Annotated in this window: 45 protein-coding genes, 11 tRNA genes, 2 pseudogenes and 1 other annotated feature (1 of these 59 only partly in view); of the genes and pseudogenes, 54 read left to right on the top strand and 4 right to left on the bottom strand. The window is 37.2% G+C overall.

Annotated features, from left to right (window positions below; genetic code table 11):
• From AS180_RS04050 to AS180_RS04030, 4 genes and pseudogenes are all read left to right on the top strand, one after another.
• Positions 1–199, top strand: a pseudogene (locus AS180_RS04050) (IS4 family transposase); the annotation flags it as partial.
• 206 nt (positions 200–405) lie between these two features.
• Positions 406–627: a helix-turn-helix transcriptional regulator gene (locus AS180_RS04045; protein ID WP_062686450.1), complete on the top strand. Its 222-nt coding sequence runs from the start codon at positions 406–408 to the stop codon at positions 625–627.
• Between the two features lie 370 nt (positions 628–997).
• A complete protein-coding gene (locus AS180_RS04035; protein ID WP_062686448.1) occupies positions 998–1,276 on the top strand; it encodes a DUF3784 domain-containing protein in 279 nt (92 codons plus the stop codon).
• Positions 1,277–2,543: 1,267 nt separating this feature from the next.
• Positions 2,544–2,923: pseudogene (locus AS180_RS04030) on the top strand (DinB family protein); the annotation flags it as partial.
• Positions 2,924–3,109: 186 nt separating this feature from the next.
• On the opposite strand, the gene AS180_RS04025 reads toward AS180_RS04030, so the two are convergent.
• Together AS180_RS04025 and AS180_RS04020 are read right to left on the bottom strand one after the other, a co-directional pair.
• On the bottom strand, positions 3,110–4,480 hold the full coding sequence (locus tag AS180_RS04025; protein WP_062686447.1) for an MATE family efflux transporter: 1,371 nt from the start codon (positions 4,478–4,480) through the stop codon (positions 3,110–3,112).
• Positions 4,481–4,607: 127 nt separating this feature from the next.
• Positions 4,608–5,195 (bottom strand): helix-turn-helix domain-containing protein, encoded by a 588-nt coding sequence (locus AS180_RS04020; RefSeq protein ID WP_062686446.1) that lies wholly within the window; start codon positions 5,193–5,195, stop codon positions 4,608–4,610.
• A 494-nt stretch (positions 5,196–5,689) separates the two neighbouring features.
• Here AS180_RS04020 and AS180_RS24025 point away from each other — a divergent pair, with 494 nt between their 5' ends.
• The 24 genes from AS180_RS24025 to uvsE all read left to right on the top strand — a co-directional run bounded on the left by AS180_RS24025 (position 5,690) and on the right by uvsE (position 34,115).
• Positions 5,690–5,734 carry an erythromycin resistance leader peptide gene (locus AS180_RS24025; RefSeq protein WP_105980607.1) on the top strand — a complete coding sequence of 15 codons (45 nt, stop codon included), beginning with the start codon at positions 5,690–5,692 and terminating at the stop codon, positions 5,732–5,734.
• A 373-nt stretch (positions 5,735–6,107) separates the two neighbouring features.
• Positions 6,108–7,301: an MFS transporter gene (locus AS180_RS04015; RefSeq protein ID WP_026682655.1), complete on the top strand. Its 1,194-nt coding sequence runs from the start codon at positions 6,108–6,110 to the stop codon at positions 7,299–7,301.
• A gap of 116 nt (positions 7,302–7,417) precedes the next feature.
• Positions 7,418–8,875, top strand: coding sequence for an Msr family ABC-F type ribosomal protection protein (locus tag AS180_RS04010; RefSeq protein WP_026682654.1), 1,458 nt, complete (start codon positions 7,418–7,420; stop codon positions 8,873–8,875).
• Positions 8,876–9,887: 1,012 nt separating this feature from the next.
• Complete coding sequence (locus tag AS180_RS04005; RefSeq protein WP_062686445.1) at positions 9,888–11,468, top strand: L-lactate permease; 1,581 nt, start codon at positions 9,888–9,890, stop codon at positions 11,466–11,468.
• A gap of 78 nt (positions 11,469–11,546) precedes the next feature.
• Positions 11,547–12,254: a FadR/GntR family transcriptional regulator gene (locus AS180_RS04000; RefSeq protein ID WP_025910564.1), complete on the top strand. Its 708-nt coding sequence runs from the start codon at positions 11,547–11,549 to the stop codon at positions 12,252–12,254.
• Positions 12,255–12,295: 41 nt separating this feature from the next.
• Positions 12,296–13,012, top strand: coding sequence for a (Fe-S)-binding protein (locus AS180_RS03995; protein WP_025910567.1), 717 nt, complete (start codon positions 12,296–12,298; stop codon positions 13,010–13,012).
• A 17-nt stretch (positions 13,013–13,029) separates the two neighbouring features.
• Entirely contained in the window at positions 13,030–14,454 is a 1,425-nt protein-coding gene (locus tag AS180_RS03990) for a LutB/LldF family L-lactate oxidation iron-sulfur protein (RefSeq protein ID WP_025910568.1), read from the top strand.
• Entirely contained in the window at positions 14,454–15,152 is a 699-nt protein-coding gene (locus AS180_RS03985; protein WP_035321018.1) for a LutC/YkgG family protein, read from the top strand. Before AS180_RS03990 ends, AS180_RS03985 begins: the two co-directional genes overlap by 1 nt.
• A 163-nt stretch (positions 15,153–15,315) precedes the next feature.
• Positions 15,316–15,933, top strand: coding sequence for an HAD family hydrolase (locus AS180_RS03980; RefSeq protein ID WP_025910571.1), 618 nt, complete (start codon positions 15,316–15,318; stop codon positions 15,931–15,933).
• 177 nt (positions 15,934–16,110) lie between these two features.
• The gene (locus AS180_RS03975) at positions 16,111–18,006 is read left to right on the top strand and encodes a PTS mannitol transporter subunit IICBA (RefSeq protein ID WP_025910573.1); all 1,896 of its coding nucleotides are present in this window, start codon (positions 16,111–16,113) and stop codon (positions 18,004–18,006) included.
• Between the two features lie 88 nt (positions 18,007–18,094).
• Positions 18,095–20,182: a BglG family transcription antiterminator gene (locus AS180_RS03970; protein WP_035321019.1), complete on the top strand. Its 2,088-nt coding sequence runs from the start codon at positions 18,095–18,097 to the stop codon at positions 20,180–20,182.
• 5 nt (positions 20,183–20,187) lie between these two features.
• A complete protein-coding gene (locus tag AS180_RS03965) occupies positions 20,188–21,330 on the top strand; it encodes a mannitol-1-phosphate 5-dehydrogenase (RefSeq protein WP_025910575.1) in 1,143 nt (380 codons plus the stop codon).
• 76 nt (positions 21,331–21,406) lie between these two features.
• The gene (locus AS180_RS03960; RefSeq protein ID WP_062686444.1) at positions 21,407–21,949 is read left to right on the top strand and encodes a GNAT family N-acetyltransferase; all 543 of its coding nucleotides are present in this window, start codon (positions 21,407–21,409) and stop codon (positions 21,947–21,949) included.
• Between the two features lie 77 nt (positions 21,950–22,026).
• Positions 22,027–22,728 carry an acetolactate decarboxylase gene (budA, locus tag AS180_RS03955; protein WP_025910579.1) on the top strand — a complete coding sequence of 234 codons (702 nt, stop codon included), beginning with the start codon at positions 22,027–22,029 and terminating at the stop codon, positions 22,726–22,728.
• A gap of 193 nt (positions 22,729–22,921) precedes the next feature.
• Positions 22,922–23,464 carry a helix-turn-helix domain-containing protein gene (locus tag AS180_RS03950; RefSeq protein ID WP_025910581.1) on the top strand — a complete coding sequence of 181 codons (543 nt, stop codon included), beginning with the start codon at positions 22,922–22,924 and terminating at the stop codon, positions 23,462–23,464.
• Positions 23,465–23,490: 26 nt separating this feature from the next.
• Positions 23,491–24,600, top strand: a complete 1,110-nt coding sequence (locus tag AS180_RS03945) for an ABC transporter ATP-binding protein (protein WP_062686443.1) — start codon at positions 23,491–23,493, stop codon at positions 24,598–24,600.
• Positions 24,590–25,390: an ABC transporter permease gene (locus tag AS180_RS03940; protein ID WP_025910584.1), complete on the top strand. Its 801-nt coding sequence runs from the start codon at positions 24,590–24,592 to the stop codon at positions 25,388–25,390. The genes AS180_RS03945 and AS180_RS03940 overlap by 11 nt, the downstream gene beginning before the upstream one ends.
• A 1-nt stretch (position 25,391) precedes the next feature.
• Positions 25,392–26,195 (top strand): ABC transporter permease, encoded by an 804-nt coding sequence (locus tag AS180_RS03935; protein WP_062686442.1) that lies wholly within the window; start codon positions 25,392–25,394, stop codon positions 26,193–26,195.
• On the top strand, positions 26,192–27,265 hold the full coding sequence (locus tag AS180_RS03930; RefSeq protein ID WP_062686441.1) for an ABC transporter substrate-binding protein: 1,074 nt from the start codon (positions 26,192–26,194) through the stop codon (positions 27,263–27,265). Before AS180_RS03935 ends, AS180_RS03930 begins: the two co-directional genes overlap by 4 nt.
• Positions 27,266–27,512: 247 nt before the next feature.
• Positions 27,513–28,613 carry an acyltransferase gene (locus tag AS180_RS03925; protein ID WP_090752706.1) on the top strand — a complete coding sequence of 367 codons (1,101 nt, stop codon included), beginning with the start codon at positions 27,513–27,515 and terminating at the stop codon, positions 28,611–28,613.
• 230 nt (positions 28,614–28,843) lie between these two features.
• Positions 28,844–29,929 carry a D-alanine--D-alanine ligase gene (locus AS180_RS03920; RefSeq protein WP_062686440.1) on the top strand — a complete coding sequence of 362 codons (1,086 nt, stop codon included), beginning with the start codon at positions 28,844–28,846 and terminating at the stop codon, positions 29,927–29,929.
• Positions 29,930–29,995: 66 nt separating this feature from the next.
• The gene (locus AS180_RS03915; RefSeq protein ID WP_062686439.1) at positions 29,996–31,369 is read left to right on the top strand and encodes a UDP-N-acetylmuramoyl-tripeptide--D-alanyl-D-alanine ligase; all 1,374 of its coding nucleotides are present in this window, start codon (positions 29,996–29,998) and stop codon (positions 31,367–31,369) included.
• Between the two features lie 193 nt (positions 31,370–31,562).
• Complete coding sequence (locus tag AS180_RS03910) at positions 31,563–33,071, top strand: DEAD/DEAH box helicase (RefSeq protein ID WP_062686438.1); 1,509 nt, start codon at positions 31,563–31,565, stop codon at positions 33,069–33,071.
• Positions 33,072–33,146: 75 nt separating this feature from the next.
• Positions 33,147–34,115 carry a UV DNA damage repair endonuclease UvsE gene (uvsE, locus tag AS180_RS03905; RefSeq protein WP_062686437.1) on the top strand — a complete coding sequence of 323 codons (969 nt, stop codon included), beginning with the start codon at positions 33,147–33,149 and terminating at the stop codon, positions 34,113–34,115.
• 35 nt (positions 34,116–34,150) lie between these two features.
• Here uvsE and AS180_RS03900 read toward each other — a convergent pair whose 3' ends face one another.
• Entirely contained in the window at positions 34,151–34,654 is a 504-nt protein-coding gene (locus AS180_RS03900; protein ID WP_226372923.1) for a rhomboid family intramembrane serine protease, read from the bottom strand.
• A gap of 181 nt (positions 34,655–34,835) precedes the next feature.
• Here AS180_RS03900 and acpS point away from each other — a divergent pair, with 181 nt between their 5' ends.
• From acpS to AS180_RS03830, 14 genes are all read left to right on the top strand, one after another.
• On the top strand, positions 34,836–35,204 hold the full coding sequence (gene acpS / locus AS180_RS03895; RefSeq protein WP_025910601.1) for a holo-ACP synthase: 369 nt from the start codon (positions 34,836–34,838) through the stop codon (positions 35,202–35,204).
• A 113-nt stretch (positions 35,205–35,317) separates the two neighbouring features.
• Positions 35,318–36,334 carry a LolA family protein gene (locus tag AS180_RS03890; protein WP_025910603.1) on the top strand — a complete coding sequence of 339 codons (1,017 nt, stop codon included), beginning with the start codon at positions 35,318–35,320 and terminating at the stop codon, positions 36,332–36,334.
• Between the two features lie 188 nt (positions 36,335–36,522).
• Entirely contained in the window at positions 36,523–37,695 is a 1,173-nt protein-coding gene (gene alr, locus AS180_RS03885; RefSeq protein WP_062686436.1) for an alanine racemase, read from the top strand.
• A 179-nt stretch (positions 37,696–37,874) separates the two neighbouring features.
• Positions 37,875–38,156 carry a CopG family ribbon-helix-helix protein gene (locus AS180_RS03880; protein ID WP_025910605.1) on the top strand — a complete coding sequence of 94 codons (282 nt, stop codon included), beginning with the start codon at positions 37,875–37,877 and terminating at the stop codon, positions 38,154–38,156.
• Between the two features lie 4 nt (positions 38,157–38,160).
• Entirely contained in the window at positions 38,161–38,511 is a 351-nt protein-coding gene (locus AS180_RS03875) for a type II toxin-antitoxin system PemK/MazF family toxin (RefSeq protein WP_025910606.1), read from the top strand.
• Positions 38,512–38,684: 173 nt separating this feature from the next.
• On the top strand, positions 38,685–39,521 hold the full coding sequence (locus AS180_RS03870) for an RsbT co-antagonist protein RsbRA (protein ID WP_025910607.1): 837 nt from the start codon (positions 38,685–38,687) through the stop codon (positions 39,519–39,521).
• A complete protein-coding gene (locus tag AS180_RS03865) occupies positions 39,518–39,880 on the top strand; it encodes an STAS domain-containing protein (protein ID WP_035321022.1) in 363 nt (120 codons plus the stop codon). Before AS180_RS03870 ends, AS180_RS03865 begins: the two co-directional genes overlap by 4 nt.
• 3 nt (positions 39,881–39,883) lie before the next feature.
• Positions 39,884–40,285: an anti-sigma regulatory factor gene (locus AS180_RS03860; RefSeq protein WP_025910609.1), complete on the top strand. Its 402-nt coding sequence runs from the start codon at positions 39,884–39,886 to the stop codon at positions 40,283–40,285.
• 11 nt (positions 40,286–40,296) lie between these two features.
• Positions 40,297–41,310 (top strand): PP2C family protein-serine/threonine phosphatase, encoded by a 1,014-nt coding sequence (locus AS180_RS03855; protein WP_062686435.1) that lies wholly within the window; start codon positions 40,297–40,299, stop codon positions 41,308–41,310.
• 62 nt (positions 41,311–41,372) lie between these two features.
• Entirely contained in the window at positions 41,373–41,705 is a 333-nt protein-coding gene (locus AS180_RS03850; RefSeq protein WP_025910611.1) for an anti-sigma factor antagonist, read from the top strand.
• On the top strand, positions 41,702–42,187 hold the full coding sequence (gene rsbW, locus AS180_RS03845; protein ID WP_061785866.1) for an anti-sigma B factor RsbW: 486 nt from the start codon (positions 41,702–41,704) through the stop codon (positions 42,185–42,187). Before AS180_RS03850 ends, rsbW begins: the two co-directional genes overlap by 4 nt.
• The gene (sigB, locus tag AS180_RS03840) at positions 42,153–42,947 is read left to right on the top strand and encodes an RNA polymerase sigma factor SigB (protein WP_062686434.1); all 795 of its coding nucleotides are present in this window, start codon (positions 42,153–42,155) and stop codon (positions 42,945–42,947) included. Before rsbW ends, sigB begins: the two co-directional genes overlap by 35 nt.
• Positions 42,944–43,555, top strand: coding sequence for a PP2C family serine/threonine-protein phosphatase (locus AS180_RS03835; RefSeq protein ID WP_226372922.1), 612 nt, complete (start codon positions 42,944–42,946; stop codon positions 43,553–43,555). The genes sigB and AS180_RS03835 overlap by 4 nt, the downstream gene beginning before the upstream one ends.
• A 118-nt stretch (positions 43,556–43,673) precedes the next feature.
• Positions 43,674–45,809 (top strand): Tex family protein, encoded by a 2,136-nt coding sequence (locus tag AS180_RS03830; RefSeq protein WP_062686452.1) that lies wholly within the window; start codon positions 43,674–43,676, stop codon positions 45,807–45,809.
• 74 nt (positions 45,810–45,883) lie between these two features.
• On the opposite strand, the gene cmpA is transcribed toward AS180_RS03830, so the two are convergent.
• Positions 45,884–46,003, bottom strand: coding sequence for a cortex morphogenetic protein CmpA (gene cmpA, locus AS180_RS22185; RefSeq protein WP_090752704.1), 120 nt, complete (start codon positions 46,001–46,003; stop codon positions 45,884–45,886).
• Positions 46,004–46,100: 97 nt separating this feature from the next.
• Between cmpA and AS180_RS03825 the strand changes: the two genes are divergently transcribed.
• The 12 genes from AS180_RS03825 to AS180_RS03770 all read left to right on the top strand — a co-directional run bounded on the left by AS180_RS03825 (position 46,101) and on the right by AS180_RS03770 (position 47,766).
• Complete coding sequence (locus tag AS180_RS03825; RefSeq protein WP_025910616.1) at positions 46,101–46,559, top strand: SprT family protein; 459 nt, start codon at positions 46,101–46,103, stop codon at positions 46,557–46,559.
• A gap of 126 nt (positions 46,560–46,685) precedes the next feature.
• Positions 46,686–46,760, top strand: a tRNA-Asn gene (locus AS180_RS03820).
• A 7-nt stretch (positions 46,761–46,767) separates the two neighbouring features.
• Positions 46,768–46,858 (top strand) — tRNA-Ser (locus tag AS180_RS03815).
• A 9-nt stretch (positions 46,859–46,867) separates the two neighbouring features.
• Positions 46,868–46,939 (top strand) — tRNA-Glu (locus tag AS180_RS03810).
• 36 nt (positions 46,940–46,975) lie between these two features.
• Positions 46,976–47,048 (top strand) — tRNA-Val (locus tag AS180_RS03805).
• A 29-nt stretch (positions 47,049–47,077) separates the two neighbouring features.
• Positions 47,078–47,153, top strand: a tRNA-Asp gene (locus AS180_RS03800).
• A gap of 12 nt (positions 47,154–47,165) precedes the next feature.
• A tRNA-Gln gene (locus AS180_RS03795) sits at positions 47,166–47,240 on the top strand.
• 4 nt (positions 47,241–47,244) lie between these two features.
• Positions 47,245–47,320, top strand: a tRNA-Lys gene (locus tag AS180_RS03790).
• A 16-nt stretch (positions 47,321–47,336) separates the two neighbouring features.
• Positions 47,337–47,419, top strand: a tRNA-Leu gene (locus tag AS180_RS03785).
• A 26-nt stretch (positions 47,420–47,445) separates the two neighbouring features.
• Positions 47,446–47,532 (top strand) — tRNA-Leu (locus AS180_RS03780).
• An 80-nt stretch (positions 47,533–47,612) separates the two neighbouring features.
• A tRNA-Arg gene (locus tag AS180_RS03775) sits at positions 47,613–47,689 on the top strand.
• A 3-nt stretch (positions 47,690–47,692) separates the two neighbouring features.
• Positions 47,693–47,766 (top strand) — tRNA-Gly (locus tag AS180_RS03770).
• A 129-nt stretch (positions 47,767–47,895) separates the two neighbouring features.
• Positions 47,896–48,070, top strand: a sequence feature (16S ribosomal RNA rRNA prediction is too short); it runs 81 nt beyond the window's last position.

The following is a 48,070-nucleotide window of genomic DNA, read 5'->3' as shown; positions in this document are numbered from 1 at the left end:
AAAGTTCTACGGACAAAGTGAATGGGCCATTCAAAACCAAGTGTTTATCGCACTGATTGTTTTTTGCCTAAATGTAATTGCGCAAATCGAAACAAAAAGTAAGCGAAAAACGCTACAGATTAGCCGTTTTTTAAGGGCTTCGTTATGGAAACCGGCACATATCTGGATACGAAAGATTAAAGGAAAAACCGTTCCTTAAAAATAAATTGTCGTCGTCGCACAAGTCTAATTGTACATAATTTCCAAATGGATGGAGCCACCTTTAATAAGGTATTTACTTTTTTGGCTCTAAACAGGAAAAAACATTAAACTGAAAATTGCGTCAACATTTATGCAACACTAGTGGATAAAAGTCAATTATATGTTACAATTTATGAAAGGAATGTTCTAGAAGGAGATATTTAATTGAAGGAAGTTCATATTAAAAACTCAGTAAAGTTTATGCGTATGGAACAAGGGGAACTTACGCAAGGAGAGTTAGCTCATAAGGTCGGTGTTACTAGACAGACAATGAATCTAATTGAAGCACAAAAATACAACCCGACAATAAAAGTATGTTTATTGATAGCATCCTCATTAAATACCACTATTGATAAACTTTTTTGGATAGAGGAGGATGAGGTATGAGTAAATTGTTCACCTATTTCCCATTAATTTGTTTTCTTATAATACTTCTTGGTTTGGAAGAATCAGTAATGAAGTGGGCTCTCTTAGTATTCATGGCTATTGGTATTCTGATAGCGAAAAATTCCCGAAAAAACATGCAAAGTGAAGAAGTCGAGTACGATGATCGTGTTAATTCAAACATTACAAAATGGTCTCTTCGAACTATGTATGTAATGAACGCACTACTATTTATCATGTTAGTCTTGGAGAATTATCATATTTCCCTAATTAAATTAAATATAAATTTCATTTTAATTTATTTACTCATAACACTTTTTATCCCATTTTATATCATCCCTTTAATAATTAAAAAGTTTTAAGGAGTGGAAAGATGGACTTAAATTTAATAATTTTTGGTATTTTATTTCTTGTCCTTGGTTACTTAATTGGTGTTAAGAAACAAACCTGGCTTCTGTCAGGTTTTAATGAAAAGAGAGTAAAAAATAAAAAGAAGTTAGCGCATTTAGTTGGTGGAACACTAGTCTTCCTTAGCATCCTTTTAATTATTGGAGGAATTATAGGTTGGCTAACACCTGAATATATTATGATATTTGTAGTAGCTGTAATGCTTGGACTTATCTTTTATGTAAATATAATGCTAGTCGAATAAACATACCCTTAAAAGGCTAGAGCGAATGAATGTTTATAAATTGTTGGCTCTTATATTTTTAAAAGGTTAGCATTCCATTAATAAAAGAAGTACTAAATGCTTAGTTTGTGAAAAACTACACTTAAACTATAGGGTGCTTTAGTTGAAGATTCGCTTTTCGAAATAATCAATCTTTTTTATAAAAATGAATAGAAATAAACAGGTAAAACCTCATGTTTTGATCAAACTTTGTTCAAAATACGAGGTTTGCTTATATCTAGAAATAAAGGGTTATCGCTAAACTTTAATCAATCTTTTTTCAAAGGTTACATCATTTGTAGCTTTAAAATAAAGTTTGATAATTTATAACAAAGTTCGATAATTTCTAAAATAGATTGATCATTTATAATAAAGTTTGATTAAAATTATATCAACTCTATTTCTTCTTAGAGATAGAGTTGATTTTTTTGTTGGATATTTATGTTGAAATCACTGTAAAGATTGTGAAGAAATTATGTCCCTGTCTTATTCCTCTTCCCCATGCTAAAAAGTTGGTACCCACTGCTTTATAGTTGGTATCCAAACGGCAAAGGAAGCGGGAAGAGCAGCGGCCAGTCTAATATGTAATCAATCGTTATTCAATCGGTTTTTTCAATCGTAAAATCATATCAATTCGGGGCGGGTCCAGTAGGACTTCGTCCCTTTTTCAATTGCTCAATATCTGTCCAATCCCTTATCCCATAAGTGTTTCAATCATCTTCGTTCTATACCACTTGCTTCTATTATGTTGTTTTCCTCACTGAATAGACCCGTAGGGTTTCAGTTCTTTTTCGTTGGTTATTTAATCTTTTTTCCTGATTCTTTCCTCCATTATCGGTACCAACTTTTTAACATTGTCCGAATATTCGATACAAGCCAGAACGGAAAAAAGAGGGCGAAAATGGGGGTTTTGGGGAAGAACAATAAAGCAGAAGGAAGAGTAATGGAATGAAGAGTTAGGAGGTAAGAGGCTTAGAATGGCAAGGGTTTGAGGGGAGTGAGGGGGAGAGGAAGGCGGGGAAGGACTTTTTAGCAGGGCAATATAGTAGAGAAAAGAAACTGATGAGAAAAGAGAAAAATGATATAAATATTTCCCCTTCATCCATCAGATTTTAAACAACATCTAGATAATGGAGAGAGGATATGAACGTAGTCAGGACAAGGGTTTGAGGGAGAAAAGGCAGGAGGAGGAAGAGGGACAAAGATTTTTATGCGTGAACAACGTAGAGGATGAAGGGAAGAGCAAGTAATAAAGGAACAGGTTTATTCAGAAGGTCGTACTTTAGAAAGAATAGCCTGGCATTTAACTACAAGCATTCCAGAATATTTAGCAGAATTAGGGTTGAAGATAGATGAAGTAGAAAATGCAGAAAATGTCCCAACCTCAGCTAAAGAAATTGCTGAAACCTTTAATAAAGTAAGTTCTGAGGCATCTAAAGTCCTTGAACAACAATGGTCAGACGCAGCATTGAAGGAAGTACAAATTGCTTTTGGAAGAGAAGAAACAAATGCCCAAATTTTAATGGGCTAATTAAGCACATAGTTCATCATCGTGGACAAGTTACCATTCTTATACTTCAAGCTGGAATCAAACCTTTTGGGGTTTATGGACCACCTAAAGAAGATTAGATTCATTTAGGTGTTGAAAATCCACCACTTTAATAATATGAAGATCCAATAGAGAAACGGAGAGAACTATACTAGATTTCTTTATTCTTTCTTCTTAATGTACTTAAAGTAACTGGTAGTTTAGTGCGGAAGTAGAAAAAAGAAGCTATATGTAAAATCAAAAAATAGCTTCTTTTTTAGTAGGTTTTAATTAATTAGTGCCTTAAAAGATTTCTTTTTCCAAAAAAATCGGTGATAAATAGATTGAGCCAAGAAATTGACTATGAACGCAACTGGATATGCGAGCCATATTCCATCTATCCCAAGTCCTGTAAAATGTGACAAGGAGTATGCTACTGGAACTTCAATCATCAAAATACTTGTAATTGTAAAAATTGTTGGCAATAATACTGTACCTGTTGCTCTCATTGTTGCTGAAATTGCTTGAGTGTGACCCAAAATAACATAACTCCAAAATGAGATTATAATAAGATCTTTTGCAAGATTAATTGTATCGGAGTTGTCTAAGAAAATTCCTAAAACAGGATTTGGTATCAGGTAAAGAATGAGAATAAGAATACCACCAAGAAGATAATTTAGTGTAATGGCTATTTTCGTTATATGTTTAATGTTTGAAATATTTCCGGACCCCACTGCTTGTGCAACAAATACTGAAATGGCAATTGAAATACTCATCGCTGGTATTTGAACGTAGCTTGCAATTTGATTCACGATTCCGTATGCAGCCGTTGCATTAGATCCATAATCATTTACAAAAGTTATGACTGCAATTTCTGACAATGCGATTGAAACCATACTTATGCTGGTAGGAATGGCTAATTTCAGTAAGGCTTTCAATACCGAGCCTTTCAAGTGAAGATGTTTCAAAATAATAGAATCTAATTTGAGTACATGACTTTTTTTGTGTAAGTACACTAATAGAATCACTAATGTAATGAAATTGGATAATACAGAGGCGTAAGCAGCACCATTTAATCCAAACTCCGGTAAACCTAGCCAACCGAAAATAAGAATTGGAAGCAAGGCGATATTTAAGATAATACTAATTAATAAGAAATAAAAAGGTGTTTTTGAATCTCCAACACCTCTTATAAAGGTTGTATAGCACATATATAAGAAAGTAATAGGTAATGTAACAAATAAAATACGTGCATATTCTGTACTTGCAACTAGAATATTCTCAGGTGTTCCTATCCATTTTAGAATATCTTCTGTAAAGAACCCTCCGATTATGGCGACAGCAATGGATATGATCATCGTAAATGTCAAATTTACTCCAACAACTTCCTTCATTTTTGATATATTTCCACCACCGTACGTTTGCCCAACTAGAATGGAACTTCCAGATCCAATTCCGATTACAAAGGATATTAAAAAAAAGAATAGAGGGAAGAATGCAGAAATAGCTGCCAAAGAATCTACTCCAAGTGCTTGCCCAACGACGATTATTCCAAACACTTGACCTAATGATTGCAAAACACTTGCAAAAATGACAGGTATGAGGAATGCCATCATCGGTTTTGCTAAGACCATAGTTTCATTTACAGATTTATTCATTTCAGATAACTCCTAATAGGTTTTATTTCAAAAGAACCCCTCACTTTTTGAATCAAGATTTTGAAGTGAGGGAAAGATCAACGAGTATGAACATTTAAGTCATAACTCGTGTATTTTTATATAAAAATTATGATAAAATCTGATAATATAAACCAAATTGAATATCATACCATAACAGTTTGCTATGTTTACGTTTCGGGATACGTGTTTGTAAACCCCACTCAGGATACTGTTTAATAATTTGAACTTGATCACCAGTAGCAACAGCGATAAAGGATATATAATGATCTTTTGTCATAGGATGATCGCTTGAAATAAACCATTCATTATCGATTTCTGTAATTGATAGCTTTTCTTGGTCTGTTGCTTTCTTCGCTTCTAGTCGTTCTAGCTTTCTTCCACAGCAAGATAGAGTGATATCTCCAGTGGCTAATACAACATTATTACATGACGGACAGACAAAATAATTTGACTTTTTCATATTTCCTCCTACAAATTCATTCGACGATAATTCACCATCTAAAATATTTTCTATATTTACGCCCAATAGGGTAGATAAACTTGGTAATAGCGTGACATCTGGACAGCCATATCCACGCTCCCATTTTGAAATCGTTCGATCGGAAATGTTCATTTGATCAGCTAATTGTTTCTGTGTCAGCCCTTTTTCTTTCCGCAAATTATAAATTAACTCTCCAACTTTACGATTATCCATCATTTTTTCCTCCTACTCTATTTTCATTTTAGGGGTTTATATGGTTAGCATCAACAAACGCTCCGTAGAGTTAAACATAGGTAGAGTTTACCTATTTTCCTTTTGATCATGTTTTTATGACTGTAATCATTCAACTGTTTTTAGCTGTTATTGGTTTATGGATTCTTCCTCATATGGTTAACTATACGGAAAATAAAAATTAGGATTTTTCAAAAGTAAAAGCTAATTGTGAAAGAGTGAACGGACTTTATAGCAGGGGAATAGTAGGATTGGTAAAATCATCTCATTGATTTCTTCAAATGTAGAAAGTACAAAGCAAGGGGTAGAGGTGCTTCATAATCTACTTTCGGAAACGGAACTGCTTCTTAAATAAATCAAGTGAAAGGTAATTGAATGCCTAAATAAATTAGAGAACCATTATTTACCTTTGACTTTTACTTAAAGACAGTCTACAATTAATACTGAATTTTAAACGGTAGGAGGATTATTAAAAAATGACACATTCGATGAGACTACGTTTCCCAACTTTGAACCAGTAATTGAATATGGTCAAAGGCTCTGTTTTGTGTATACAGAGTAAACGGGATAAGTCTGTCCTTTTTTAATAATTTTCATTTCATATTTGAAAATCATTTGTCCATACTTAGGGTTTGTCTACCTCCTATATTCAACTTTGGAGCGGGATCCTTACTGCTTGGTTTTGGCGTGATGAAAATATGTAATGTAAAGAAAGGTGGCTTGTTCTACCTTTCTTTATTTTCGTCTAAATCACCTTTCTTTGCTACGCCAAAGGTAGGTTTATTTGCTGGTGGCTCTGAGCAAGCCCCTAATAGAATAAGGATGGGTCTATTCCCTTTACTCTAAATCACAGGCAGATGCTTGTGATTTTTTTATTAATTGGAGGTAAGGAAAATGGAAAATAAAAATTGGAAACGGAAATTTATTGCGATTTATACAGGGCAGTTCTTTTCATTATTAAGTAGTGCTGCTGTTCAATTTAGCATTATTTGGTGGTTAACTGATTCAACGGGTGGATCGCCACTTGTCCTGACTATGGCTGGTCTAGCCGGATTTTTACCACAAGCATTAGTTGGTCCATTTGCTGGAACAATTACGGATCGTTACTCTCGAAAATTAATGATGATTCTGGCAGACATGACTGTTGCTCTTGGAAGCCTACTCTTATTTATAACAATGTATTTTAATGAGCCAAGTATTTCATTGGTAATCGTTATCTTAGTCATACGTTCTCTTGCAACTGCATTTCATATGCCGGCAATGCAAGCATCTATACCTTTGCTTGCACCTAAAGAGCATCTTACAAAGGTAGCAGGTTGGGGACAGACGATAAGTTCTATTTCAAATATTGCAGGGCCTGCAGTTGGGATGTCTTTGCTTGCAGTTAGCTCTCTTGAATGGGTATTGATGTTAGATGTTTTTGGTGCTGTAATTGCAAGTAGTATATTATTATTTATTCACATTCCAAGGGTGTCAAGAACAGAAGACGGGGGATCTGGTAGCTTTATTACTGAAATGAAAGAAGGATATCATGCGATAGTGAAGCATCCTGTTGTTTTGAAGCTAACTATTACAATGACCATCGTCGCTATGCTTTATATTCCGCTTGGTACTTACTTTCCGCTAATGACAAGGAATCATTTCGAAAGAGGTGTTGTAGAAGCTGGAATAGTGGAGATAGTGTTTGCTATTGGTTTAATCCTTGGGGGTTCTCTAATAGGTGTACTAGGTGATCGTTTCGATAAAATAAAAACAATGGCTGCAGGAATGCTGTTGATGGGTGCAGCATTATTTATTTCTGGTATAGTCTCGCCGTCATTGTTCATTGCCTTTATTGTGATGGCTGGTTTGGTTGGTTTATCTGGACCATTGTTTTCAGCACCATTCTATGCCTTTATTCAAACAGAGATACAACCTCATCTCTTGGGGAGAGTTTTTAGTTTTATCACAAGTCTTTCGTTATTAGCGACACCGATTGGTTATGCGGTAGCTGGATTTTTGATTGAACTAACAAGTGTTGCCACATTATTTTCTATAATAGGTATCTTGATTATTATAAATGCAGTTATAACAAGGAAAGCGAAATAGGAGGAGATATTCATGCAATTTTTACTTTTTTTTTGATGCGAGCTTGAACTTGAAATAAAAGCTCGTATCGGTCCTAGCTATCGGTACGAAATTATAACTTTCGGGAGGTAGCAAACATGGAAAAAGTATGCTTTGAATTAGAAAATATAGAGTTAAATTATTTAGATAAAACGGTATTAGATATAGAACGTTTAGCTGTACATCAGTTTGATCGTATCGGAATTGTTGGGAAAAATGGTGCAGGAAAGAGTACATTATTAAAGTTACTTGCAGGGATCGTTCTTCCGTCTAGTGGAATAGTTAAGCGTCACGTAGATTTTGCTTATTTTGACCAATTAACAACACCTGAAGAATCAGAGGTTGATTATGATTTAAAAGGGAAACTGGCTATTCCAGAAACAGAACTTGAAAACTTTAGTGGTGGCGAACAAACACGGATTAAATTGGCACAAGTTTTCTCCAGCTATCATGAAGCTCGATTGATTGACGAACCAACCACGCATCTTGATGCAGATGGTACGCAGTTTTTTATCGAAGAATTGATGTACTATTATGGTGCACTTGTACTTGTAAGTCATGATAGGTATGTGTTAGATCAACTGGTGACAAAAATTTGGGAAGTGGAAGATGGAAGGGTAACAGAATATACAGGAAACTATACAGATTACGTTAGCCAAAAAGAGCTCGAGAAAAGACAACAGCAAGAGCAACATGAAAAATATGTAAAAGAGAAAACACGTCTAATGAAAGCTGCTGAGGAAAAAATGCAAAAGGCGGAAAAAGTAACAAAAGGAGATAAAAGAGTAACTAAAGTTAAAGGAAATCGAATGTTTGAAACGAAATCAAAAGGTACGAGTCAAAAATCCATGCAGCGTGCAGCAAAAGCGATTGAACAGAGAGTGGAACAACTTGAAGCGGTAGAAGCTCCTAAAGACGAACAAATCATTCGTTTTCATCAGTCGAAAGCTCTTCAATTACACAATAGATATCCGATTATGGGTGAACGATTAACGTTAAAAGGAGGGGATAAGATACTTCTTAAAGAATCGAACTTTCAATTCCCTTTAGGAAAGACGATTGCTATAACAGGAAAAAATGGTTCAGGCAAAACAACGTTGCTTCATCATATTTTAAAACATGGCGAAGGGATAACGATTTCGCCAAAAGCTGTCATAGGAACTTATCAACAAATGGATTATCAATTTTCAAAAGAAGAAACGGTATTTGAATTTGTAAAAAATCGAAGCGACTACGATGAAAGCAAAATCCGAGCTGTACTTCACGCCATGAATTTTACCGGGAATGATTTAAAAAAGGATGTTCGTAATCTAAGCGGTGGAGAGGCAACTCGTTTAGTATTGTGTCAGCTATTTTTAGGAAGGTATAATGTATTGGTTTTAGATGAACCAACAAACTTTTTGGATATTTTTTGTATAGAGGCATTAGAACGCTTTTTGCATGGATATGAAGGGACTGTTCTTCTAGTATCACATGATCGTACATTTATTGATAGAGTGGCTGATTGTGTATATGGTATAGAAAATCGAAAAATTAGTCTAAAGGTGGTAATGTAAAAATGAGAAGCAGGGGAAACACTGTTTCCTTCATCTAATATTTCTTACTGTTAAAATCTGAAGTGGGAAAGTTCAGCGAAGAACCATTATCTTAAATCTATGTTCTTTTTTCTATTATATGTCCCTGTCTTATTCCTCTTCCCCAAGCTAAAAAGTCGGTACCTACTGCTAAATAGTTGGTATCCAGAGCGGAAGGAAGAGCGGAGAAAAAAGAGCAGGCGAACAATATGTACTCAATCTTGATTCAATCGTAAATTCATTACAAATCAAGGCTGGATCCAATACGGGTCCAGTCTTTTTCTTTTGCTCAATATCTGTCCAATCCCTTGTCCAATCAGGGTTTCAGTCGTGTTCTCAATCCGCAAATCCGTAGGATTTTCAATCTCTATTCAGTGTGTTTCCTAACTGTAATGCCATCTCAAATCGCTACAATTCCTTTCTTTTCTCCGGATTCTTTCCTCCGTTACGGGAAGAACTCTTTAACATTATCTGAATATTCGATACAAGCCGGAACGGAAAAAAGAGGGCGAAAATGGGGGTTTTGGGGAAGAACTATGTAGCATATTGGAAGGAAGAGGAAAAGCGAAAGAAGAGGGGTGGAGCTTAGGGCCGCAAGGGTTTGGGAGGAGCGAGGGGGAGAGGGATTTGGGGAAGGACTTTTTGGCAGGGGAATAAAAGTTAATTTGTTCTATATTAAAATTACGATAGATATAAAGGAGGTTGAGAATGAAGATATTTGCCTGGTTTTTAATTTTATTTCATATAGCTGTTGCACTCTTCTGGATAGGAAATTCTTCTTACCTCTTTTCAAAAGGTGAAGTAATGAAAATAGATACTCGTTAAAAAATGATAAACGAATAAAAATTACTGCTAAACTTGCTTTTATGATAAAAATGCAAAATTCCCCATTGTCTATTTATGAAATTTATGTAACTATATTAATAAGGTCATCAGATGACCTTATTAGATATGAGCGCTTAATAATATAAGTCAACTAGGGGGAAGGGTTTATATGTTATTGTTCATTGCGCTAAGTGCGATCATTGCGCCATTTTTGTTTCTTGTAGTTCTAAGGATGTCAGCTGCTAAAGGAATGGCATTGAGTTCAATTATCGTCATATTGTTAACGCTTACTATCTGGGGGATGGAAGGGAAAGTAATTTTAGCATCAATTTTTCAAGGAATACATAAAACATTTACGATTTTGTGGATTTTATTCGGTGCATTGGTATTGTTGAATACCCTTCGAAATACGGGTGGAGTTGTTCGAATCAATCAAGGCTTTCAAAGCATTTCAGCTGATATGCGTGTCCAAGTAGTTATTGTAGCTTTTTTATTTGGCTCACTTATTGAAGGAGCCGCTGGTTTTGGGACACCGGCGATGGTGACAGGACCGCTATTATTGGCTCTGGGTTTTCAACCACTGGTGGCCGCCACCATTGCGCTAATTGCTGATAGTACAGCCGTTATGTTTGGAGCAGTGGGGACGCCAGTAGCAGTCGGACTCAGTAATATTCCAAGCGCAGATATTAATTTCTTTAAAGAAATTGCGGTGCAAGTCACAAGTTTAGACTTATTGGCGGGTGTCTTTATTCCATTTATTTTAATGGTTGTATTAACCACATTTAGTCGCAGTGGTATAAAAGATGCGCTGCAAATGTTTCCATGGACGTTCCTCATTGGAATTGTATATACGGGAAGCGCATTTCTGATTGCTAATTTCTTTGGGCATGAATTTGTCTCCATTTTAGCCTCTCTTATTACGTTAATTGTAGCAACTTTGACAGCAAAGAGAGGAATCTTATTACCTAAAGGAGAATGGAAAAAGGTAATGAGGAAAGATTTCAAGATAGCGGAAGATAAAGCGGAAATGGGCATTTTAACAGCATGGGCACCGTATATTATCGTTGTAGTCTTATTGCTGTTGACTAGAGTTATCCCAGGACTTAAGCAATTTGCGTTAACTGCTATTGACTTAACCTGGACGGATATTTTAGGAGTACAAGGTATTGTTTCTAAGTGGGAGTTTTTATATTCTCCAGGAACGATTCTAACTTTGGCAGCTGTGTTTGCTTTTCTTATTCAAAGAAAGTCTTATAAAACATTTTTGCAAGCATCAAAAGAGTCACTAGGTACAATGAAAATCACAGCGATTTCACTCATTGCAACGCTGGCGATGGTACAGGTGTTTGTTAATTCTGGATTGAACCTAAACAATTTAAATAGCATGCCAGAATATATTGCAGAATCATTAGCGAGTTCTTTGGGGGCAGTCTGGATTTTTGTAGCGCCATTCCTTGGAAAACTTGGGGCGTTCATTACTGGGAGTGCAACGGTATCCACATTAACCTTTTCACCAATTCAGTACAATGTTGCCCAAGCAATTGGCTTAAACTTAAACACTGTTTTAGCAGTTCAGCTCATTGGTGCTGCAGCGGGAAATATGATTTGTGTTCACAATGTGGTGGCTGCTAGTGCTGTTGTTGGTTTATCTGGTAAAGAGGGGGAAATTATTCGCAAAACGTTAGGAACAGCAGTTGTATATGTAGTATTAGCGGGTATAGCGGGGTTTCTCTTTTTAAATGTTTTTTAAATAAGAAAAGCAGGGTTCCCATTGTATTCTCTTATAAGTAAATCTATATAATAGAGAGATAGATGGGAGTTGAATGAAATGAACTATAAACGTGTTCGTGGAAAAAAAGCATATGAGGAAGTAGCTGAAACACTAATTGAATTAATTAAAGCGGGAGATTTAAAGCCCGGTGATAAATTAGAGTCTGTTGAAAAGTTAGCAAAAAGCTTTGATGTAGGGACGTCAACTATTCGCGAGGCTTTAAGTGGCTTACGTACAATGGGGCTAGTAGTAGCGAGGCATGGAGAAGGTACATTTGTAAATAACTTCGATCCTTCTAAATTCCAGTTGCCTGTTAACATTGCTTTTTTAATGAAGATTGAAGATATTAAGGAACTTTACAAAGTTCGTGAAATTTTAGAGCTAGGTACGGTAGCTCAAGCAGCAGCGGTGCACGAAGAAGAGGACCTATTAGCGCTTGAGAAAGCATTGATTGTAATGGAGAATGCAAGTGGGAATGAAGAGTTAGCATCAAGCGCTGATTTAGACTTCCACTTGGCCATTGCGAATGCGACACATAATAAATTACTTATTAATTTAATGAGCAGCGTGTCGTCGTTGATCTCTGAGACGATTCAAGAAACGAGAAAAGTATTCTTATATTCAGGTAATACAGTGGAAGATTTAAAAGTAGAGCATCGAAGAATCTTTGAAGCCATTAAAAATAGACAGCCGAATGAGGCGAGTGAAGCGATGCTTGAGCATTTACAAAATGTTCAAAGCCGCCTCTTTACATATATTGAATGATGTAACGGGCTGTTTACCAAATTTCTGAGAGGTGAGCAAGTATGAAAGTTTCCTTATTTAGTACATGCCTAAGTGACATTCTTTTTGCCAATGTCGCTAAAGATACGCTTGAAATCCTGGAACGATGCGGCTGTACAGTTGATTACCCTATGGAGCAAACGTGCTGTGGCCAACCAGCGTATAACAGCGGATACTTACAGGAAGCAAAGCAGTCAATGAAGCAAATGATGAAAGCTTTTCGTCATTCTGAATATATAGTTGGACCATCAGGATCATGCATTAGCATGTTGAAAGAGTATCCGGCTGTGTTCAAAGGAGATGTAGAATGGGAGAAAGAAGCAGAAGCTTTTGCAGCTAAGTGCTATGAGATTACTGAATTTCTTGTAGATGTATTAAACGTTACAGATTTAGATTCTTCGTTTAAAGGAAAAGTCACGTTTCATTCTTCCTGTCATATGAAAAGACTGTTAGGAGTAAAGGAACAGCCTAAAGTACTGTTGAGAAATGTAAAAGGTGTAGAATTAGTTGACTTACCTTGTGAAGAAGATTGCTGTGGGTTTGGTGGTACGTTTGCTGTGAAAAACTCTGTTATTTCACAAGAGATGGTCAGTGAAAAGTCACGCCACGTATCAGAAACGGAAGCAGAGTATTTAGTGGGCGCTGATATGGGATGCTTAATGAATATTGGCGGTCGCATGAGTCGTGAAGGAAAAGAAGTTAAAGTCGTTCATATTACGGAGATTTTAAACACTCATTAAGAAACGGAGGAATGGAGATGAGCGTCAAAATTGGTGAAATTCCATACAAAGAACGAATTCAAAAAGGAATTGCAGATGATTTCATGAGGCAAGCTGTTTCCTCCGCTCAAGGAAGACTTCGAAATGGGCGATTGAGTCAGGCAGAAGCATTGGGAAACTGGGAAGATTGGAGACAGCTAGGTTCTGAAATTCGCACGCATACATTAGAGAATCTAGACTACTATTTGCAGCAACTAAGCGAGCAAGTAGCTAGACGAGGAGGAAATGTCTTTTTTGCAGAAACAGCAGAAGAAGCAAATGAGTATGTTAAAAGTGTGATAAAAAAGAAGGAAGCGAAAAAAGTTGTTAAATCAAAATCGATGGTAACGGAAGAAATCGGTTTAAATAAAGCGCTCGAAGAAGTAGGTGCTGAAGTTGTTGAATCTGATTTGGGCGAATGGATTTTACAATTGGATGAAGATCCACCTTCCCACATCGTAGCTCCTGCTCTTCATAAAAATAAAGGGCAAATACGAGAAACGTTTGCTAATAAAAAAGGATATGATGGCTCAGATACCCCGGAAGAGCTAGCAGCGTTCGCGCGAGAACAACTTCGTCAAGATTTTTTAGCGGCTGATGTGGGGGTTACAGGATGTAATTTTGCTATTGCAGAATCAGGTGCTATCACGCTTGTTACCAACGAGGGAAACGCAGAAATGGTCACAAGCCTCCCGGACACTGTTATTACAGTAATGGGAATGGAAAGAATTGTTCCAACTTGGGAAGAGATGGAGATACTTGTTAGTTTGCTAACGCGAGCAGCGGTTGGACAAAAGCTAACGAGCTATATCACTGCTATTACAGGGACAAGGCTTGATGAAGAAGTAGATGGTCCAGATGAATTTCATCTAGTTATTGTAGACAATGGCCGCTCGAAAATTTTAGGAACAGAATTTCAATCAGCACTTCACTGTATTCGCTGTGCAGCCTGTATTAACGCATGCCCTGTTTATCGTCATATCGGAGGGCATGCTTATAACTCAATTTACCCAGGACCGATTGGTGCAGTCATTACGCCGCTTTTAGAAGGCTATGATGATCATAAAGAGCTTCCATATGCATCGACGCTATGTGCAGCGTGCTCAGAGGCATGTCCTGTTAAAATCCCACTGCACGAGCATTTGGTTCGCCATCGTCAAATCATTGTGGAACGAGAAAATAAAGCACCTATGGCTGAAAAGCTCATGATGAAGGGATTTGCGAAGTGGTCAGCAAACCCATCTCTTTATAACTTAAGTGCAAATCTCGCTAAGCCTGCTCTTAGACCATGGACAAAAGAGGGCATGATTGAAAATGGACCGGGCCCATTGAAAGATTGGACGAGTGTACGTAATTTCTATGCTCCTGAAGGTCAGTCGTTCCGTGCTTGGTTTAAGCAACGACAGAAGGAGGGGGAGTCATAATGATACAGAATAGAGAGGCTTTTTTAGATAAATTAGCTACTACTTTAGGTAGAGAAAGAAGAGTCGAAGGTGTACAGCGTCCAGACTGGAGCGTTACACCACAGCATGACGTATTTAAAGATAAGACACAGGATGAGCTTGTCGATATTTTACAAGAGCATTGTAAAGTTATTCACACAACGTTTAAGCGAACAGGCCGTGAAGGGTTGCTTGGCGTTCTTGCGGAAACAATTAAAGGCTATAATGGGAAGTCGTTGATTACTTCAAACGACTTGCGACATGAGGAATACGGGTTAATGGACTTTTTTGATAGAAATGCTGAAGATCTTCATGTCCATATTTGGGAGGCTGAGAAGGGTAAGGTAAATCAACAAATTGCAGAAGTAGCTGACGTAGGTCTGGTGTTTAGCGATGTCACGCTTGCAGAGTCAGGAACGGTAACGCTCTTTCATAATAAAGATCACGGCAGATCAATTAGTTTGCTACCGAAAACGTTTGTTGCGATTATTCCCAAGAGTACGCTGGTACCTCGAATGACCCAAGCAGCTACGCTTATTCATAAAATGCAGACCCAAGGTGAAGACGTGCCTTCTTATGTGAGCTTTATTACTGGACCAAGCAATAGTGCTGATATTGAGATGAACCTGATTGTTGGTGTACACGGTCCTGTCAAAGCAACTTATATTGTAGTCGACTAACTTCTAGTGGGAATTTCCGTCTAATAGTTATGAAAAGGCTGTTTTTTAGGTAAGGTTTTATACTAGTGTGCTATAGATTTTGGTAAAGCTTCCCTTGATAATTGAAAAGGGAAGCTTCTTTATGTTTATAATGACGGTAAGACGAACTAAAGGGGGTGACTAGATGGATAGTATAATCTTTGACTTAGACGGAACGCTCTGGAATTCAATTGGAACAGTAGCTATCGCTTGGAACGAAGTCATTAAGAAGAGCAATTATGTTGAAAGAGAAGTAACAGAAAGAGCCTTTGAACAAACCATGGGTCTTCCATTTCAAGAAATTGCTCAAAAACTATTCCCAGAATTAGATGAACAAAAGCAAAAACAGATTCTAGCGGAGTGTTGTGAAGTAGAGAATACTTATTTGGAAAAACACGGTGGTAATCTGTATCCACAAGTAGAAGAAACGCTAAAAGAGCTCTCTAAAAAATATAAATTGTATATTGTGAGCAATTGCCAAGCAGGCTATATTGAAGCTTTTTATAACTATCATAAGCTAGATGCACATTTTATTGACTTTGAAAATCCTGGGCGCACAGGTTTATCAAAAGGTGAGAACATTAAGCTCATCATGAAGCGTAATAAATTAAAAAGTCCTGTGTATGTAGGAGACACACAAGGAGATTTTCAAGCAGCTCAGTATGCGGGTATTCCATTTGTCTACGCATCGTATGGATTTGGCGAAGTTGAAGCGCCTGATTATACAATTGGTACGTTTCAAGAGCTAAAAGAACTGTTTTAGCAGCTCTTTGGGTTTAAGATATATGTATGCCAATGCGCGCCGTTTCACAGTCTATATACATAAATATACCTTTGTCTTGAGAGGATGTGACAAAGTTAGCTTTCTTCTTCATTGAATGTAAGCGGTTCATATCCTAACATTATAAGTGTAATTATGATATAGAAAGGAAGAGAGCACATGGCTCAATCAAATATAAAAGTAGGCGTTCAAAAGTTTGGTAACTTTTTAAGCTCAATGGTAATGCCAAATATCGGGGCATTTATTGCCTGGGGTCTAATTACGGCACTATTTATTGAGAAAGGCTTTTTTCCAAATGAAGAGCTTGCTAAGCTTGTTGGACCAATGGTTACGTACTTATTGCCCCTTTTGATTGGTTATACTGGTGGTAAGCTTGTTCATGACCAGCGCGGTGCAGTTGTTGGTGCCATTGCTACAATGGGAGTTATTGTTGGAGCAGATATTCCAATGTTCCTTGGAGCGATGATTGTGGGTCCACTTGGTGGGTATGTTATTAAGAAATTTGATCAGTTAATTGACGGTAAAATTAAAACAGGCTTTGAAATGCTTGTAAACAATTTTTCGGCAGGTATTTTAGGTGGCGTATTAGCCATTTTAGCTTTCTTAGGTATTAGTCCTGCAGTAGATGCGTTTACCCAAGCGCTAATTGTTGGTGTAGATTGGTTAGTAGGTGCTGGATTACTTCCACTAACAAGCATTTTAATTGAACCAGCAAAAATTCTATTCTTAAATAATGCAATTAATCATGGAATCTTATCGCCAATTGGTGCAGAGCAAATTCGTACTACTGGCCAGTCTGTCTTGCTACTTCTTGAAGCAAATCCAGGCCCTGGTCTAGGCGTACTGTTAGCTTATTGGTTCTTTGGGCGTGGAACAGCGAAGCAGTCTGCTCCAGGTGCAGCAGTTATTCACTTTATTGGAGGTATTCACGAAATTTACTTCCCGTATGTGTTAATGCGTCCAATGCTTATTATTGCGACAATTTTAGGAGGTATGAGCGGTGTATTCACGCTTGTACTGCTAGGTGGAGGTCTTCAAGCAGTTGCATCTCCGGGTAGTATCTTAGCTATTTTAGCTGCAACGCCAGGTAATGCAGGAAGCTACATCGCAAACATCGCAGGGGTTCTGGTAGCGACAGTCGTATCGTTTATTGTTTCAGCGTTTATCCTAAAAACAGGTAAGCAAACAGAAGATTTAGATGAGGCAACGCGCAAGATGCAAGAGATGAAAGGTAAAAAGAGTTCGGTTGCTGGTTCAATTGTGACAAATAAATCAGCTTTACCACAAGGTGTTAACAAGATTGTATTCGCTTGTGACGCTGGAATGGGATCAAGTGCAATGGGAGCATCATTACTTCGTAAAAAAGTAAAAGAAGCCGGTTTAGATATCTTTGTTACAAATACAGCAATCAGCAATATTCCGAGTGATGCTCAAATTGTTATTACACAAGAAGAGCTTACTCCGCGTGCTCAAAATAAAATTCCAGAAGCATATCATATTTCAGTAGATAATTTCTTATCTAGCCCTGAATATGACAAGCTTATTAATAAGCTTAAAGATGATTCTTCAGCGGAAGGGCGAGCTCCTGAAGTGGAGGAAGTAGTGGAATCAAGTCAAGAAGATGATAGCTTACTGCGCGAAGAGAATATCTTCCTTAATCAAGAGTTTAACAACAAAGAAGAAGCGATTCGATTTGCAGGGGAAGTGCTTGTAAAAGGTGGTTATGTGGAAGAAAGCTACATTGAAGCCATGATTGAGCGTGACAATATGACGTCTACGTATATGGGAAATGATGTTGCTATTCCACACGGTACAGAAGAAGCGAAAAAGAACGTATTAAAATCGGGATTCACTGTGCTACAAGTTCCAAATGGCGTTGATTTTGATGGTGAAAAAGTACGTTTAATCTTTGGTATTGCTGGTAAAGATGGTACGCACCTCGAAATTCTATCAGGTATCGCAGTAACATGTTCTGACATGGATAACATTGAAAAAATGGTTCAAGCTAAATCAGCTAAAGAACTTAAAGCAATTATTCAAGGTGAGCTGAACTAAAGAAGTAAAAGAGTAGAAAGGCATGTGAAGTGCCTTTCTATTCGTTCTTTTTGAAAGGCGTTGATTTCTTTAGATAAGAAATGAGTTGATGCATGTGTTTATTACGTCCAGGGAAAAGACCATTATTGAGTTAATCATTAAAACGTCAGAAAAACATACGGCTTTATCCATTGCTAGTTTTTTGAAGGTAAGTGTTAGAACAGTACATCGGGATTTGAAAGCAATTGAATCCTTACTGAAGCAATTTAATTTGCAATTAGTTCGTACACAAGATGAAGGACTAATAATTAGCGGTAAGGATGAACAGATTTTCAAGTTGATCCAAGAACTTATGAAAGTTCAACCTACCGATCAGTCTCCGAAAGAACGTAAGCTACTATTGGTTATTAAGCTATTGGAAGAAGCATCTTTTAAGCTCCAAACGCTAGCTAAAGACTTAGGTGTTAGCATCACTACCTTAACCTCGTACTTGGATGAATTAACAGATTGGCTTGAACATTACAGTATAACCCTTGTTCGAAGAAGAGGAGTAGGGCTAGAGGTCGTTTCAACTGAAATCAATAAACGAAAAGCGCTTGCTAATTACTTTCTTGTTTATTTTGGAGAAGAGCTAATCGAACAGCTTTTTTTACTTGAAAATAATCAGTCAAAGCAGGAAAAGGCTTTATATTATTTTAATACTGCTTATTTGGCAGAGGTAGATCGCATTGTTAATTTGAAAATAAATAAAGGTCATTCTAGGTTAGCGGATAGCGATTATATGGGGTTAATGATTCATATATGCATCATGCTACAAAGGTCTGAGAAGGGCTTTCAGTTAGAAGAATCGATGTTAATTAATGAAGCGTCAAATGAGTACAAATTAATCAAAAGTGTGTGTCAAGAGCTCGAAGCACAGTTTTCTCTCAGCATTAACCCCAATGATATTACATTCTTAGCTGTTGTATTGCGAGCATCAAAGTTTCAAGTAGCCAACTCAGTGGATTACGATAGTCTAGTTTTAGGACGCATTATTAAGCGAGTTATTCAAGATGTTTCTACTCAGCTACACATTGATTTAACAAACGACTTTTCACTATTTCAAGGCTTGTTGGCACATATGGAACCATCTATATTTCGCATTCAACAGCACCTAGAAGCATTCAATCCGTTAACAGAAGAGATAAAAAAGAAGTATCCGCTGCTGTTTATGGCAGTAAGAAACAGCATGGAAAAAGAGTTTAAAGAGTTATCTTTTTCAGATGATGAAATTGCATATGTGGTTCTCCACTTTGGTTCTGCTTTAGTTGTGCGAGAGGAAAATGTGGTAATTAAAGCTTTAGTTGTATGTCCAACAGGCATTGGTACATCTAAGATGCTAGCGAGTCGGATAAAAAAAGAATTTATTGAAATTGATTCTGTTGATGTGAAATCAATTAAAGAGATTCATGAAACGAATACAGAGAGGTACGATCTTATTATTTCAACCGTTCGTTTACCATTTTTAGCATGTGAATACATCTTAGTTAATCCGCTGCTTAGCGATGAAGACATTAATTCTATTCGGACCTTTCTTCAAAAAAATGTGGAGGAGTTAACACAAAAGAACCGATATTCAGCAAAAAGCAATATAACCGCTACTTCAATTCCAGCTAGTAGGCCGCCTTTTCAACAAATAATGAAAGAAATAAAAGAAGTGTATACAAGTATTGATTCAATTTTTGACAATCTAAGAATTTACCGAGAAAGTTCGGAGATAGACCATGAACGAATCATTGCTCGTATGGTTGCGGCTGCTGAACGCGAAGCTTTGGTTTCAAATAAAGAAGCTATTGTCCAAAAACTCAAGGAAAGAGAAGAAAAAGGGGGACTTGGTATTCCAGAAACAAGCATGGCTCTTTTTCACTGTCGTCATGAAGGAGTAGGAAAACTATTGTTTCAAATCTCTCATTTACACTATCCGTGTCAGGTAAAAGGAATGGATGGAAAGATGATGGAAGTCCGAAACCTACTGCTGATGTTGGCGCCAGAAAATCTTACCATCCGCGAGCAAGAGATTTTAAGCTTAATTAGTACAAACTTGATTGAAGATAAAGAAGCGATGATGATTTTTTCTTCGTCTAATGAAGAGATGATTCGAAAAAAACTGGAAGATACATTTTATGAATACTTACAAAATAATTTAATAAAGGAATGATAAGTGTGAAAACAGTTGTACATTTTGGCGCAGGTAATATTGGAAGAGGGTTTATCGGTTCACTATTTGCTCAGTCGGGATACCACGTTACGTTTGTTGATATTGCGCAAACAGTTATTGATAAACTCAATGAAGGTAAAGGGTACCATGTGAAAACCGCAGCAGAAAATGCCGAAGTGATTGAAGTGAATAATGTGTCTGGCTTAAATAATATGACGCAAGAGGAAGAAGTATTGGACGCTTTAAAAACAGCTACCTATATCACAACAGCTATCGGACCAACAATTTTACCTCGTATTGCGCCGTTGATTGCAAAAGGCTTAGCAGCTCGCGTCAAGGAAAACGATGAGAAAGTGTACGTTATTGCATGTGAAAATCAAATCTCGGCAACGGAATTACTAAAAGGTTATATTCTAGAAAACCTAGATGAAGAAACAAAAGAAGAGCTTTCTAAAAAAGTATCATTCTTTAACTCAGCAGTCGATCGTATTGTACCAATTCAATCGAATCCAGACTCTATTGATGTATTGGTTGAGCCATATTATGAGTGGGTAGTAGAGACAACAGAAGATATTCCAACAGTTGAAGGAATGAAAATTGTTCCGGACTTAGCGCCATTTATCGAACGTAAGCTTTTTACGGTTAATACAGGACACGCCGTAATTGCCTACTTAGGGTACTTGCAAGGAAAAGAAACAATTCATCAGACATTAGAGGATGCTGAGATTTATGAACAGGTACAAAAGACGTTGAAAGAAACAGGTGCGTATCTTGTTCAAAGGTATGGTCTTGATCAAGGTGAACATGAGGCATACATTAAGAAGATTATTGAGCGCTTCAAAAATGCTTATTTAAACGACTCTGTTAATCGTGTAGGGCGTTCACCTATTCGTAAGCTAGGCTCTCAAGATCGATTAGTTCGTCCAGCTGTAGAAGCAAAACAAGCAGGTTTGCCATATGCAAACTTAGCAAAGGCAATCGCTGCAGCATTGCTGTTTAATCCTTCAGAAGATGAAGAAGCTGTTCAGCTACAGACAATGCTTGAAGAACACGGTATTTTGTATGTGCTAAGTAAAGTGAGCGACTTACATGAAAACGATGATTTAACTCAAGAAATAATTAAGCACTACTCTCAATTACAGAAATAAAAATATCTTTTCCAAAACGAGCCTTATAATAAAAAGAGGCTCGTTTTCTAATGGAGTAAAAGGGGAGAGAGGATCCATGATAAAACCAAAAATATTTCAAGTTAACGGAACGGAGTATACTGTTCGACCTGCTAAAGTCAGTGATGCACCTGCACTTGCTGAATTGCGGTTACAAATTGATGGTGAAACAGAACATTTCGATCGTGTACAAGGAGAAGACCTGATTGATGAAGGGGAATTTAAGGAGTTAATTTTGCTGGACACGTCTATACCCAACCATTTATTTCTCGTCGCGGAAGTAGAAGGGAACCTTGTTGGTTTTTCTAGGTGTGAAGGCAGTCATCTGAAGCGTATCAAACATCAAGTCGAATTTGGAGTAGGTGTCATAAAAGAGTTTTGGGGATTAAAAATAGGTCAGGCATTACTAAGTCAATCGATTCTTTGGGCTCATCATCAAGGTCTTGTTAAGATGACGTTAAAGGTCATTGAAACGAATAAAAGTGCTATATATGTTTACAAAAAGTATGAGTTTGAAATAGAAGGAATTTTAAAGAAGCATAAGCGTCTATCTGATGGTCATTATTACAACACACTTATTATGAGCCGCTTTTTTAGCTGAATCATTCGTTTCGACTTCTCTTCAGAGGGAATACTTTCTATATCAATAAGTATCCGTAGGGAAAGGAGAAAAAATCGATGAGCTCTATTATTTATCAAAAATCTACGATGGTAGCATTGCTAGAAGGTGTTTATGATGGAACAATGACAAAAGAAGAGCTTTCTCAAAAAGGAGATTTTGGCCTGGGAACATTTCAGGCGTTAGATGGTGAAATGCTAGCGGTAGATGGGGGTTTTTATCATTTAAGAGAAGGAAAAGCGGTAGAGGTAGAAGCAAAAGACGTGCTTCCATTTGCCGTGATGACGTATTTTAAAGGCCAAACAGAAATGATTTTAGATGATGTGTTAACTCAGAAAGAGCTTGAGCAACAGCTAGAAGCTCAAATGAGTAGTGAAAACGTCTTTTATGCAATTAAGATAGAAGGAGTTTTTAAACAAGTAAAAACAAGAACGGTAGCGAAACAAAGAAAGCCATATCCACCAATGACGGAAGTCGCTGAAAGCCAACCTGTTTTTGAACTGGAAGATGTAAAAGGAACAATGGTAGGTTTTTTTACGCCAAATTATGTAGCAGGTGTAGGAATTCCAGGATACCACTTCCATTTTATTGATGAACATAAAACGGCAGGTGGTCATGTTTTAGATGTAACAGTTCAAGATGTAAAGGTAATCTTAGAAGAAAAAACGTTTTTGGAATTGGACTTAGATGATACTCAGCGTTTTCGTAATGCTAATTTAGACAAAGAAAATATAAGAGAGGAAATTGAAGAAGTGGAATAAAGCATCGTTTAAGCGATGCTTTTTTTAATCCAAGTAAATGGAAATTTTTAAGTGCCATAATTGCAAAAAACTCCTTGTGCTCAGCTTTAAAACATGTATAATAATACGAGTTGAAAGTAAACTTTAAGTTAAGTGTTACAAAACTTTATTTACTGGAAGTTTACTTATTTTAAACATGTTGAGGTTTAAATAAATGGAGATAGGTAAGAAGATTAAAAACTTACGTTTAAAAAAAGGATTAACGCAAGAAGAGCTTGGAGAACGGACTGACCTTAGCAAAGGTTATATTTCACAGTTAGAGCGAGATTTAAGTTCTCCTTCTCTTGAAACGTTTTTTAGTATTTTAGAAGTGTTGGGCTGCCAACCAAACGAGTTTTTTGATCAAGATACAACGGTGCAGAAAGTTGTATATAAAAAAGAAGACTACACCAATTATTGTGATGAAGAAAAAGGCTATCACATTGAATGGTTAGTTCATGAATCGAATGAAAAAGAAATGGAACCTATTCGCTTAATTTTAGAAAAAAAAGGTGAATTTAAAGAATTTGAGCCTTCCTTATCTGAAACCTTTGGCTATGTGCTAAAAGGAGCTGTTATTGTTCAAATTGGTCAGCGAACGTATGAAGCGAAAGAAGGAGAAACGATTTACTTCCAAGCTGCTGAAGAGCATAAAATGTTCAATGCCTATGACGGCGTCACCGAGCTTATTGTAGTAGCGACAGAATCATATTTATAAAGAGATTAAGAGGAGAGACGATCGAAATGAACGATAATCAAGCGATTATTCGCTTTGAAAATGTAACAAAGCAATACGACAACGATTTAATAGTGCTTGATAATGTAAGCTTTGAAATTGAAAGAGGAAAGTTTTATACGCTACTAGGTCCATCAGGATGTGGTAAAACGACTATCTTACGCTTAATTGCAGGGTTTACAGAGGCTTCAAGCGGAGATATCTATTTCAACGGTAAGAAAATTAATTCCGTGCCGGCTAACAAACGTCAAGTAAATACTGTGTTTCAGGATTATGCATTGTTTCCGCACCTTAATGTATTTGAAAACATTGCATTTGGATTACGAATAAAAAAAGTAAAGAATACAGAAGTCAAAAAGCGAGTGAGTGAAGCACTTCGATTCGTTAATTTGGAAGGATATGAAAATCGTGAAATTAAAGAGATGTCTGGAGGGCAACGCCAGCGCGTGGCAATTGCTCGAGCAATTGTAAACCAACCAGAGGTCATTTTACTTGATGAACCGCTATCGGCACTGGATTTAAAACTGCGTACGGAAATGCAGTATGAACTAAGAGAACTTCAGCGCCGATTAGGTATTACATTTATTTTTGTTACGCATGACCAAGAAGAAGCACTAGCGATGTCTGATGAAATCTTTGTATTAAACAAAGGACATATTCAGCAAAGTGGTGCACCAACAGATATTTATGATGAACCAATTAATCGCTTTGTAGCAGATTTTATTGGGGAGTCAAATATTATTCCAGGAAGTATGGTTGAGGACTTTGTTGTAGAGTTTGCGGGTGAACGTTTTGAATGCGTCGATAAAGGCTTCGACCCAAATGAAAAAATAGAGATTGTCATTCGTCCGGAAGACTTAGAAATTACGGATCCAGAAAAAGGTAAAATTCAAGTGAAGGTTGACTCTCAGCTGTTTAGAGGGGTTCATTATGAAATTTGTGGATACGATAAGGATGGAAACGAGTGGCTTGTGCATTCAACAAAAAAAGCAACAGTAGACGAAGAAATTGGTCTTTACTTTGAACCTGAAGCAATTCACGTTATGCGCTTTGGTGAAACAGAGGAAGAGTTTGATAAGAGGCTAGAAGCATATGGTGACGAGACTCATGCAAACTAAGTCACGTAATATTTATTTAGTACCGTATCTGCTTTTTATAGCTTTGTTTGTTATTGCACCGATTGCCTTAGTTCTTTACTATTCGTTCTTTGATATTCACAATGAGTTCACTTTAGCCAATTACGAAAAGTTTTTTACACCTGTTTATTTAAAAATGACACTCAGCTCGTTTTGGTATGCTTTTTTAATTACGCTATTTTCATTATTAATTGCTTATCCTACAGCGTACTTGTTAACTAAAACAAGACATAAGCAACTATGGCTGTTGTTGATTATTTTACCAACTTGGATTAACTTACTGCTAAAAGCATATGCGTTTTTAGGGATTTTCGGTACGTATGGAACAATTAACAGCTTTAGTGAGTTTTTAGGATTTGGCACTCATCAAATATTATTTACTGATTTTAGTTTTGTTTTTGTATCTGTTTATATCTTTATTCCATTTATGATTTTACCAATTTTCAACTCGCTAGAAGAGCTGAACCCTTCTTTAATATATGCATCGCGTGATCTAGGGGCTTCTTCATGGACAACATTCCGTCGAGTTATATTCCCACTCACATTAAATGGCGTGAAGTCAGGGTGCCAAGCGGTCTTTATTCCTGCGCTATCACTCTTCATGATTACTCGTCTAATTGCCGGGAACCGAGTGATTACGCTTGGTACTGCAATTGAGCAGCATTTCTTAGTAACACAAGACTGGGGAATGGGAGCGACGATTGCGGTCTTCTTAATTATTGCGATGGCAATTATGATGATTGCAACTGGAACTAGAAAGAGAGGACTATAAAATGATGAAGAAATGGAAATGGAGCAATATATATTTAATTTTAGTTTTTGTCATTTTATATGCCCCAATCTTTTACCTTATGTATTATTCATTCAATAGCGGTGGTTCAATGAGAGAGTTTGAAGGCTTTACATTGCAATGGTATAAAGAAGTCTTTCAAGATACAAGGTTATTAATCATTGTATTAAACACTCTTATTATTGCTTTGCTTTCATCCGTAATTTCAACAATTCTTGGGATTATTGGAGCGCTTGCAATTATTTATGTGAAAAGAAGAAGAGTTCAAAATGCGCTGCTGACGTTAAACAATGTTCTCATTGTTAGCCCAGATGTCATCATAGGAGCTTCTTTCCTTATTTTATTTACGATTGTTGGAATTAAGCTTGGCTTTACATCTGTTCTACTGGCCCACATTGCTTTTAGTGTTCCAATTGTTGTTATTATGATTCTTCCAAAGCTTCAAGAAATGAGTCCAACTCTAATTGATGCAGCACGGGATTTAGGGGCGAGCCGTTTTCAAGTATTATCAAAAGTTATTTTGCCGTTTATTTCACCGGGAATCTTTGCAGGATTCTTTTTAGCGCTGACTTATTCGTTAGATGATTTTGCAGTTACGTTCTTTGTAACAGGCAACGGATTTTCTACACTGTCGGTTGAAATTTACTCACTAGCAAGACGCGGCGTATCATTAACGATTAACGCACTGTCTACGCTAATTTTCTTATTTACTGTGCTCTTAGTAGTAGGCTACTATTTTGTTAGCCAGCGTAATCTTCGTACGAAAGGAGGCGGGGTTGAGAAATGAAACAATTAATGCGGTCATTTGTTGTTATTGTAGCCATTTCACTCGTCTTAATGTACGTTGTATCTCGGTTAAACTCTGCTCAGGGATATTCAGGAGGTAATACCTTGACCGTGTATAACTGGGGTGATTATATTGATCCAGAAATTATTGATGAGTTTGAGGAAGAGACTGGGATTAAAGTTATCTACCAAACGTTTGATTCCAATGAGGCAATGATGACAAAAATTGAACAAGGTGGCACCACGTTTGATATTGCGGTACCATCAGAGTACGCGATTAGCAAAATGAAGGAAGAAGATTTACTACTTCCTGTAGAACATAAGCAGCTACCTAACTTAAAACATATTAATCCACGCTTCCTCAACTTATCGTTTGATGAAGGAAATAGATATTCTATTCCTTACTTTTGGGGAACAGTAGGTGTTGTTTATAACAAAGAAATGCTAAATGGCAAGGAGATTACGAGCTGGGACGATTTATGGGACCCAGAATTAAGAAATCAAATCCTGTTAGCTGATGGTGCACGAGAAGTGATAGGAATGGGACTTAACAGCTTAGCCTATTCGCTAAATGACACGAATAAAACGCATTTAAGAGAAGCGAAAGAAAAACTAGATACGTTAACACCCAACGTTAAAGCGATTGTTGGAGACGAAATTAAAATGTTGCTAGCAAACGAAGAGGCATCCGTCGGTTTAGTTTGGTCTGGTGATGCTTCAGAGATTATGAGTGAAAATGAAGATCTAGATTATGTAGTCCCAGAAGAAGGGTCGAACCTGTGGTTTGATAATATGGTAATTCCTAAAACAGCAAAAAATATTGAGGGTGCTCACCAGTTTATGAATTTCATGTTAGACCCAGAAATCGCAGCTCGAAATGCTGAATATGTAGGGTATTCAACGCCAAACGAAAAGGCTCTTGATTATTTAGCGGATGAAGTTGCAGAGGATAAGCGCTTCTATCCAGATGAAGCATTAACTGAAAAGTTAGAGGTGTATGATAATCTAGGGAAAGAAATGTTAAGCTACTACAACGAATTATTTTTAGAGTTTAAAATGCATAGAAAATAGGTGTTGTTTTCACTCCCTTTATCTCACCAACAAGGATAAATGTGTAAAATAAATAGGTTTTACTCCCTGTTGAAAAGATAAAAATAGACCTTTAATATAGAGATAAGAAAGCTAATGACATGATTTATTATGTCATTAGCTTTTTTTATGAAACTTTTTTAAAAATAGGGGAAAAGTAAGGCGTAACACTTATGGCATAGGGGAATAGAGATGACGTGTTAAATTTTTTCATAATAGGAGACAGAATGTGAAGAAACAACAAATTGAATCAATTTATTTTTTAAGATTATTTGCCATGATGATGGTTGTACTTGTACACGTAACGGCAGCGTATGCAAGCGTCCTTCCATATAGCGGTGATGCGTATCAGAAGTATCATTTTATCAACCGCATTATTCGGATTGAAGCGGGAATCTTTATTGTGATTACAGGACTCGTATTCTTTTATAGTTATATAAAAAAGCCGTTAACAAAAGAGTTATGGAAAAGTTACTATAAGAGGCGAGTTACATATATTCTTATTCCTTATATCATTTGGGCATTGATTTATGAAGCATATTCAATTTATGTAGGTGCAAGAGAATTTAACGCGACAGAAATTTTGCTGCGCATTTTAAAAGGTGAATCTTACTATCAACTGCACTTTATTTTCTTAATTGTGCAAATTTATCTTGTTTTACCTGTTTTTATATGGATCGCTCAAAAGTTTACTTTTTTTCGCCGCTATATGTGGTTATTCGGAGTCGTCCTACAGTTAGTTTATCTTCAATTAAATTCAATGTACGGTCTTGTATCATTTACTTTATTTATTAGTTCATTATCTACCTTCCTATTAGGAGCATGGATTGGTGTTTACTATAATGAACAGAAAGCAAAAAGCGCGAATAAATCTACGATTGTTTTGCTAATTATTGCTTTAATTGCAGGAGCAATCGTCTCTTCTTTACACTATTATGTGTATACAATTAAGACACTTTACCTATCAGGGGTTATGTACGAGACGATTAATACGTTTTATCTCGTGTTAGGAAGCTACGTAGCATTTCGTATAGGAGAGATCTTAGCTGCAAAACTTCCTAGAAGAGCTGTTATTACAGTTCGAAATATTGCAATGTACTCTTTTGGCTTTTATTTAATCCATCCTTTAGTATTAAATATTGTCTCTGAATTTGTACCTGCAAATAGTAATCAATTGTTTCACATTGAAATGCTAATTCGGTATGCATTAACTTTAGCTTTATGCTACCTCATTATATGGGCTTGTCATCGGTTTTTACCGTTTGCAAGTTTATTGTATGGAAAGCTTCCAAAGAAAGCAGTATTCTTATACAAGCATGAAGTACAATAATAATAAAAGTGGTAAAAAGATCAACTCTTTTACCACTTTTTTATTGGAGTTGGAATTCTCTTACTGATTTGAACAGAAGCTGTTACGATAGCAGATAAGTCAAAAATAAATTATAATTTGACTCACATCTGCCCACGTTTTACATAAATAATAAAGAAAGAAACTGTTTCCTATAAGGATAGAGAAAGTGATAAAATAGAAAAGATGAAATTGTGTTAGGAGGAACACTTGTGAAAATTAAGCTTGGTCTTTTATACGGGGGAAAATCCGCTGAACATAAAGTATCTTTACAAACAGCTTTAGCAGTAACAAAAGCAATTAACCATGATAAATACGAAGTACATCCAATTTATATTACTGAAACAGGCGAATGGGTTCGCGGTACAAAGTTGACGGGTCCACTTGAAACGGTAAACGAACTTGAAATTAGTAACAGTGGTACGGTCATTTCACCAGTATCTTTAAATACAAATATGTTTGCTTTATCCGACGTGAAAAATGAAGAAACGCTTGATGTAATTTTCCCACTTTTACACGGTCCAAACGGTGAAGATGGAACAGTCCAAGGGCTGTTAGAATTATTAAACCTACCTTATGTAGGAAACGGCGTTTTAGCATCTGCAGCAGGGATGGATAAAGTCGTGATGAAGCAACTTTTCTCTCAAGCAGGTTTAAAGCAAGTAAAATATGAATATTTTATTCGCAAAGAGTGGGATGAGAACCGTGAAGCAGCATATGAAGTTGTTGAGGAAAACTTAGGTTACCCATGCTTTGTCAAACCAGCTAACTTAGGTTCAAGCGTTGGTATTAGTAAGTGTGATAATCGCAAAGAATTAGAAGCGGCATTTGAGGAAGCGTTCCAATTTGACCGTAAAATTATTATTGAAGAAGCGGCAATTGGACGCGAAGTGGAAATCGGTGTATTAGGTAATGATGATCCATCGTGCTCAGTTGTTGGAGAAATCTTACCAAAGGCTGCTTTCTATGATTATAAAGCTAAGTACGAAGATGGTAGCACAGGTCTTGCTATCCCGGCTGAAATTAGCGAAGAAACGTATGTAGAAATGAAAGAATTGGCAATTAAAGCATTTAAAGCAATTGACGGTTCAGGACTTGTTCGTGCTGATTTCTTCTTAACAAAAGAAGGCGAGTTAATCATTAATGAGGTAAACACAATGCCAGGGTTTACACCGTTTAGTATGTTCCCATTATTATGGAAGCATGCAGGTGTTGAATATCCGGTGTTAATTGAAACATTAGTGGATTTAGCGCTTCAGCGTCATGATGAAAAGCAAAAAATTAAACATACGATGTAAGAAAAAGGCTGACACTATTCAAAATGAATAGTGTTTCTGCTTTTTGCGAAAGGAGTTATAAGCATTATGATTAATCGAAAGCTAAAAGATGTGGTGAAGATGATTCCAAACAGCAGTTTAGCTCATGGTGACGAACAGGTTCATATTAAAGGTGTTTCAATTGATACAAGAACACTGCAACCAGAAAATTTATATGTACCAATTAAAGGTAATCGCTTCAATGGACATGAATTTGTTGAAAAAGCAATTGAAGCAGGTGCTGTGGCAACCTTATGGAACAAAGATGAAAAAGATATTCCACAAAATGTACCTGTCATTTTAGTAGATGATACGCTTGAAGCACTACAGCAATTAGCAAAAGCGTACCGTCATGAATTAGCGGTAAAAGTGGTAGGAATTACAGGAAGTAACGGGAAAACAACAACAAAAGACATGGTGGATGCTGTTTTATCGACAACGTATAAAGTTTTGAAAACAGCAGGTAATTTTAACAACCATATCGGTATGCCATTAACAATCTTGCGTTTGGAAGAAGATACTGATATTGCTGTCCTTGAAATGGGAATGAGTAGTCGCGGTGAAATTGAATTTCTCTCAAACCTGGCTGAGCCTGATGTTGCTGTCATTACAAACATTGGTGAATCCCATCTGCAAGATTTAGGTAGCCGAGAAGGAATTGCTGAAGCAAAATTTGAAATTACAAGCGGTTTATCTGAGCAAGGACAATTTATCTTTAATGGTGATGAACCACTTCTAACAAGTCGAGTGAATAATCCAAAGTTTAAAGCCATTACGTTTGGAAGCTCACCAAATAATGACCTTTTTTTAACGGATATGACAAGAGAAGAACATGGAACGACATTTTTCGTTTCACGTGAAACACAAAAGTTTTTCATTCCTGTATTAGGTGAGCATAATGCACATAACGCAATGGCTGCTATTGCTGTTGGTCGCTATTTTAACCTGAGTAATGAAACAATTGCACAAGGATTAGCTGGCTTGAAGCTGACAAATATGCGAATGGAATTAGTGAAGGCTGAGAGTGGATTAACGTTTATTAATGATGCGTATAATGCAAGTCCAACATCAATGAAAGCAGCGATTAAGTTAATCCATGAGATTCAAGGTTATAACAAGAAAATCTTGGTTTTGGGGGATATGCTCGAACTTGGTGATCAAGAAATACAATTTCATAAAGAGATTGGAAAATTTATTGACCCTGCTGCAGTGGAATATGTATTTACATACGGTCCACTAAGTAAGGAGATTGCCTCAGGAGCACAAGAGAATTTTCAAGAAGGAAAAGTTCTTCATTTTGACGATAAAGATACGTTAGCAGATCACTTACAATCTGTTAGTTCTTCAAATGATATTGTATTGGTGAAAGCATCTCGAGGTATGAAGCTTGAAGAAGTAATCACTAAAGTGATGTCGAAATAAGAAGACGAATAATAGAATAAGCTCTATTGCAAATAAAAACTCATAGTGTTATGATGTAGTTTGAGTGTCTTGAGATGCTTATTCTCTAAACGTTGATTTCATTAAGTAATCGTTTAGAGCATTTTCCGGGTATCGGGGAATGCTTTTTTTTGTAAAATATAGATAGTCTAAATATAGAAGGAGTTTGAAAAATTTGGCATTATTTCAAGAGTTAGGTTTAAGTCAACAGCTAAACAACGCTGTTAGTAAAATGGGTTTTGAGGAAGCTACACCAATCCAGTCTGAAACAATTCCTTTAGCGCTACAAGGTCATGATTTAATTGGACAAGCACAAACAGGAACTGGTAAAACAGCAGCATTCGGTATTCCTCTTATCGAAAAAGTAGATGCAAGCGTTGATGCAATTCAAGGTTTAATTATCGCACCTACACGTGAACTTGCTGTACAGGTATCTGAAGAACTTTATAAGATTGGACAAACAAAACGCGTTCGTGTTTTACCAATCTACGGTGGTCAAGATATCAGCCGTCAAATTCGCGCTCTAAAGAAACGCCCTCACATTATCGTTGGAACACCAGGACGTATGTTAGATCATATTAACCGTCGTACACTTCGCTTACAAGATGTTCACACTGTTGTATTAGATGAAGCGGATGAAATGTTAAATATGGGATTCATTGAAGATATTGAAAAAATCTTATCTAATGTTCCTGAGAATCATCAAACGCTATTATTCTCAGCAACAATGCCTGACCCAATCCGCCGCATTGCTGAAAAATTCATGAGCGAACCTAAAGTTGTAAAAGTAAAAGCAAAAGAAGTAACAGTTCCAAACATTCAACAGTACTACGTTGAAGTACAAGAAAAACGTAAATTTGATGTGTTAACACGTCTTTTAGATATGCAGTCACCAGAATTAGCTATTATTTTTGGTCGTACAAAGCGTCGTGTTGACGAGTTATCAGAAGCTCTAAACGTACGTGGCTATTCAGCTCAAGGAATCCATGGTGATTTAACGCAAGCAAAACGTCTATCTGTTTTGCGTCAATTTAAAGAAGGTTCTATTGACGTGTTGGTTGCTACAGATGTAGCTGCTCGTGGACTAGATATTTCAGGCGTAACTCACGTTTATAACTTTGATATTCCACAAGATCCAGAAAGCTATGTTCACCGTATTGGACGTACAGGTCGTGCGGGTAAAATGGGTGCAGCGATGACGTTTGTAACACCAAGGGAATCTAGTCAATTACACAACATTGAGCGCACAACTAAGCGTAAAATGGATCGGATGACACCTCCAACATTGGATGAAGCATTAGAAGGTCAACAGCGTATTGCTGCAGATAAGTTAGTTGAAACAGTAAAAACAGGTAACTTATCTTACTATAAGCAATTAGCTGAAGAGCTACTAGAAGAAAATGAATCTGTAGCATTAGTAGCAGCAGCACTTAAGTTAGCAACAAAAGAGCCAAACGATGTGCCTGTAAACTTAACAGCTGAACCACCTGTTGTTGGAAAAGGTGATAAGAACAGACGTGGTGGTAACAACGGCAGTGGTCGTTCACGTTCTAATTCTAAAAACTATTCACAACAAAACCGTCGTGGAAACTCTAAGCGATTTGGAGATAAGCGCCGTAGCAATAATAGCGGTGGTCAGGGAAATCGCCAAAACAACCGCAAAGATTCACGTACAAAAGCATAAAAGAAAAGCGAGCCAATTGGCTCGCTTATTTTTTTTGCCATCAGGAAATACTAAACGGAAAGTGAGGTGTTTTCTATGTCAACTTTAGTGCGCTTAGGATATGTAGCAATGAGTGTTCAATTACAGAATGCGTCTCCGTCTCAGACGATGATTTTTGCGCAGTTTCAACGAATTCAAAACCGAGAAGCTGCTATTTCTAAATTAGAGCGTATTTCTATTTCTAACTTAGAAAACTGTTTAAGGTTATTGAAGCATAATGTTTGGAGTGAAGTGGAATTTTTTCGGCTTAGTTCAAAACTCATTCCCCTTGCCAATCACCCAGAGATTAGTGATTGGAACTACATGAACGCTTTAAAGCCGGTCATTCTTGAGATTCGTCAGTTCCTAGAGAGGAATCCGATGCGCGTTGATTTTCATCCCGATCATTTTGTTGTGCTAAACTCTACAAATAAAGATATTTTAAAGCATTCCCTTGAAACCCTTCAAATGCATAAAAAGTTGTTAAAAGGAATGGGGATATTACCTAAAAACCGCTGTGTTTTACATGTAGGAGGAGCTTATAACGACAAAGAAAAAGCGCTTGAGCAGTTTATTCATAACTGGGGACTAGTACCTCATTCTATTCAAGAAATGATTATGCTTGAAAATGATGATACAACATTCTCTGTTCAGGATGCATTATACCTCTGCGAAAAATTGAACATTCCTTTAATATTTGATTTGCATCACCATCAAGCTAATCATGAAAAACCTGATTGGACAGAATATTGGTCTAGAATTGTTGCTACGTGGGAACAAGAAAAGCTTCCATTGAAAATGCACATCTCGAGTCCAAAAAGCTCAAAAGACTTTCGTGCCCATGCAGACTACATAAATGCAGAAGAGTTTTATCAATTTTTACAATCAATTTCTGGGACAATACCACAGATTGATTGCATGATTGAAGCAAAACAAAAAGATGCAGCGCTCTTTCAGCTGATGAAGGATTTAAAAACATATGAAAGAATCGAAATAGTAAATGGATCTACGTTTATTGTAAAATAACAAGAGAACAGTTCGTTTAAAGAACGGTTCTCCTGTTATTTACGGGCAAACAAAATTGTTAATAGGTAGCCGCTTATAAAGCCACCGATATGAGCAACGTTATTTACTCCGCTATTTAAAAATCCAGATAGTAACCCTATAATTAAGAGCACAATGACAATTTGTTGATCGCTTTTTGTAAAATAAATTGTTTTGTTTCGAATGAAGTAAATATAGGCACCGAAAATGCCGAAGATTGCACCTGATGCGCCTACATGACTATAGTAAGCAGGCTGAATGATAAAAGTAAGTACATTTGCTAATAAGCCACACGCGATATAAAAACCAAGAAATTTATAGCGTGATAGCTCTCTTTCTAAACGTGGTGCAAATAAAAATAGTGAAAAAGAGTTAAACAGTAAATGAGCAAAGCTGTTGTGTAGAAACATGGATGTTGCCAAGCGCCAATATTCTCCTTGGCCAATGGCACCGTTATAACCAACAAAGTTATAAAATAAGGATTGAATAGGTTGGGCAGGAATTAAAAATAAAGCCCACAAGAGTATGTGAATACAAAGTAGTAGAAATGTAATTGGATAGTAGGTTCTGAATTCGCGAAAGCTTTCGGTTCGAACAAAGATCGCAACCACTTCCTTTCATAAGGAACTTAGTATAGTTTGTTTTAGGTGCATTTCTTTATTTTATGCAGTATGCAAAAAGATAGAAGGGTGTGAAGAGCAATTGATTAAAGGGATTGGACTGGATATTACCGAGCTAGATCGAATTGAAAAGCTTGCAAAAAGACAATCTTCGTTTGTTACTCGTATTTTAACAAAAAATGAAAAGGCGAGCTACGATAAACTCCAAGGGAAAAGGCAGATTGAGTTTCTGGCAGGTCGTTTTTCAGCGAAAGAGGCCTATTCTAAAGCATTAGGAACAGGAATAGGAAAAGATTTAAGTTTTCAAGATATTGAAGTTCTAAATGAACATAGTGGAAAACCAGTGCTTTATACGCTAAATAAAAGCGATAACAAGTACATTCATGTCTCCATTTCACACAGTCAACATTATGTTGTAACACAGGTAATTATTGAAAGCTCGTCAAGCTAGTCTGCATATTCATATTCCCAACTTCATATATTCATATTGCGGACAAGGGAGACAGGTATTATCTTGTTTCTCTCAACATGTAGGTATGACATGATATAAAAGGAGTTGGGGAGATGCATAAAAAGTTTATTGGGTTATTCGCGTGCGCCTTTTTACTATTACTATTGGCTGCTTGTGGCGAAAAAAGTCAGCAAGACGTAACGGATGCACTAGATGCTAAGATTGAAGATATGAAAGGGTATAAAGCTGAAGCAGAAATGAAGCTAAATACAGGCAAGGACGCGCAAGTATATGACGTTGAAATTTGGCACAGTAAGCCAACGTATTATCGTGTAAACTTAAAAAATACGAAGAAAGACCAAAGTCAAATGATTTTGCGCAACGATGAAGGTGTCTTTGTCTTAACACCGGCCTTAAACAAAAGCTTCCGTTTCCAAAGCGATTGGCCACAAAACAGTAGCCAAGCTTATTTATATGAATCGTTAGTGCAAGACATTGTGCAGGATGAAAGTGCAGAATTTAAGTCGACGGATAAACATTATGTATTTAAGACAAAAACAAATTACCAAAATAGCACGATGTTGCCAAAACAAGAAATTAAGCTAAATAAAAAGGATTTAACGCCTGTATCTGTAAAAATTATGGATACAGACAACAAGGTACTAATTGAAGTGGATTTTTCAAAAGTACAAGTTGATTCAAAGTTTGATAAGGGTGCATTTGATACGAAACGCAACATGACAGGGGCTAAAATTGATGTTCCAACAATGGCTACAGAGAAATCTGATGAGTTCGGTGTGCTTTATCCAGAAATCTTACCAAAAGGCGTTAAGCTAGCAGAGGAGAAAAAGGTTGAAGGCGAAAACGGTGAGCGAATTGTTTTAAAGTATGAAGGTGAAAAGTCGTTTACGCTTGTTCAAGAGAAAGCAAAAGTAGCGGAAACAGCAGCCTCTACAGCTACTTTAACAGCTGGGGAGCCGTTTGATTTAGGATTTACAGTTGGAGCACTAACGGATAAGACGCTTTCTTGGTCTTATGATGGAATTGACTTTATGATTGCTTCAGAAAACTTAACGTCTGAAGAGATGAGTAAAGTGGCGAATTCAGTTCAAACTCAGCTTGGCAAATAACTACTCTTAATACAGGCTCGCGAATAGCGAGTCTTTTTGTTTTCTTAATTGGATTTGGTTTCATTTGTGAGAAAATTCAAATCTGTTTAGTTTAATTTTTATTTCCTTCTAATGAACTTTAATTTTGGATGTATTATACTAGCAAAGTAGCATATGTTTATAATGGTTCTGAAAAAGGAAGTGTCACAATGGTTAAAGCATTTTACCGAGAAACATGGGCAGAAATTAATGCAGATGCAATTTTGTATAATGTTCAAGAAGTTAAAAAGTTATTAAAACCGGATCAAAAGCTCATGGCTGTAGTGAAAGCAAATGCATATGGGCACGGAGATGTAGAAGTAGCAGACTTAGCACTACAAGCAGGTGCTAATATGTTAGCTGTTGCATTTTTGGATGAAGCAATCTCACTTCGTCAGAAAGGGGTTAAAGCCCCCATTTTAGTACTAGGAGCTGTGCCGCCTCTTCATGTTAAAGAGGCTATTAAATGGAATGTTACGATAACTGCTTATAGTAAGCAATGGATAGAAGAAGTAATTGCAGACCAAGCTAATAATGGAAGTTTAACTATTCATTTGAAAATAGATACTGGAATGGGAAGACTAGGCTTACGAAGTGATGATGAGATCAAGGCAGTAGCAACACTGTTAAAATCACAATCCTTTATGGAAGTAGAGGGAGTATTTACTCACTTTGCAACGGCAGATGAACTAAATTCAATTTACTTTCAAAATCAATATCACAGGTTTCAAAGCGTAGTGCAGCTTATTCAGTCTTTAGGAATTAATCCTCCTCTGGTTCACTGTGCAAACAGTGCGGCTATTTTTCAGCAACCTGAGAATTTGTTTACCGCTGCTAGACTAGGGATTTCAATGTATGGGTTAAGCCCGTCACCAGAGATGAAGGAAATCATTTCTGTCCCTTTAAAAGAAGCTTTTTCATTGCATAGTACACTTGTACATGTTAAAAAAGTAGAGCCAGGTAGTGGTATTAGCTATGGTATTACGTATGAATCAGAGAAAGCAGAATGGATTGGAACGGTTCCAATTGGCTACGCGGACGGATGGATTCGAAAGCTTCATAACTTTACTATCCTTGTTAAAGGAAAGAAAGTTCCTGTGGTGGGACGTATTTGTATGGATCAACTAATGGTACGCCTTCCAGAGCAGTATCCAGTAGGTACAAAAGTGACGCTTATTGGTAAGCAGGGCAACGAACAAATATCCATTGATCAAGTAGCACAGCACTTGGAAACTATTAACTACGAAGTACCTTGTATGATTTCAGCTCGTGTACCAAGGGTGATTGTGAAGAATCAAGAGCAAGTGAATATTACTAACTACTTGTTGAACGAACACAATTGACGTAGGATTTAATAAATATTCAGCTTAAAAATTAAATTTATGCATAAAACAATGCGTCGATTGACAATAATAGTGTAGAAATTGACAGAATTAACTTTCCATTAATACGTATGAGTGTTATGATAAGGAAAGATGAGACTATTGGTGTGTGTGTGTATTGATGTTGGAGGTGTATGTTTGTGTCTGAAGCGAGCGCAACTACAGAAATCCTGGTAAGATTGCCGAAAAATTTAGTATCGGAACTTGACCTTATGGTGAAACAAGAAAATGGTAACAGAAGCGAATTTATTTACCAAGCAACGAAATTATACCTTCGTGAGCGAAAAAAACGCCATATTCGCGAGTCTATGCGTCGCGGATATATGGAGATGGCAAAGATAAATTTAAACATTGCTTCTGAAGCTTTTTTAGCTGAGTCTGAAGCAAATCACACAGTGGATCGTTTAGTCAGCGGGGGTTAATGTCTTGGTAGTCAAACGCGGCGACGTTTATTTTGCTGACCTATCTCCTGTTGTTGGCTCAGAACAAGGAGGCGTTCGCCCTGTACTTGTCATCCAAAATGATATTGGAAATCGGTTTAGTCCGACTGTCATTGTTGCTGCAATTACTGCTCAAATTCAAAAGGCAAAGTTGCCTACGCATGTAGAAATTAATGCGAAAAAGTATGGGTTTGAGCGCGATTCAGTTATTTTGCTAGAGCAAATTCGAACAATTGACAAACAGCGACTAACTGATAAAATCACCCATTTAGATGATGAAATGATGGACAGAGTGGATGATGCCTTGCAAATCAGTGTAGGACTTATCGACTTTTAGAATTATACTTCCATTTATACTAAGTTGCTCCTTTAAGGGCAACTTTTTTAATTTGACGAAGAATAACTAGTAAACGTATATTGAAAGAAGAAATCTATTTAATGGGTTTATTAAATATGGTAAAAAATAGATAAATAGCATAAAGAAATGTGATTTCTTACAAGGAGGAGCTCATGAATCAAGAGAAGTTATTTGAGTATATTCAACAATCTAAAGCGGATATATTTGAACGTTGGCTTGTTACAATGAATGATATTGAAACGGGTCGAATTAAAAGTGTTGTATCGGAACAAGTTTATGTAAACGTTAGTTCAAATTTTGTGAATGTAGTTTTATCGAATGCATTTCGTTCTTTAAATGAGTTTTCAAATGAACTCGAAGATATTGTAGAAAAAGTTGTCAAGCTAGGATGGCCACTTGGATACCTAACGCAAGGCTTGCGTGAGTTAGGACATGTTGTTGTGGAAGGGTATCTAAACGAAGGATCTTCGAACAAAGAAGCACACTCGGAAATCTTTTATCATTTTGATAAATGGCTTAGTCCTGTTTATAACAAGATAGTAGAGCAATATTCAAGTTCATGGGAAAATACGGTTATGCTACAAAAAGTAGCTTTACAAGAATTATCAGCGCCGCTAATTCCGGTATTTGATAAAATAACAGTTATGCCCCTCGTGGGGACAATCGATACAGAGCGTGCAAGAAAAATTATGGAAAACCTTCTGCAAGGCGTTGTTAAGCATCGCTCAGAAGTGGTTTTAATCGATATTACAGGAGTGCCCGTAGTTGATACAATGGTAGCTCATCATATTATACAAGCTGCTGAGGCTGTACGATTAGTAGGAGCAAAATGTTTATTAGTAGGGATTCGCCCTGAAATTGCACAAACAATTGTTAATTTAGGAATCAATTTAAATGAGCTAATTACGAAGAACTCGTTGAAGAAAGGAATCGAATTTGCGTTAGAAATGACTAACCGTCAAATTATCGATATGGAATCGGGGGAATGAACGTGAGAATACCGATCTTAAAATTATATGACTACTTACTGGTCTCGATTCAATGGGAGCTTGATGATCACACAGCTATTCAATTTCAAGAAGATTTACTAAGTAAAATACACCAAACTGGAGCAAAAGGCGTAGTAATCGATTTAACATCCATTGATATGATTGACTCATTTATTGCTAAAGTGTTAGGTGATGTAGTTAGCATGTCCAGTTTAATGGGGGCACGTGTTGTTTTAACAGGAATTCAACCCGCTGTTGCTATTACCTTAGTGGAACTAGGTATTGGATTAAATGATGTTTTTACTGCGCTTGACTTGGAAAAAGGTCTTGAGAAACTCCAATCGGAACTGGGGGAATAATAGATGGAATTCCAATCCAGTGTAAAAATTGTAACGGAGTGGGATATTGTGGCGGCGCGTCAGCTAGGTAGAAATGTTTCCAAGGATTTAGGATTTGGAACTGTAGATCAAGCGCGTATTACAACAGCCATCTCTGAATTAGCACGTAATATTTATTTATACGCGGGGAAAGGACAGATTCATATTGAAAAATTGGATCGTTCAACTACACGAGGACTTTTAATTATTGCTACAGATGAAGGGCCAGGTATTCCTGACATTCGCAAAGTGATGGAAGATGGATATTCTACATCTGGAGGATTAGGTGCAGGTTTACCAGGAGTGAAACGTCTCATGGATGAGTTTTCAATTGAATCAAATGTAGGAGACGGTACTGAAATCAAAGCAATTAAGTGGCTCCGCTAGGAGGAGAATAAATGTCTTTTGATAAAGAGATGAAACAGCTATATAGGGATATTTTGGGGAATTATATTCAAACGCAAGATGAGCAAGTTTTATACCAAGGACAAAAGCTAAGTCGCAAATCTTTAGAAAATGAAGTATCGCCAGAAGACATCGTTAGTATTCATAAAGAGGTAATTGAAGAGATTTATTCTGATATTCCAGAGAAAGTATTGCATTCATTAGATTTTTTATTAGAGGTTATGATTAGCTATGGATTAGCGTTACGTGAACATCAAACGTTAAAAAGTAAGCAGAGAGAGCTTCGGTCAGAGATTGAAGTTGCTGCAAATGTTCAGCAAAATTTATTGGGAACAAATATTCCGGATAATGTGGATACTTTAGAGATTGGCGCAGTGAGCGTACCAGCCAAGCAGATGAACGGTGATTATTTTCATTTCGTGGATGAAGACAACGGTGGTGTTAGCATTGCGATTGCAGATGTAATTGGTAAAGGAATACCGGCTGCGATGTGCATGTCGATGATTAAGTATGCGATGGATAGCTTACCGGATTCTCGGAAAAATCCAAGCTATGTGCTTGAAAACTTGAATAATATTGTAGAGCGCAACGTGGATCCGAGTATGTTCATTACAATGTTTTATGGTACGTACCATCCTGCTAACAACTTGTTTACCTACGCATCAGCCGGTCATGAACCAGGATTCTATTATGAAGCTTCAACTGATACATTTCATGATTTAGAAGCAAGAGGTCTAGTTCTAGGTGTAGATCGTCATGTGAAGTACTCACAGTATGAAAAAGAGCTTCACAAAGATGATATGATTATCTTATTAACGGATGGAGTAACAGAATGTCGAACTGAAGAAGGATTTTTGGAAAGGTTGGACATTATAAAACTAATTCGTAAATACATGCATTTGACACCTCAAGAAATTGTTGAGGCAGTTTTTAAAGAATTAGAAAAACTACAAGAGTTTCAGCTTCGAGACGATTTTACCCTTATTATTTTAAAAAAAGCAGTTTAACTAGAAAGAATGAAGGGTAAAGAATGTATAGTTTATGAAAACTGAGGGGGTTTATAGATACGATGAATTTAAAGATTGATGTTCAAGATGCTGGTCAGGAATATCGTATTACGTTGGCTGGCGAAATTGATGCATATACAGCTCCGAATTTAAAAGAGAAATTTATGGAGATAGCAGAACAAGACGATGTTAGAATCACAATTGATTTGACAGACGTTTCATATATGGACAGTACAGGTCTTGGTGTTTTTATTGCACTTTTAAAAGCAATTAAAAAGCATAACGGTTCATTAAAGTTTGTTGGTGTGTCTGAGCGTTTAAAGAGATTATTTGATATTACAGGATTGACGGATATTTTAAATGTGAATTCACAGGTAGAAGGTGGCGTGAAATGAAGCAACCGTATGATTTCGTTGAGATGAAAATTCCAGCTAAGCCAGATTATGTCGCAATCATTCGCCTAACTTTGTCAGGAGTGGCAAACCGTATGGGCTTCTCTTATGATGATATTGAAGACATGAAGATTGCAATAAGTGAAGCGTGTACGAATGCTGTTCAGCATGCTTACAAAGAAGATGAAAATGGTGAAGTTAAGGTAGGTTTTGGCCTTTTTTCTGACCGCTTAGAAATTATGGTGGTTGATAAAGGTGAAAGCTTTAACTTTGAAGAATTAAAAGAGAAAATCGGGCCTTACGAGACAGCGAAAGAAGTTGAGATGCTGCCAGAAGGTGGATTAGGCTTATATTTAATTGAGACGCTCATGGATGAAGTGAAAATGATGAATTCTAAAGGTGTTACCCTCATGATGACAAAGTATTTGCAAAGAGAGCAGGTGGAGAGTGATGAAAACACAGTCTCAACCTATGAAATTAACTAAAGAACAAGTTCAGGAACGAATTGAGCGTTTTCAAAAATTCCAAGATGAAGAAGCACAAAGTGAGCTCGTTATTCACTATAAAAATCTTGTTGAATCGATTGCCCGTCGTTATTCAAAAGGCCGAAGCTTGCATGAGGATATTGTGCAAGTTGGTATGTTAGGCCTTTTAGGTGCAATTCGTAGATATGATTCTTCGTTTGGAAGAAGCTTTGAGTCGTTTGCTGTTCCGACAATCATTGGTGAGATAAAACGATTCTTACGTGACAAAACGTGGAGCGTGCATGTTCCTCGTCGAATTAAAGAATTAGGTCCGAAAATTAAAGCAGCTGTTGAAGAGTTGACAACCCAATTACAGCGCTCTCCTCAAGTGCAAGAGATTGCTGATTATATTGGAGTCACGGAAGAAGAAGTTTTAGAGACGATGGAAATGGGGCAAAGCTACCAAGCGCTCTCTGTTGACCACTCCATTGAAGCGGATTCTGATGGCAGTACCGTAACTATTCTAGATTTAGTTGGTGAAAAAGAAGCAGGCTATGAGAAAACCGACCAAAGATTGGTCTTGGAGAAGATTTTACATGTTTTAAGCGAGCGAGAAAGAGAAGTCATTCGCTATACCTTCATTGAGAACCTGAGTCAAAAAGAAGCTGGTGAAAAATTAGGTATTTCTCAAATGCATGTGTCGCGTCTTCAGAGAAGAGCTCTTGATAAGCTTCGAAATGCGGCTCGAACAGACCTAACCGAAGCGGAGTATAAAAAGTGACGAATCGTATATCTGCTAATCAATCTTTCATAAAAACAGCCACTCATCAAACACCTAAAGATGGAAACACCTGTTGTGGTGACGGCTTTTATATCAAAGAAACTAGCGATTATTTCTTATGTGCCATTGCGGATGGGTTAGGAAGCGGTGAACATGCAAAAATAGCGTCCGATGCTGTCATTCAAACTGCGAAGCGAAATCATAATCTTGAGCTTGATGATTTAATGATGCTGTGTAATGATGTGACTAAAGGGACGAGAGGAGCCGCTGTTGCTCTATTGAAGTTTGATAAACGCAGCGGGCATTTTTCGTACACGAACGTAGGTAATATTCGTTTTTATCTATATGCCCCAGACGGAAATCTTACGTATCCTTTACCTGTAAAAGGGTTTTTATCAGGTCGAAAACAAAAAATTCAGGTTCAGACTTTTCCATATGAACCGAACTCTCAGTTTTTAATTCATACGGATGGATTAGATTTAAAAGAAGTTAGAGCCTTTTTTAGTTCTCGGATGAACATAGAGCAATTATCCGCTCAACTGAAAGCGAAACTATCTTCTCACAAAGACGATGTAACATTCATATTGGGAGAGCTACAAACAAATTAATGATGTAAAACTTTAACTCACATGTGCTAATACATGTGAGTTTTGTTACAATTAAAAGAAAACATTGCTAGGAGAGATTGAGTTGACGGCCATAGCAAAAGTGCAAACAACTGATGTAATGAAGCATGTAAGTGATCAAGTAAACCTTCCTTTAAAGCAAGTAAAGAATGTAATAAATTTAATTGAAGCGGGAAATACAGTTCCGTTTATTGCTCGTTACCGTAAGGAACAAACAGGATCTCTTGATGAAGTGCAAATTCGAGCAATCTTAGACGAGTGGACATACTTAACGAACTTAAATATCCGAAAAGAAGAAGTTATCCGCTTGATTGAAGAGCAAGGAAAGCTAACGGATGAGCTGGCTACAAGTATTGCAAAAGCAACAAAGTTACAGCAAGTGGAAGATTTATATAGACCTTATAAACAAAAGCGAAGAACTAAAGCAACTGTTGCAAAAGAAAAAGGATTAGAGCCTTTTGCTCAATGGATTTTAACATTTCCTTTAGAAGCAGTTAAAGAGAAAGCACAGCTATACATATCTACGGAAAAAGGTGTCGATAGCGTGGAGGATGCCGTACAGGGTGCTCAAGATATCATCGCGGAGATTATATCTGACGAGCCTTCCTATCGTCAGTGGATTCGAGACTATACGTTTAAACATGGCGTTATTGAAACCGAAGCTAGAGCTCATGAAAAAGATGAAAAAAATGTATATGAAATGTATTATGAGTATAAGGAATCTGTAAGCAAGATTGTTCCTCATCGCGTGTTAGCTATGAATAGAGGGGAAAAAGATGGGATATTAAAAGTATCCATTAACGTATCTACAGAAGGCATTTTTAGATACATACAAAAAGGATTTGTTAAAAATACGAAATCGTCTGTTGTCTCATTAGTAGAAGAAGCGATTACAGATGCATATAAGCGGCTAATTGCTCCTGCTATCGAACGAGAGATTCGAAAAGAGCTAACAGAGAGAGCTGAAGCACAGGCTATACATATCTTTTCCGAGAATTTGAGAAAGCTACTTCTTCAACCGCCTCTAAAAGGAAAGGTTGTCCTGGCTGTAGATCCTGCGTATCGAACTGGGTGTAAGCTGGCAGTTATTGATGAAACAGGAAAAGTGCTCAAGATTGATGTTATTTACCCGCATCCTCCTGTTAATAAAAAAGTAGAAAGTGTAAAGCAAGTAACTGAAATCATTGAAAAATTTTCAATTGAAATGGTAGCAATCGGAAACGGTACAGCTTCTAGAGAGACAGAACAGTTTATTGCGGAGATTTTGCAACATCAATCTAGAAATATTTTTTATTTAATCGTAAATGAAGCGGGCGCTAGCGTTTATTCTGCTTCTGACATCGCTAGGGACGAGTTCCCAAACTTTCAGGTGGAAGAAAGAAGTGCAGTCTCAATTGGGAGAAGGTTACAAGATCCGCTTGCCGAACTTGTTAAAATCGATCCAAAATCAGTTGGTGTTGGACAATATCAGCATGATGTTTCTCAAAAGCAGCTAAATGATTCATTAACGTTCGTGGTGGAAACAGTAGTAAACCAGGTGGGAGTGAATGTAAATACGGCTTCTTCTTCTTTGCTTCAATATGTGTCAGGTCTTAATAAGACGGTCGCTCAAAATATTATTCGTTATCGAGAAGAAAATGGCAAGCTGAAAAGCCGAAAGGAACTGAAAAAGATTCCGAGATTAGGTGCTAAAACATATGAACAATGTATTGGCTTCCTGCGAATTATTGATGGCCAAGAGCCGCTAGATCAAACGAGTATTCATCCTGAGAGCTATGGTTACGTGAATGAATTGCTAGATAAGGTGAATTTAACTTATGATTATCTTGGAACAGATGAATTAAAAGAAGCATTAAATAGCTTATCTATTTCTGATCTTTCAGAAGAGCTAGGAGTTGGAGAGTTTACTTTAAAAGATATTATTCAAGCGCTAGTACAGCCAGGGAGAGACCCTAGGGACGATTTGCCAAAGCCGCTCTTGAAAAAAGATATTTTGCAACTGGAGGATTTATCGAAAGGTCTTCAACTTGAAGGAACCGTACGCAATGTGGTGGATTTTGGTGCGTTTATAGATATCGGTGTAAAGCAGGACGGGTTGGTTCATATTTCAAAATTAACAACCAAGTATGTAAAACACCCGCTAGATGTTGTTTCTGTCGGAGATGTGGTAACTGTTTGGGTAGAAGGTGTAGATGTTGCTAAAGGAAGAGTTTCATTAACTATGATTTCGCCATAAGCTACTTTCTAAATCCATCAGAAAAATTGCTCTGACATTAATGTCAGGGCGATTTTTCTATTGGATTGTAGGGGTTAGTCCATTGAAGAGTGGTTTTTACGGTAAAAAAACCAGCATTGGTTTAATAGTCGAATCTGTGCACAATCTTTCTGTAAGTAAGCACGCTGCATTTGTCTTTGTAACCACATCGGCATCACAGCATTCGCTCCTTTTATATAAATGTATAAAAAATAATGTAATATTAAATGTATGCAATGCATGCTAGTCAGGTGATAACAAGGAGGAAATAAAATGGAGAACAACGAACTACAACAATTAGTAGAAGAAATATCAATGAAATTTTTTCACAAACCTTTTTTACATAAAGCTTATTTTAATAGACGACTAAGAGCAACAGGTGGAAGGTACCTTGTTCATAACTCTAATATTGAAATCAACTATGGTCACTATGAAGAACATGGTCAAGAAGAGGTTATTAACATTATTAAACATGAGCTATGTCATTACCATTTGCATTTAGAAGGCAAAGGATATGGACATCGAGATCGAGACTTTCGCCAATTAATGAAAGAAGTAGGTGCCCCTAGGTTTTGCAAGCCACTTGCAAAAAACATAGCAAAAAAGCAAAATAGTCCAGTACATCTTTATCAATGCACTGGTTGTAAGATTAAATATACAAGGAAAAGAAAGATTCATCTCCAAAAGTATCTCTGTGGTTATTGCGGTGGAATGTTAAAAAAATTAGAGTAAGCCCTTGACTATGGAAAAGGCATATGATAAATTTATAAAGCACTCAAAAGTGCTTGAATATTTTTTGAAAAAACATTGACAAATAAGTCAAAATATAGTAAATTTTAATGAGTCTGATAACACTATTCCACAGTAGCTCAGTGGTAGAGCAATCGGCTGTTAACCGATCGGTCGTAGGTTCGAGTCCTACCTGTGGAGCCATTATAACGGGGAAGTACTCAAGAGGCTGAAGAGGCGCCCCTGCTAAGGGTGTAGGTCGTGTAAGCGGCGCGAGGGTTCAAATCCCTCCTTCTCCGCCATTTTATAATGGCCCGTTGGTCAAGTGGTTAAGACACCGCCCTTTCACGGCGGTAACACGGGTTCGAATCCCGTACGGGTCATATTATATTTGCTTGAATAATTTATGATTTAATTCCGGAGGATTAGCTCAGCTGGGAGAGCACCTGCCTTACAAGCAGGGGGTCGGCGGTTCGATCCCGTCATCCTCCATATTTTGTTTGTATATCATCTGTATGGATGGTCCCGTGGTGTAGCGGTTAACATGCCTGCCTGTCACGCAGGAGATCGCGGGTTCGATTCCCGTCGGGACCGCCATTTCTTTTTGATTGGGCTATAGCCAAGCGGTAAGGCAACGGACTTTGACTCCGTCATGCGTTGGTTCGAATCCAGCTAGCCCAGCCATCAAGAGCCATTAGCTCAGTTGGTAGAGCATCTGACTTTTAATCAGAGGGTCGAAGGTTCGAGTCCTTCATGGCTCACCATTTTAAATACACACATGCGGGTGTGGCGGAATTGGCAGACGCGCTAGACTTAGGATCTAGTGTCTTTACGACGTGGGGGTTCAAGTCCCTTCACCCGCACTTTTATCTTTAACCTTTTTTATTAAGCGGTCGTGGCGGAATGGCAGACGCGCTAGGTTGAGGGCCTAGTGGGTGAATAACCCGTGGAGGTTCAAGTCCTCTCGGCCGCACCAAAAAAACAAAAAAAGGTATTGACACTAACAAATAGAGATGATAAGATAGTTAAGTCGCTAACGAAGCGGTAGAAAATAATGCGCCCGTAGCTCAATTGGATAGAGCGTTTGACTACGGATCAAAAGGTTAGGGGTTCGACTCCTCTCGGGCGCGCCATATGCGGGTGTAGTTTAATGGTAAAACCTCAGCCTTCCAAGCTGATGTCGTGAGTTCGATTCTCATCACCCGCTCCATTACCAAATTGAACTTTGAAAACTGAACAAAGCGACAAACGTCAACGTTAATTTTTTAAACTTTTATGAGCAAGTCAAACATTTCTTCGGAGAGTTTGATCCTGGCTCAGGATGAACGCTGGCGGCGTGCCTAATACATGCAAGTCGAGCGAACTGATTAGAAGCTTGCTTCTATGACGTTAGCGGCGGACGGGTGAGTAACACGTGGGCAACCTGCCTGTAAGACTGGGATAACTCCGGGAAACCGGAGCTAATACCGGATAACATTTTCTCTTGCATAAGAGAAAATTGAAAGATGGTTTCG

Source organism: Priestia veravalensis (genome assembly GCF_001457055.1).
Taxonomy (GTDB): domain Bacteria; phylum Bacillota; class Bacilli; order Bacillales; family Bacillaceae_H; genus Priestia; species Priestia flexa.
Note: the sequence above shows the minus strand (reverse complement) of the source record. Positions and strands in the feature narration are given on the sequence as shown.

Coding starts and splice junctions, on each gene's coding strand:
- sigB (WP_062686434.1), top strand. CDS start 42,153: ATGAAAACACAGTCTCAACCTATGAAATTAACTAAAGAACAAGTTCAG.
- AS180_RS03850 (WP_025910611.1), top strand. CDS start 41,373: ATGAATTTAAAGATTGATGTTCAAGATGCTGGTCAGGAATATCGTATT.
- AS180_RS03940 (WP_025910584.1), top strand. CDS start 24,590: ATGCAAACTAAGTCACGTAATATTTATTTAGTACCGTATCTGCTTTTT.
- AS180_RS03930 (WP_062686441.1), top strand. CDS start 26,192: ATGAAACAATTAATGCGGTCATTTGTTGTTATTGTAGCCATTTCACTC.
- AS180_RS04025 (WP_062686447.1), bottom strand. CDS start 4,480: ATGAATAAATCTGTAAATGAAACTATGGTCTTAGCAAAACCGATGATG.
- alr (WP_062686436.1), top strand. CDS start 36,523: ATGGTTAAAGCATTTTACCGAGAAACATGGGCAGAAATTAATGCAGAT.
- AS180_RS03870 (WP_025910607.1), top strand. CDS start 38,685: ATGAATCAAGAGAAGTTATTTGAGTATATTCAACAATCTAAAGCGGAT.
- uvsE (WP_062686437.1), top strand. CDS start 33,147: ATGTCAACTTTAGTGCGCTTAGGATATGTAGCAATGAGTGTTCAATTA.
- AS180_RS03915 (WP_062686439.1), top strand. CDS start 29,996: ATGATTAATCGAAAGCTAAAAGATGTGGTGAAGATGATTCCAAACAGC.
- budA (WP_025910579.1), top strand. CDS start 22,027: ATGAGCTCTATTATTTATCAAAAATCTACGATGGTAGCATTGCTAGAA.
- AS180_RS04020 (WP_062686446.1), bottom strand. CDS start 5,195: ATGGATAATCGTAAAGTTGGAGAGTTAATTTATAATTTGCGGAAAGAA.
- AS180_RS04010 (WP_026682654.1), top strand. CDS start 7,418: ATGGAAAAAGTATGCTTTGAATTAGAAAATATAGAGTTAAATTATTTA.
- cmpA (WP_090752704.1), bottom strand. CDS start 46,003: ATGCCGATGTGGTTACAAAGACAAATGCAGCGTGCTTACTTACAGAAA.
- AS180_RS03975 (WP_025910573.1), top strand. CDS start 16,111: ATGGCTCAATCAAATATAAAAGTAGGCGTTCAAAAGTTTGGTAACTTT.
- AS180_RS03990 (WP_025910568.1), top strand. CDS start 13,030: ATGAGCGTCAAAATTGGTGAAATTCCATACAAAGAACGAATTCAAAAA.
- AS180_RS03995 (WP_025910567.1), top strand. CDS start 12,296: ATGAAAGTTTCCTTATTTAGTACATGCCTAAGTGACATTCTTTTTGCC.
- AS180_RS04005 (WP_062686445.1), top strand. CDS start 9,888: ATGTTATTGTTCATTGCGCTAAGTGCGATCATTGCGCCATTTTTGTTT.
- AS180_RS03980 (WP_025910571.1), top strand. CDS start 15,316: ATGGATAGTATAATCTTTGACTTAGACGGAACGCTCTGGAATTCAATT.
- AS180_RS03985 (WP_035321018.1), top strand. CDS start 14,454: ATGATACAGAATAGAGAGGCTTTTTTAGATAAATTAGCTACTACTTTA.
- AS180_RS03945 (WP_062686443.1), top strand. CDS start 23,491: ATGAACGATAATCAAGCGATTATTCGCTTTGAAAATGTAACAAAGCAA.
- AS180_RS03830 (WP_062686452.1), top strand. CDS start 43,674: ATGAAGCATGTAAGTGATCAAGTAAACCTTCCTTTAAAGCAAGTAAAG.
- AS180_RS03855 (WP_062686435.1), top strand. CDS start 40,297: ATGTCTTTTGATAAAGAGATGAAACAGCTATATAGGGATATTTTGGGG.
- AS180_RS03890 (WP_025910603.1), top strand. CDS start 35,318: ATGCATAAAAAGTTTATTGGGTTATTCGCGTGCGCCTTTTTACTATTA.
- AS180_RS03865 (WP_035321022.1), top strand. CDS start 39,518: ATGAACGTGAGAATACCGATCTTAAAATTATATGACTACTTACTGGTC.
- AS180_RS04035 (WP_062686448.1), top strand. CDS start 998: ATGGACTTAAATTTAATAATTTTTGGTATTTTATTTCTTGTCCTTGGT.
- AS180_RS04015 (WP_026682655.1), top strand. CDS start 6,108: ATGGAAAATAAAAATTGGAAACGGAAATTTATTGCGATTTATACAGGG.
- AS180_RS03960 (WP_062686444.1), top strand. CDS start 21,407: ATGATAAAACCAAAAATATTTCAAGTTAACGGAACGGAGTATACTGTT.
- AS180_RS03970 (WP_035321019.1), top strand. CDS start 18,095: ATGCATGTGTTTATTACGTCCAGGGAAAAGACCATTATTGAGTTAATC.
- AS180_RS03860 (WP_025910609.1), top strand. CDS start 39,884: ATGGAATTCCAATCCAGTGTAAAAATTGTAACGGAGTGGGATATTGTG.
- rsbW (WP_061785866.1), top strand. CDS start 41,702: ATGAAGCAACCGTATGATTTCGTTGAGATGAAAATTCCAGCTAAGCCA.
- AS180_RS04000 (WP_025910564.1), top strand. CDS start 11,547: ATGAACTATAAACGTGTTCGTGGAAAAAAAGCATATGAGGAAGTAGCT.
- AS180_RS03950 (WP_025910581.1), top strand. CDS start 22,922: ATGGAGATAGGTAAGAAGATTAAAAACTTACGTTTAAAAAAAGGATTA.
- AS180_RS03935 (WP_062686442.1), top strand. CDS start 25,392: ATGATGAAGAAATGGAAATGGAGCAATATATATTTAATTTTAGTTTTT.
- AS180_RS03825 (WP_025910616.1), top strand. CDS start 46,101: ATGGAGAACAACGAACTACAACAATTAGTAGAAGAAATATCAATGAAA.